Below are 52067 nucleotides of genomic sequence, written 5' to 3'. Positions count from 1 at the left end.
AAGCTGACGAAGAAATACGACGTATATTGAAAGCCGACAATAGTCTAGTGATGATGGCAAAGAGGTCACACCCGTTCCCATACCGAACACGGAAGTTAAGCTCTTTAGCGCCGATGGTAGTTGGGGGCTTCCCCCTGTGAGAGTAGGACGTCGCTAGGCGCAAAAAGTCGCTGCTGACAAACTCAGTAGTGGCTTTTTTTTATATCCAAAAGAATTTAAATACTAGCAATATATATATAAAGGAGACATTTCAACCAAGTGAATGGTGAAATGTCTCTTTACTATTTTTTATACAGTTGCTGCTCGTAGCTCTATACGACGAATCTTACCAGAAGTTGTTTTTGGTAGCTCATCGATAAAGACAATACTACGAGGATATTTATAAGGCGCTGTTAATGCTTTAACGTGTTCCTGTAGTTCTTTTGTTAACTCGTCCTCATCACGATCTCTGAAGCTTTCTCGTAAGATGACAAAGGCTTTAACAATATGTCCTCTAATTTCATCTGGTGCTGCGACTACAGCACATTCTTGCACAGCTTCATGTTTATTTAAAGCATCCTCTACTTCAAATGGTCCAATTGTATAGCCTGATGAAATAATGATATCATCTCCTCGACCTTCAAACCAGAAGTAGCCGTCTTCATCGCATTTGGCTTGGTCACCAGTAATATACCAATCTCCACGGAATGCAGCTTGTGTACGTTCAGGCTCACGATAATACTCCTTAAATAGTGCCGGAGAAGATTTGTGTACTGCAATATCTCCAACTTCTCCAATCGGTGCCTCGTTGCCTTCATGATCTATAATACGGACAATATTACCTGGGGTAGGAACACCCATTGAACCCGGACGTAAATCAATATTTTCAAGTGTACCGATTAATAAAGTGTTTTCCGTTTGGCCATAGCCATCCCGAACTTTAAGACCGAAGTTATTCATGAATGTTTCGATGACTGGTCGATTTAATGGTTCACCAGCCGAAACAGCACTACGTAGAGATGATAGATTATAGTCTTTTAAATTATCAATCTTCGCCATAATTCGATATTCAGTTGGAGTACAGCACAATACATTGACCTTTTCTTCTTGAAGCAGTTTAAGGTATGTTTTTACATCAAATCCTCCATGGTATACAAATGCAGTTGCGCCCAGCATAATAGTCGATAAAAATGGGCTCCAAATCCATTTTTGCCACCCTGGTGCTGCTGTAGCCCAAACTAAGTCACCTTCACGGACACAAAGCCATTGTGAAGCGGCTGTTCTAATATGTGCATAACCCCATCCGTGTGAATGGACAACGCCTTTTGGTTTGCCAGTGGTGCCAGATGTATAAGAAAGAAATGCCATATCATCTCTTTTAGTAGCAGCTGCTGTAAATGTATCTGGTTGAGTACTTGCCAATTCATCTAAAGAGATCCAATCGCCAGTAGCAGTACCTATAACCAATTTATTATTTAAAGCCTCTACTGAAGAAGTAATACGGTCTACCTCACTTGTGAACGCTTCATAGGCAATTACTGCCCTTGCAGAAGAGTGTTCCATACGATATTCTAAATCACTTGCACGTAACATTTCTGAACATGAAATAGGAACAATCCCAGCCTTTAGACAGCCAAGGAAGACAAAATAAGCTTCAGGCAGACGAGGAATAATAACTAATACGCGATCTCCTTTTTGAAGCCCCTTCTTCGTAAAGGCATGCGCGTATTGATTCATTTTTTGAACAAGTTCAACATAGGAAATTGTTTGACGCTCCTGTTGAGTATTTAGCCACCGTATTGCTTGGCGATCACTATCTTGAGAAAATTTCTCCAATTCCTCTGTAATATTATAGAATTCTGGTGCAATTAAATCGTTTGTTACCATGTGAACATTCCTCCCCCAAACAAATTTAATAGAAAATTCATAAAACTATTTTCATTTTAACAATTACAATAATATACAGCAAGAATATTCTGTACATGAAATAGAAATATTAGATTTAATAGAGAACTATTAGGTTTCTTGTTACTGCATAGGAAGACTTCGACAAAAAATATAAAAATTTTCACAAAAAGTATTGCATAATTTATAATGCTTGCTATAATAATAAATGTACTTAAGAGGTTTTAAAAACCGAATTGAATAGTATTGTTCCGAAGTAGCTCAGTTGGTAGTAGCACCTGACTGTTAATCAGGTTGTCGCAGGTTCGAGTCCTGCCTTCGGAGCCATTTTTTTGCTCATTTTTAAAGATGATGTATACATAAAAAAATATTTAAAAAAGTATTGCATCGTACGATAAAAAATGTTATCATAATACTTGTCTTGTTTGAGACATTTGAAAATGGCCCCTTGGTCAAGTGGTTAAGACACCGCCCTTTCACGGCGGTAACACGGGTTCGAATCCCGTAGGGGTCACCATTTTTAAAGCGTTGTAGTAATGCAAAGGCTTAAAAATAAAATAAAAAACTGTGAAGAAATGAACACCCATTTTTATGGAGGATTAGCTCAGCTGGGAGAGCATCTGCCTTACAAGCAGAGGGTCGGCGGTTCGAGCCCGTCATCCTCCACCATAATGTGTTATTTCGGAGGGGTAGCGAAGTGGCTAAACGCGGCGGACTGTAAATCCGCTCCTTAGGGTTCGGCGGTTCGAATCCGTCCCCCTCCACCAGTTTTTTGTAAATGATTGGGGTATAGCCAAGCGGTAAGGCAACGGATTTTGATTCCGTCATGCCTAGGTTCGAATCCTAGTACCCCAGCCATTTTTATTTTTTGAGCCATTAGCTCAGTTGGTAGAGCATCTGACTTTTAATCAGAGGGTCGAAGGTTCGAGTCCTTCATGGCTCACTTTTATAGAATAAAAAGTGTAACATTAACTACAGATACTAATCTCTTGCTGAAAACAGCAGGAGATTTTTTTATATTTTCTTTAATTGTATAAATATTCATAAAATTGTAAGGTTGAGCCAAGGAGGATGTAGGCTTTACAATAGTCTTACAACTTAAAGGGGGTATGAAAAAATGAATAAACTAAATATTTCTATTATTGGTGTACCAACTGATTATGGGCAAACTCGCAGAGGGGTAGATATGGGGCCGAGTGCTATCCGTTACGCAGGTGTTGTAGAACGCTTGGAGGCAATAGGGCATGTAGTACATGATCAAGGGGATATACGTGTTAGTCAAAAACAAGAAGGCACTATTGTTGATAAACAGTTACTTAATTTAGAGGAAGTTATCGATGTAAGTACGTATTTAGCGAAAAGTGTAAATGAAGCGATTGAACAAAAGGAGTTTCCACTTGTACTTGGTGGCGACCATAGTATTGCTATTGGCACTCTTGCAGGGCTTGGTGAGCATTACAAAAATTTAGGTGTTATTTGGTTTGATGCGCATGCTGACTTAAACACACCTGAAACGACACCGTCTGGTAATATACATGGTATGCCATTAGCTGTAAGCATTGGACTTGGTCATGAACGGTTAGTGAAAATTCGTAATAATGTACCGAAAATTAAACCTGGAAACGTCATTATTATTGGAGCGCGTTCTGTAGATCCGGGAGAACGTGAATTAATTAGTCAGCAAGGAATCAAAGTATATACAATGCACGAGGTAGATCGTCTTGGAATGACGCGTGTAATGGAAGATGCTCTAGCTTACTTAAGGGAGCGTAATGTAGATGGTTTGCATTTATCACTTGATTTAGATGGTTTAGATCCACTTTATACTCCAGGAGTTGGGACACCTGTACCTGGTGGTATTACGTATCGGGAAAGCCATTTAGCAATGGAAATGCTTCAGGAATCGGGTATGCTAACATCTGCTGAATTCGTTGAGGTTAATCCAATTTTAGATGAGAAGAATAGAACTGCCGATGTTGCAGTAGCATTAATGGGCTCTTTATTTGGCGAAACCCTAGTTTAAAGAAATTTAACAAAATATTGCCTATAGCCACAATGTATAAAAATCTTTTGCTATAATTAATAACAAAATGAAACTTTTCTTATCGATGGGCCGTATAGTATAAGACAGTTGTAAAGGTGGAGAAATAAACACAATGGATGCGTTAGTAAACAAGAAAATTAAACAAGTACTTAAAGGCGATCAAAACGCATTTGCAGATATTGTGAGTCTCTATCAGCACAAACTGTACCAAGTATGCTATAGGATGTTAGGGAACAAGCAAGAATCTGAGGACATTGCACAAGAAGCTTTTGTTCGTGCCTATATGAACTTGCATACTTTTGATCAGAAAAGAAAATTTGCGACGTGGCTTTATCGAATAGCGACAAACCTTTGTATAGACCGTATCCGGAAGAAAAAGCCGGATTACTATTTAGATGCAGAAGTAGCTGGTACAGAAGGACTTGATATGTATTCACAGATCGCAGCAGCTGACCAGCTACCTGAAGAACAGATAGAGCAAATGGAACTGCAAGATCGCATTCAATATGAAATTGGACGTTTGCCTGATAAATACCGTTCAGTTATAGTATTGAAATATATTGAAGAATTATCATTACAGGAAATTAGCGAGATTTTAGATATGCCTCTTGGAACGGTGAAAACGAGGATTCACCGCGGACGTGAAGCATTACGAAAGCAATTAAACAATCTGTAGGAGGGGGAGCGTCATGAATACTTGTCCAGAGCATATAATAGACTATATCCATGATTATTTAGATGGTGACATTAGTCGTGAGCATGAGCAAGAGTTAAAACGACATTTGCATACATGCAGTGATTGTAAACAGTTGATGCAGGAATTAAGTGAAACAATCGCCTTTGTGAAGAGCGCTTCCCACATTACATCACCTCCGCATTTTGAAGAAGCCGTGATGGCTCGTTTACCGAAACCCAAAAGTCGTGTAGGTATGCAAAAGTGGATTCGCCGACATCCGCTCTTTGTGGCAGCAGCAGTTTTTTGTTTATTCATGAGTGCAACTTTACTAGGTAGTTTCATGGATGACCGACAGTTCTCCGTGACTAAACAGCCAAACCTAGTTGTTGAAGGTCAAACGGTTATTGTGCCGAAGGGAGAAGTTGTAAAAGGCGACATTGTTGTTAAAAATGGTGATTTAATTGTTGAGGGTGAAGTGGATGGCGATGTCACTGTTATTAACGGACAGTATATGGCATCTTCGGCCGTTGTTTCGGGAAAAATAGAAGAAATTGACGAAGTATTCGAATGGCTTTGGTATACGATTAAAAATTCAGTAAAGTCTGCCGTAACATTCGAGGAGAAACAAGCAACTAAATAACACTCTATACGTCCTAATAGATAGTGCACGTGAGAGGCTGAAAGGTCTACTCTTTTGAGTAGACTTTTTATTTGAAAAAAGTTACATTTGATAAGAATGTGCTATACTTAAATGTGTATGGATTCGCAATGAAAAGTGGGGGATGCCACGTGCAAATTATCGAACATTTCGCTAATTTAACACCTGTGAATATTGTTATTAACTTATTAGATGTACTGCTCGTATGGTACGTTATTTATAAAATATTAACCCTCATTAAAGGTACAAAGGCTGTCCAATTATTAAAAGGGATTTTCGTAATTATTATTGCGCGCCTTGCTACAGACTTTTTTGGGTTAGAGACGTTAGGTTGGATGTTAAAACAAGTCATCGAGTTCGGTTTCTTGGCGATTATTATCATTTTCCAACCTGAAATAAGACGCGGTCTTGAACAAATTGGTAGAGGGAAGTTATTCCAACGTTCGATTAGTCAAGTTGAAGAAGAACAAACAAGGCTTATTGAGGCGATGAAGAAATCTGTTAGTTATATGGCCAAACGTCGTATAGGGGCGTTAATTTCTATTGAAAAAGAAACTGGCCTAAATGAATATATCGAAACGGGCATAGGTCTAAATGCTGAGATTTCATCTGAATTACTGATCAACATTTTTATACCTAATACACCGCTTCATGATGGGGCAGTTATTATGCAGAAAGATAAAATATCGGCAGCAGCTTGTTATTTACCGCTTTCTGAGAGCCCGTTTATCTCAAAAGAGCTTGGGACACGTCATCGTGCTGCACTTGGCTTAAGTGAAGTGACAGATGCCATTACTATTGTCGTATCAGAGGAAACCGGCGCCATTAGTCTTACGCTAAATGGTAATCTACATCGAAATCTTTCTTTAGAGGAATTCGAAGGACTGCTACGTAAAATGTGGTTCGGATCAGCACAGGAATCAAATGCAGCCTCTAAGTTAACTTGGAGGGGGAAAAAGAATGGATAAAATGATGGATAGCCCTTGGGTGTTACGAATCGTTGCGCTAATTTTAGCCTTATTGTTATTTTTCTCCGTTCGTGCTGAATTATCTCCTTCAAATAAAACAACAATGAGTGAGCAAACAGCGGTAATTCGAGACGTACCAGTAGATGTTTTTTATGACGATAAGAACCTCATTGTAACAGGGATACCAAAGACGGTAGATGTTACGATAAAAGGTCCAATGACACTTGTTTTACAGGCTCAGGCATCGAAGGATTTTTCTGTATTTGCAGATTTGAGTAAATTACTTATAGGTGAACATAATGTTAAACTTCAATACGAAAATATTTCGGATAAGTTGCAAGTAACATTTGACCCTGCGACTGTAAAGGTCAACATTGAGGAAAAGGTCACAAAAGAGTTTCGTGTTGATCCTGAGCTAAATACTCGTTTAATTGAAGAAGGATATATTTTAAATGGCATGACTGCTAATCCAGCTACGGTGTATGTTACGGGTGCTAAAAGTGCAATTGAAAATATTAGCTATGTAAAAGCAACTGTAACGGGTGATCAAGGCTTGAGAGAACCTTACTCACAAGTAGCGGCGGTTAAAGTACTAGATCGTGATTTAAATAAGTTAGACGTGACGATTGAACCGGAAACTGTGAAGGTACAAGTAGATATTGGAGCCTACAGTAGAGAGTTGCCTGTTGTGCTGAAGGAAATAGGAAAAGTGGAGAATGGTATTACCGTCAACCAATTAACAATTAGTCCTACAAAGGTGAGAGTATACGGTAGAAAATCTATCATAGATACTTTAACTGCAATACCAGTAGAGGTTGATTTATCAAAAATTACAGAATCAAAAACTTATGAATTTGAAGTGAAATTGCCAGAAGGTGTGACAAAAATATCTGACCCAAAAATTAAAGTGAAGGCAGATATTACGAAGGTAGAGCAGGAAAAAACAACAACGACTACAACTACTACTACTCCTGCTCCTACACCTACACCTACTCCTTCGCCACCTTCAGAGGAGACTAGCACTCCTTCTGATAACAACACGCCGCCTACTGATAAAACAGAAGAAGATATTGATTCTTAAACAATAACTGACTATAATTTTATTTTGATTCAGTAGAGATTTTGTTCTCTATCGGTAAGGGTATTCTTTAACGAGAAGAAGTTGCTCAGGCTAAAATCAAAATACCCTATGCTAAATTTATCTGTGCCTATTTACAAGCCCAGATAAATTGCATAGGGGCATAATTAATAGTTACCAGTGAATGAACAAAAATAGACTTTTCCAAAAGTAAGCAGACGAGTGGTCTAGTTGTCAGCATAGACAAGCATGATCGCCGTCTTGCATTGAAGGAGAGAATAATTAAAATGGGTAAATATTTTGGAACAGATGGCGTCCGTGGCGTCGCGAATAGTGAATTAACACCAGAGTTTGCATTTAAACTTGGCCGCGTAGGTGGTTACGTTTTAACGAAGGATGCAACTGACCGTCCAAAGGTTTTAATCGGTCGTGACACACGTATTTCAGGTGAAATGCTTGAAGGTGCACTTGTAGCTGGTCTTTTATCAATCGGCGTAGAGGTAATGCGTCTTGGTGTTATTTCGACACCAGGTGTGGCTTATCTTACTCGAATGATGAGCGCAAATGCAGGCGTTATGATTTCAGCTTCACATAACCCAGTAGCTGACAATGGTATTAAATTTTTCGGTCCTGATGGCTTTAAGCTAACAGATGCGCAAGAAGCTGAAATCGAAGCAATATTAGATGCTCAAGAAGATACTTTGCCACGTCCAATAGGGGCAGATTTAGGTTCTGTAAGCGACTACTTCGAGGGTGGACAAAAATATATTCAATACTTAAAACAAACAGTGGCTGAAGAATTTGAGGGCATCCACGTAGCATTAGATTGTGCACATGGCGCTACGTCTTCACTAGCTACACACCTATTTGCAGATTTAGAAGCGGATATCTCAACGATGGGTGCCTCACCAACAGGCTTAAATATTAATGAAGGTGTCGGTTCAACACATCCAGATGGATTAGCTAAATTTGTCACAGAAAAGGGTGCTGATGTTGGTTTAGCATTCGATGGCGATGGTGACCGTTTAATCGCAGTAGATGAAAACGGTAAAATTGTTGATGGTGATCAAATTATGTTCATCATTGGTAAGCATTTAAATACAGTTGGTCGCTTGAAAAAGCAAACAATCGTTTCGACGGTTATGAGTAACATGGGCTTCTACAAAGCTGTTGAAGATAACGATATGCACAGTGTACAAACAGCTGTAGGTGATCGTTACGTTGTGGAAGAAATGCGTGCTAATGATTATAATCTTGGTGGCGAGCAATCTGGTCATATTGTTTTCCTAGACTTTAACACAACTGGTGATGGCTTATTAACAGGTATTCAGCTTGTTAACATTATGAAAGCTACAGGTAAAAAACTATCAGAGCTTGCTTCTGAAATGAAAATTTTCCCGCAGCGTTTAGTCAACGTACGTGTAACAGATAAGCATGCTGTGACAGAAAATGCAAAAGTTGCTGCAGTGATTGCTGAGGTAGAAGCAGATATGGCTGGTAACGGTCGTGTGTTAGTGCGTCCTTCTGGTACTGAGCCACTTGTACGAGTAATGGTGGAAGCGGCTACAGAAGAAGACTGTGAGCGTTATGTAGAGCGTATAGCAGAGGTTGTCCGTGCTGAAATGGGCTTAACTGAATAAATAGTATATGAACTCGATTTCCTTTGATAGGAGGTCGAGTTTTTTATTTTTTTGTTCCGTACAAATGAAACATTGACTTTAATTATTGAGAGCTCTAGCAACGAAAAAATGAATGCTTTCGAAGAGAAAGGGAAAAGTAGTACAGAGTCACAATAACAAGGAGTGTGTTGCAATGGCTAAAATTGCTACAGTGATTACCAATATGTTTGAGGACGCTGAATATACAAGTCCTAAAGGAGCATTAGAAGCGGCAGGTCATGAACTAATAACGATTGATACGACGGCAGGCATTGAGGTAGAAGGTAAGAATGGAGAGAAAGTAAAAATCGATAAAGATATCGATGAGGTAAATGCTTCTGAATTCGATGCATTATTCATCCCAGGCGGTTTTTCTCCTGATATACTACGCGTAGATGATCGGATTGTGGCATTTGTCAAAGACTTTATGGATGAGATGAAACCAACCTTTGCTATTTGTCATGGACCTCAATTACTCATTACGGCAAAAACATTAAATGGTCGTGACGCAACTGGCTACAAATCGATTCGAGTAGATTTAGAAAATGCAGGTGCGATATTCCATGACGAGGAAGTGTTCGTTTGCCAAAAACAATTAGTAACAAGTCGCACACCGGAGGATTTACCAGCATTTAATCGAGAAATTGTAAAATTATTGGAGAGTAAAGAAGCCTAAGCTTAAAAGGCACAAGTGAATTTGCCTGTGCCTTTTATCTTCTTCAATTACAACAATCCTATTTCTTTTTCAACGCTATAATAGCATTGGTAATTTGCCCAAGTCCGATACCAATGATAATGCCAACACCGGTACCGATTGCAGTGTCGATCCAGCCTCTATCGAAAAAAGCTTCATATCCACCGCCAGTTAGAAAACCTGTTAACCCGCCGATACCTAATCCTAAAAATAGGAAGCCACCATAAAACAACCCGATTGCCTCATAATCTGCAGGATCACGATTTTCGTAATATTGCTGGAAGCGTTCATTTAAATCCTCAGATTGCACAGAGTTACTGGCAAATTGCATTTCCTCGCTAGCCTTATTAAAAGCTTCCTGCTCCGTTAACCCTTGTGACATTAAATCATTCATATAATCGCTCATATAGAGTGTCATGTCGTCTTGCGCTTCTCGCCCCTGATCGGAACGTCTTTTAAATTTGGACAGTTGTTTGTCGATTTTACGTTTAGTTTGCCCACTTTTCTTGCGCAGCTTTTCCATATAAGTCATTTCAGCGTCCTGTAAATAATTCTGGGATTGTTCTTTCGAAAAACGATTAATTCTCTCCTGAATTTCACGACTAAAGCTCATGTTTGTTCCCTCCAGTATTTCTTAAAATTTCAATACGACTGCTTAAAAAATCCCATTTAGCCCAGAAGGACATCAATTTTTCTCGTCCTTGTTCATTGAGCGTATAAAATTTCCTCGGTGGACCCATTTCAGATGGCTTTTTGACAATATTGACAAGACGATTTCTTTCTAATCGCATAAGTAACGCATACACAGTTCCTTCAGCTATGCCCTCGAACCCCATCTGCGTGAGATATTTGACAATCTCATAACCATATATTTCACCACGGCTAATGATTTCTAATACAATACCTTCTAAAACTCCTTTGAGCATTTCACTCAGATTATCCACGAACTCACCCCCAGGCTTAGCTTTACCTGTACTAAGTGTTGCAAGTAGTGCCTTTGTAAAGCGATTAAAAAAATGGGATTTTCGTTCAGATGCATGTTCACTTTTGAAGCAATTTATTTTTGGCTCTGTTCAAAATAAATCCATAACAGAAAATATTTGTTGCTGACATATTGTTTGTCTACTTTTTGTCACTAAAAAGTAGGGGAAATAGGTGTTTTTTATAACGAAAATTTGACGTATAGCATATGATTGAGTATTATGGAGAAGTTGAATATGAGGTCCGACCTTATCATTTAACGAGAGCGCATAAGGAGGGAAGAAAGCGCAAAATCGGAAAACAATTATAGCGCCTGAGCTGAAGAAATTGGACGGAGCTATCTTCAGCAGACGAGGTGGGGGTTTATCGAAAGTTCGGCGGATGCCTCCCGATCGCCATACCCGATTGTCACTTTTCATTTTGAAAGCATTTGAGTGATTGAATGTACAGAAAATGGAGAAGGTATAGTTAAAGCAATAGATAAATAGAGAAACCTCATGTATCGAATGGTTACACTATTCAGATGGCTGAATGAGTGTTAAGCATGTGTATGTATTAATTGCGCTTACTTTATTTAAGTTCTATATGCGGGTGTCCAAACATCCGATTCTGGACGCATTTATGCTGAGGCATAATTGATAAATAAGCATAGTTTTTACATTCACAAAAAAATTCGATAGGTTGAGGTCTAGTTTGTCATTGCGTCAAATTGACAATATCGGAGGATAAGAAATTTATGTGTGGAATTGTAGGATATATTGGTGAATCAGATGCAAAGGAAATCTTATTAAAGGGATTAGAGAAATTAGAATACCGTGGCTATGACTCAGCGGGTATTGCAGTACGTAACGAAGATGGTGTAACAGTCTTCAAAGAAAAGGGACGTATTGCAGATTTACGTGACGCAGTGGACGAGGACGTTGCTGCAAAAGTTGGTATTGGTCATACACGTTGGGCAACTCATGGTGTGCCAAACCGTTTGAATGCACACCCTCACCAAAGTGCATCAGGGCGTTTTACGCTAGTACACAACGGAGTTATTGAAAACTATCATTTATTACAAAAAACTTATTTAAAAGGTATTTCGATGAAATCTGATACAGACACAGAGGTCATCGTGCAATTAGTAGAGCTATTTGTGAAAGAAGGTTTAAGCACGGCTGAGTCATTCCGTAAAACTTTATCGTTATTACACGGCTCTTACGCATTAGCTCTTTTAGATGCAGAAGCGGCAGATACAATTTTCGTTGCAAAAAACAAATCTCCACTTTTAGTAGGTGTTGGTGAAAGCTTTAATGTTGTTGCTTCAGATGCAATGGCGATGCTACAGGTAACAGATCAATATGTGGAGCTACACGATAAAGAGGTCGTAATCGTACACAAAGCTAGCGTTGAAATTACAAAGTTAGACGGTACTTTAGTAGAGCGTGCACCCTATACAGCAGAGCTTGATATGAGCGATATTGAAAAAGGTACGTACCCTCACTATATGCTAAAAGAAATGGATGAGCAGCCAACAGTTATTCGTAAAATCATTCAAGCGTACGAAGGTGAGAATGGCGAATTAACAATTGACGCTAATATTTTAGAAGCATTACGAGCAGCAGACCGTCTATATATTATTGCAGCCGGCACAAGCTATCATGCAGGTTTAATCGGTAAGCAATATTTTGAAAAAATGGCTGGTATCCCAGTGGAAGTTCATATTTCAAGTGAATTCGGCTACAATATGCCATTACTTTCAGAAAAACCATTGTTTATCTTTATTACACAATCAGGTGAAACAGCAGATAGCCGTCAAGTACTTGTGAAAATTAAAGAGCTTGGTTATCCAACATTAACTATTACAAACGTACCTGGCTCTACACTTTCACGTGAGGCAGACCATACACTGTTATTACATGCTGGCCCAGAAATTGCGGTAGCTTCTACAAAAGCATATGTAGCACAAGTAGCTGTACTTGCTCTAACAGCATATGTAACAGCGAAAGCTAATGGCGAGGGCTTAGAATACGATTTAAAACAAGAACTTGCGATTGCAGCAAACGGTATCCAAACAATTATCGATTCAAAAGATGTTTTAGAGGATATTGCTGAGGACTACTTAAAAATCGCACGCAACGCATTCTTCATCGGCCGTAACATAGACTTCTATGTAAGCCTTGAAGGTGCCTTAAAACTAAAAGAAATCTCTTATATTCAAGCAGAAGGCTTTGCAGGTGGCGAGCTAAAACACGGAACAATTGCCTTAATCGAAGAAGGTACACCAGTATTTGCTCTTGTTACACAAGAAGCAGTAGCATTAAATATCCGCGGTAATGTTAAAGAGGTAGCTGCACGTGGAGCATACCCATGCATTATTGCAATGGCTGGCGTAGACGAAGACGGTGACCGTTTAGTAATCCCTCAAGTTCACGAATTACTAACACCACTTGTTTCTGTAGTGCCATTACAATTAATTAGCTATTACGCAGCACTACACCGCCGTTGTGATGTGGATAAACCACGTAACTTGGCTAAATCGGTGACTGTTGAGTAATTGTTGAGTTAGTGTTCATACTTGTGATGTTTTCGAATAATAAATTTATATATTATTGATGTTATTTGTTTATAAACGTATTTAAGGTAATCATTACCTTAAATACGTTTTTTTTATTTTCGCTAAAAAGGGGTTGAATGAAATATAGCAAAAAGAAAGAGTAGATGGACGGAAGAAAAAATCGCACAATATTTAAAAGAAGGCAGAGGTCAGGAAGAAATATATAGTGTATAAAGATGGTAAATTGATCATGTCTATATTAAGTATTCTATTGTTTTTTCTTATTAATATTTGCAAAATACAAATAATTAGAGGATGAGTAGAATCAGGTATTTTCGAAACAAAACCTATCTTAACAAGAGATTGAACTCGCCATAGTTTTACCTGTTCCCAATGTTTCAGCCACTTGTTGAATGGATGGAATAAGACATTTAGGTATAGAGAGCAGAAAATTCAGATGGTGAAAACACCTCAGAAGAAGCAAGTGAGTCAATAACAAACGAAAAAAGCAAAACCCAATAATGGCGTAAAATTACCATTCTTGGGTTTTTTATGTCGGTGTAAAAAGGACTTCCTATACAAGCCTCTTTGCCTTTATACACTGATGTAAGAGCTATCGGAATTAGCTCTATCTGCTCTTATTTTTACCAGATGGAAACTCGATCCTCTGGAGTTACATACATGCCATCTCCAAGCTTAATTCCATAGGTATCATAGAATTGCTGGAAGTTCACAATCGTGCGGTTTACCCGAATTTTAGCGGCTGAATGTACATCGTTTTTGCTCAGATACGCTGCAAATTCTTTTGTGGTTGTGGATTTCCATATTTCTGCATTGCTTTTGAAATATGCTTTATAATCCGGATTACTCATTTTGGATACAACTTGTAGTGAAGCCGCCATTCCACCTAAATCAGCGACATTCTCACTTAGTGTAAGCTGACCGTCGTTCAACACACCCGGGATAATCTCAATTTCGTTATAGAACTCAATCAGTTCCTGGTTTTTCTCTTCGAATTTCTTAAAGTCCTCTTCTGTCCACCAGTTATTTGCATTTCCATTTTCGTCGTATGCTGATCCGTTGTTATCAAATGCATGGCTGATTTCATGGCCTATGACCATTCCAATGGCACCATAGTTTGCTTCAGGTTTAGCGTTAATATCATAGAAAGGCGCTTGAAGAATACCGGCAGGGAACGTAATTTCGTTATTAAAAGGATTGTAGAAAGCATTTACGGTATATACGCTTGTACCCCATTGCGATCTATCCACCGGTTTTCCTAGCTCGGCTTTCATGTTATCAATGTATGCTTTGTTTACTGTCAAGGTATTAGAGAACAGCGAACCACCTTCGTCATATGTCTTAATCGCTACTTTATCTAATGTCGTATCCCATTTATCTGGGTAACCGATCTTAACAATCATCGTATTCAGCTTTTTAATTGCTTTAGCTTTTGTTGTTTCTGACATCCAATCAAGAGCTGTGATTCTCTCCTCATACGTAGCAATTAACTTCTCTACCATTTGCTCAACATCTTTTTTAGCTTCTGGTGAAAAATGTTTCTCAGCAAACATTTGCTCCAAATATCCGCCCATTGTACCAGTTGTCTTGGCTACTGCGACTTCCTTATCTGTTTTTTCTCCTGTAACGCCATATAACGTTGCGTCAAACTCTTTGGCAGCATCTTCGAAATCATCTGACAATAAACCGCCTGTTGCCATAAGCAGGTGCACTTTGGAGTAAGTTTTAAGCGCATTAAGATTAGTTTCAGTCAAGAGTTCAGCACCTTTTTGCGCCAGCTTCACATCGAATACGATCACTTTATCAGTACTGTCGACTTTCATCGATTTCAAGACTTGTTTCATATCTACGGTTTTGAACATGTCATCGAATTGGTCAATTGCATACGGATTATAGTATTTATTGACATCGCCTTGTTCATGAGGTTCAAGCGATACGGAAGCTAAGCTTTTCTCCATTTCGTAAACATTCTCGGCAAGTGCTTTCGCTGCAGACTCTTTCTCGCCCGATAACACAAGAAGTCTGGTCATATATTGAATATAGGCTTTTTTCGCTTTCGAGTCTTCCGTGTCAAAGCTGTTCTTATCCAGACCTGTAGCTAATCCAGCGTAATACAAAGCATTTTCACTGCTGTTCTTTGCATCGTTCGTGATTACAAAGCTGAATAATGAGCTTTGACCCGAATCCTTCTCCAGGGTAAGATCAGCTTGAATAAGTTCATCAAGCGTTTTAGCCCCGTCAATTGCCTTTACATATTTTTGAATAGGTTCAATCCCTTGTTTATTTCTATTTTTCTTATCCAACGCCGTCGAATAGAAGTCGGCAATTTTCTGTTCTTTTGTTCCTTCTGCGAATTGTTCGCCAACGAGCTCATCTATTATTTTTTCTATTTTATCGTTATTTTGCTTATGCAGCTCGGAAAATACGCCGCCCATGATTTCTCCATCCGGAATTGTCGATTTATTTAACCATTCCTTATTGATTGCTTCATAAAAATCGTCATTTAAATGGGAGCCTTTAAGCGTCCACACTCTGGCGATAATTTTTTGGAACTCATTAATCGTAATATTGTCATTTGCGCCTAATGTGCCATCAGGTTTGCCTGTCAGTACGCCTGCTTTTGCAAGTTTATCGATATCTTTCTTAGCCCAAGCTGGTACATCGGTGAACTCGACACCAAATGTTCCGCTGCGCAGATCATTTCCGACAGGCGCTGGCAATTCGCCGAATGCTCTACTCAACATGACTAAAGCTTCAATCTTCTTAGCTGGCTCATTCTCTTTTAAATCTTCGTTTTTAAGGCCTTGCATAATGTATTCTTTATTAATTCCTGGTTGATAAGCGTCTGCTGCCATCAACAAGGTTTTAACGATTTCTCCTCTTGTCGCTGGTGGAGACGTTTCATCGGCAAACGCCGATACGCTAACTGATAGAACCATTATTATGGCCATGAGTAAGGATAAAATCTTCTTTTTCATCTTCGCGCTCCTTTATATTATATTTGTATAAATAAAGATAAATGGGTGAAATTTATAATTTCTACCATTTATATACCATTATAGTTGATTTATTTCAGTTTGAAAATATGTAAGGAGCTTTTTCATTTTCAAGAGAGCATTGTCTAGTCTAGCGCTTTTAAGCTAGAGCGGTACCACTAGTAAGGTCACTTTTTGGTTAAATAAAATCCACCTCTGCTAAAGTTAAATATGAGGAAATGTGGCGAGTATTTAAGGATTGAAAGGTAAGCACATAGTCAATTCCGGACGCAATTATGCCGAGGTATAATTGATTTCAAAGCAACATGTGTGCTCATTTATAATAAAGAATGATAATTTGTAATAACGTTTGATAAAAATCACCTCTTTAGTTATTCTTGGAGGTGATTTTTAATGTATTTTTATGTTAAAATTGATGTTTATCTTGTGAAAAATTGTACTTAAACTAACGAAGCAGGTTAGTGCAATAAAGGAACTTTATTTATTATCTATATTGTTTATAGATAATAAAAAAATATACTTAGTTATCTATTGAATAATTTTAACTTCTTTCGCACAGAAAACAATTGCTGGCCCAAAGCCGATTCCGGGCGCAATTATGCCGAGACATAATTGATTTGTATAGAAGTAAAGGGGAAAAATATGAGAAAAAAAGTTATTTTATCATTAATGTTAATGACATTTCTTTCTGCTGTAGAAGGAACAATTATTAGTACAGCAATCCCCCGTATAACGAGTGATTTGTCAGGCGTCGAACTTGTTAGTTGGGTATATGCAATTTATATGCTTGCCACAGCTGTTTCGACTCCAATATACGGGAAACTGGCTGATTTATTCGGTCGTAAAAAAGTTTTACTTATCGGAGCTACAATATTCTTAGTCGGCTCTGCACTTTGCGGTGTTGTTACATCGATGGAACAGCTCATCGTCTTTCGTGCCCTTCAAGGTCTAGGTGCTGGCGCTATTATGCCAATAACAATGACAATCATGGGTGACTTATATAGCGAAGTGAAAGACCGTGCAAAAGCACAGGGCTGGATTAGTGCTGTTTGGGGCGTCTCTGGTGTAATCGGACCATTAGTTGGAGGATTTTTAGTTGATTCTCTTTCTTGGCGCTACATCTTCTTCTTAAACGTTCCATTTGGAATTATCGCTTGCTTAATGATTGTAATTTATTATAAAGAATCTATTAAGCCTGCTAAGCACCATATCGACTATCTTGGAGCAACAGTATTCTCATTAAGTACAATTGCTCTACTATACGCGTTATTAACAGGTAGCAGTAAGCAAAACTGGGGGGACATTACAATTATTGGCCTCTTAATCTTTGCAGCTGTTTCATTCATTATTTTCTTATTTATTGAGAAAAAGTCTCCTGAACCATTAATTCCGCTAGCGCTATTCTCTAACCGTACATTATCTATTATAAACATATTAACTCTTATTTCTGGTGCAATGATTATTAGTATTACAATATATCTTCCAATATGGAGCCAAGGTGTATTAGGAAAAAATGCGACAGATGCCGGACTCGTTTTAATGCCCCTTCCTGTTATGTGGACGTTTGGCACTATTTTTTCTGGTAAATTAGTTGGTAACTTAAAAACGAAACAAATCATTCTACTTGGAGCTAGCATTCTTTCAGTTGCTGCCTTTTCACTATTTACATTGTCAACAGATTCACCAGCATTCCTTATCTATGTTGCCGTTGGATTATTCGGTTTAGGAATGGGGCTAATTGTACCTATTTACATGGTAACAATTCAATCAGCTGTTCCAACTCATACGCGAGGAACGGCAATTGGCTTAAACACATTTATCAATACGTTTAGTCAAACTTTGGGTGCTGCAGTTTTCGGGGCAATTTTCAACACGATGATTCATGCACAAGGTATTAAAAACCTTGATCTTGTATCTTCTGGTGGGCATGGAGGAGCTACAGCAAACATAGTAACCGAATCACAAGAGGCATTAGCTTCAAGTGTACATTTCGTTTATATGAGTACTTTTATATTAGCACTAGTAACTTTAGTAATTGTTTGGTTCTTATTAAAGCCATCCACACAGACTAGTGAGCAATAAAAAATAAATACTATAAAAACGCTTTTATTTAGAAAAACAAAAATATAATTTCATATAAAAAAGCGCGAGAAATCAATGTTTCTAAAATTGATTTCTCGTGCTTTTTTAATACATATTAATCTTCTTTTACACTTTGTCGATATATGAAAACACTACTTATTATCCCTAGTCCACCAAATAACAAAATCCATTTTTTGTTGAAAATAAGCCCATAGACCAGAATTGCGCTACCAATAATTCCACTTGAAAGAGCACTGGATACCATGGATTTGTTTGTTGGTTTAGGAAATTGAATAGAGGTACCTAGATTTTTATTTCCCCATTTACAAGCCGCATCCATGATGTTAAGTAATTTATCTAACATCTTTTTATCCCTCTTTCCTCTTAATTTTTAAATACAATTAAAGAAAAAATAGCATTGGAAAGGGCACCCAAAAAGGATAACGATGAAATTGATAAACAAACCATTCCAATAACTTTTTTCGTCTGCTGTTCTCTATTCTTTTTGGATAATAAAATAAACCCTAAGATGAGCAGGACGATTGCTACAATGATATTAAACATGATGAAGAACGGTGTTGTTTCTTTAAGAAAATCTATAATATTCCAAAATAAACTCATTGCTCTCCTCCTATTTTATATTTGAAATAGAGCTTCTACTCAAAGATACTTGCTACCAAATGCTTAGTCATAAATTGAAATGCGGCAAAATGATCACAGTTCTTTGATATTCGGTCTTTACTAGCAATACTAGAAAGAAGTACGGTGAAAGTTGAAAATGCTAACTTTTCAGGAACTTTTAATTTGAGATTTGCTTGTTTGATTGCAGTACGAAAAAGATTACTACTATCAAATATTAGTTTTTCTTTCATTTCCTCCGAAAGCTTACTATAAAATGCTGTGAAATCGATCGTTTTTACGTCATAAAGAAATGGTTTGCTTTCGTATTCATAGTAAAGTTGGATTATTGCTGTTTCAAAGCCGGACTTTTCAGGGCATTGTTCAATTCGTTTAATAAAATCCCCATAAATAGTTTCTTGAACGTCGTACAAAACTTCAAAAAAAAGTTCTTCCTTACTTGAATAAAAATTATAAAAAGTCCCCGTTGATATTTCTGTTTTTTTGCATAATTCACCAATACTCGTTTCTTTATAACCTTGAGAAATCCAAAATGCCATACACTCATCTTTCAATTTACTTTTAATCAGAATTTTATCTTCTTCTGAAAAAACTTTTTTTCCTCTTGCCATGGGTAAACTCTCCTTTATGAATTTTTTATATGAATATTCATGTTGTATATTCATATGTTATCATCATTATTAATTCTTAACAAGGGATTAATTTCGTAAATTTCATCATTGCATGTGATTTAGGAGGGGTTCTGGCAATAAGTTAACCATATTTTTTAGGTGAAAAAGCGAAGGCTTCCTCAATCTCATTGAGGAAGCCTTCATTTAGCTTAACAATTTTCATTGCCCCAAATAGAGAGTTGAAATAGTAAGGGAAAGTTAAGGAACGAAATTCATAATGGCTTTATTAACATTTATGGATGGAGGAATAAAAAATGGAACAATCCAAAAAAAATCTAATAAAAATATTACTCATTGTAAATCTGGTGATCAGTACTTGCACAGCCATTGGGGTCGGATATATAGCCTATAAACAAAGTATAAGCCCTAACTTTTCAGAAATGAGATCAAGAGGGAACGGTCAGATGTTTCCGGGTAATGGACAATTCCAGCCAGGACAATCCCAGCCTGATCAAGATCAATCAGGTCAAAATTATTGATAAAGGGGAGATAGAGATTTGAAAAAATGGATTATTATTTCGGCAATTATTGTTGTAATAGCTGGAGCAGGTGGCTGGTTATTATTAGGTAACAAAAATCAAGCTCAAAGTGCTGCAGATGTAGCACAAACAACAACCGTTCAAAAAGGAAAATTAGAGGTAACCGTTAGTGGTTCGGGTTCGGTTACAGCCATTACAGATCAAGATGTAACAGCAGATAATACAATTATTGTTGTAGATAGTGTAAATGTAGCATCTGGAAATACAGTGTATAAAGGTCAAACACTTGTAACGTTTAAGAATGGTGTTGTTGTTAAAGCTTCATATAATGGGGAGATTACGGCGGTTAATGTGAAAGGCGGTAGCAGTGCTGCACGAGGGACAGTCCATCTTCGAATCGAAGATGGAGAATGGCCACATGTGGGGACATGAGGCGTATTTGCATTTATACGCGCTGCTCCGGTTATCACTAGCAAGACCAAATAAAAAAGGTCAACCGGGCGTTTATATGTAAGAAAGATTACATAAACATTAGAAAAGAATCCATTTTGATTAGTCTTTTTTTCAAAATGGATTCTTCTATTTGTAGTAAGGATCACTGCGAAACAGAATCCTCAATTCTTTTAAAAATTAATAGGACTGAGCTTAACAAAAATACTACCAAATAAAATCTTTACTAGACCATCTATTACAAAAAAGACATCTAGACTAACGTTAGTAATCATTAATCCTATGAACGCATTGATTATTAAACTGATTGATAGAAAAAGCATTAATTTTCCATGTACCGGAATAAAAGGTAAGAAATGAACACCGACAGCTAAAATAATTAATAACCAGCAAGTTCTATAATCTTCGGCAAAAAATTGAAAACTGACAAAAACTAAAATAGCTAATAAAAAAATTGAAAAATTAGACCATCTTTTTTGTTCCCGTGTACCAGGACCTACTGCTAATTTCGCCCGAGTTTTAGGACTTAATTGCCAAACCATACCTAGTATATAAACGATGGCAAAAGGCCAAATATTTGGATAGCCGTTATATTTTATTAATAGTAAGAACATTGCAATGCCAGCAATTATTAGCCATATCCCATTAATCTTTTGTCTAGGATATTTGTGAGCTTGTGTTTCCATGTACTATTCTCCATTCTTGAATTTTCTATTTCCTCGAAAAATAGATTTCTAAAATAATATATCAAACTGAATTTCATGTTTTTGTCGTAATCTGTCGATGCGTTCAAGAAAAATGATGGAAAAGTTAGGTTTTGAGGAAGTTAGTAGAAATGGAAGTGAAGTTTATTTAAACAAGGATACACCTCTTATACAGTACAAATTGTATCTAGAAACAGACGACACTTTGAGGACTCGCCTTCCGAAATAAAAAATTTATTAGGGTATGAAATGTTAAAGACGTTTACCATGAATATAAGTTGATTGGGGTGAAGGCTGGACGCCCCCAGGAAGCGCCTAGCCAGAATGGAAATCACCCCACATTATGGTTAAAAGTTAAAAAATATTGACAATTCAAACAAATATACTATAATAATTATCAAGATTTGCATAACAAAAAATTGTTGTTAACAATTTGGAGTATAAGAGTAAAAGTGTTGAAGAGAACTAGTAGTTTTAATGGAACTGACAGAAAGTAGCCGGTTGATGAGAGGCGCGAGGAAAGTTAAAATGAATTCATCTTGGAGCTGCGTACCGAACTTTAGTAGGCTACGACGGGTTAGCATCCGTAATCAATGCAAAGGTATCGCATTTAGCCGTACCTATTGAGAAGAGTTATGTGAGTAGCTCTTAAATTAAGGTGGTAACACGTTCATAACACGTCCTTTAGGTTTATTCCTAAAGGACGTTTTTTTTATCTTCATTCAGCAGAAGCGGGTGGTAAGATGAACGCGATGTGATTCCTTTTATAGAGGCACACAGAATAAGAACGTCACGTTCTGTGGCAATTTATGTGTAGCGACAGCAACAAATGTTTTCTGTAGCGAAAGCGAAGCGTCAGCGGCAATTACGCCAAGGCGAAATTGATTTTTACTCTTATAGAACTTGCAATATTAATTCAATAGTAAAGGAGTTGTATTGTATGTTTTTAAAACTGGAAGAACAATTAGAGATGATTCAAAAGGGTGTAGGTAAGATCGTTAATGAAGGAGAGGTTTTGCCTGATAACATCCCCACCATGTTAATTGAAATAGGGAAAGAGTCTGTACTAGATATTATTCCATCATTAATTGCTCAGGGTTATATAAAAAGCAAGAGTGAATTTGTGAGATTACTTAAACAAAACGATGTTTCTTTAAATGGAGAAAAACTTACAGAGGAAGACACTGACATCATATTAATGAATGATGAGATTTTACAAATTGAGAAGAAAAGATTTATACGTTTTATAAAATAAGGGAACTAAGTTGAATTATTCGCCAATCGATCACTGAACAACTATATCATAATCCTTAAGCAAGTTTTTATTAAAAAAATCACCTTCGATATTACACGAAGGTGATTCTAACTTTTATTATTTCCCTAAAACAAACTCAGCAATTTCATCTAAAATCATTTCTTTACCAAGAGGGAAGTAGCCTTTATTGACCGCATCATTTTTAATAATAAATACGTGGTTGTTCTTAACAGCATTCATGTTTTTCCAAATTGTTTCCTCTTGGAATTCTTTTAAGCGCTGAGAACCATCACCTGTTGTAAATACGAATAGGTAATCTGGATTGTAGTCAATTAAAGCTTCTTTTTGTACTTGTACTAATGGTTCATTCATTGGCGTACCTGGAACTGCTGGTAATTTTAAATCTTTAAAGAGTACGCTGCCGTAACCATAGTCACCATATATACGGAATGCATTTGGATATGCAGCCATTTTCATGAACTTCGCATCACCAGTTTTAGCAACGATTTTATCGTGTAACTTGCTAGCCTTTTCGTCATACTGTTTGAACCATTCTTCTGTTTCTTTTTCTTTATCGAAGATTTTACCTAATTCCTCAAACTTTGGACGCCATTGATCTAATGGAGTTTTTAACATAACAGTTGGTGCAATTTTAGATAGTTGATCATAGATTTTTTCTTGGCGATCATTTATAAGAATTACATCTGGTTTTGCAGCAGCCACTGCTTCGATGTTAATTTTGTCACCCCAAGCAGAACCGACCGGTTTTACATCTTTTAATTGATCTGCAATATGTGGATCAATTTCTTCTTGAGATGTATTTGCAGTAATGATTGGTTTCATTCCAAAGATTAATAATTCTTCTGTTGAACCACTAAGATCAGCAATTTTCTTTGGATTAGCAGGGATTTTAATTTCCCCCTTAGCATGCTCTACTGTACGCTCTTCTGTTTTAGCGTCTGTTTTTTCTTCTTCCTTTTTATCAGAAGAACAAGCTGCGAATAGTATAGATGTAACAACTAATACCATTGCTAGTAATGTTAGTTTAAATTTTTTCATATTTTATTTCCTCCCGGATAATTTTGTATGCGACCCATTCATTCTAATGGGTGTTCAACTTCTCAGGCTAAAGTGAGAAGCTCAACGCCCATTAGAATGCTCCCCTCTATCTATTTAAGAGAGGAAGAATGCTCCTTCCTTTATGCTTTTTGATTTTTCATCATTGTTAAATCGTAAGTTAAACAAATCGGCTTACTGTTTACAGGGCATGAAACGATCAGTGCTTCAATTTCAAATACACTCCGAAGTGTCTCACTTGTCATTACTTCATCTGGAGTTCCTTGGTGAATCAGTTTACCAGCCTTTAAAGCAATCATATGATCTGAAAAACGAGAAGCATGATTTAAATCATGAATGACCATAACGATTGTACGGCCTTCTTCCTGATTTAATTTTTTCAATAGCTTTAAAATTTCTAGCTGGTGAGCCATATCTAAGTAAGTTGTAGGCTCATCTAATACAAGTAAGTCCGTTCCTTGAGCAAGTGCCATTGCAATCCATACTCGTTGACGTTGGCCACCTGATAAAGCTTCTGCTGAACGGTTTGCAAACTCTGTCATCCCTGTCACTTCAAGTGCCCAATGAATGTAGCGATAATCTTCCTCCTTCAGCGTTCCAAATCCATTTTGATGTGGAAAACGACCATATGATACAAGTTCAAACACAGTAAGACCCATTGGAACTTCTGCAGTTTGGGGTAAAATCGCCATTTTCTTTGCGATTTCTTTTGTTGTCTGTTTTTCAATTGCCTTCCCATCAAGATAAACGGCCCCTTGTTTTGCCTTTAAAATACGAGAAGCTGTTTTTAATAATGTAGACTTCCCACATCCATTTGGTCCAATAATCGTTGTTATCTTTCCTTCGGGAATCTCCACTGATAATCCGTCTATTATTAATCCTTCATTATAGCCAACGGATACCGAATCAACTGCTAAAGTTACCATCAAAAAAGACTCCTTTTATTTTGTCCTCATAAGTAAATAAATGAAATAGGGTGCACCAATAATAGAAATAACAAGACCGACTGGTATTTCTGAAGTTGTTAGTACACTTCTTGAAATTAAATCTGCAAATAGTAATAAAAAAGTGCCAATTAACGCTGCTGTAGGTAACATAATTTGATGTTTTCCTCCAACAAGACGTCTTGCCAGGTGAGGTGCCATTAATCCGATAAATCCAATACCACCAGCAACAGCTACCGACGCACCAGCCAAGCAAACGGCGATAAATAATAATTTGCGTCTTTCCTTCTCTACATTTACACCAAGGCCTACAGCTGCTGTATCTCCTAAATTCATTACATTCAATACATGTGCCTTGCAAAATGCAATTGGTAGAAATATGAGCATCCAAGGTAGTACACTTAATACAAACTTCCAATCGGTTCCCCATAAACTCCCTGCTAACCAAATAGTTGCAAAGCGAAAATCGTTTGAAGTCATTTTCATTGAGAAGATTAAACTAACAGCACTAAATCCTGCTGCAACTGCAATACCGACAAGAATTAAACGAGTGGATGAAACACCGTTCTTCCAAGCTAGTGTATAAATAATAACCGCTGCCAATAAAGCACCAACTAACGCAAATAACGGAAGAATGAATACTGATATTAGCGTACCGGTCCCAACTTTTCCGAAGAAAAAATAGACGAAAACAACAACTGTTAATCCAGCACCAGCATTTATACCAATAATTCCAGGGTCAGCAAGTGGATTTCTAGATAAGCCTTGCATGATAGCCCCTGATATCGCTAGCGCTGAGCCAACTAAAATCGCGATAATCATTCGAGGCATACGAAACTCAAATAAAATGACAGATTGATCTTCTGCCCCAAACCCAATTAATGATTTCAATACATCTATTGGTGGTATTTTAAACGTTCCTGTATTTAAGCTAATTAAGAATACCGACAGAATTAGGCAAGCTAAAATGACTAAAACTGAAATATTCTTTTTTGTTAAGATACTTTGCCTCATATTTTCCCTCTCCCTTCATTACGAGCTAAGTAAAGGAAGAATGGAACACCAATTAAAGCTGTAATTGCACCAATTGGCGTTTCAAATGGAGGATTGATAACACGAGATAACATATCTGCACCTTCTATTAACAAACCACCTAATACTGCTGAACATGGAATGACCCATCTATAATCGGATCCGACAAGAAAACGCGTCATATGTGGGATTATAAGTCCAACGAATCCGACAGAACCTGCCATAGATACGGCTGACCCCGTTAAAACAAGCACAAGTACAGTTCCAATAAATTTAATTAAGGTTGTATTTTGTCCAAGCCCAATCGCAATTTCTTCGCCGAAACTTAAAATGGTAATGTATCTCGACATTATAATTGCTATTACAAGACAAACAAGTCCTATCGGTAGTAACATATCAATACTTACCCATTTCACACCTGAAACGCCTCCTGCATTCCACATGCTCACCTCTTGGGCAAGATTGAAATAAAGTGCAATACTAGAAGATATGGCCCCAAGCAGTGCACTAATCGCTGCACCAGCTAACGCTAACTTCACAGGTGTGAGCCCTCCTGGTGAGGATGCACCCACACCGTACACAATACTTGCACCAAATGCGGCACCAATAAAAGAAGCAAGAACAAACATTATGTATGGGGAATTAGGGAAAAATGCATACGTAATTGCAATTCCAAATACCGCACCATCTGTAATACCCATTAAAGAAGGGGAGGCAAGGGGGTTTCGTGTCATACCTTGCATAATTGCTCCGGATACCGCTAGAAACGCACCAGCGACTACTCCTCCAATTGCTCTTGGAATACGAAGCTCCCAAATGACATTATGATGTGTAAGTGAATCATCGAATTGAAAAACAGCTTGCCAAACAGTCTTTAAGCTAATATCTGCCGCCCCAAATGAAATGGACATGCCCATACTTAAAGCTAATAAAATCGTACCTACTATTAAAATAATAGAAGCAATAAGCGGTCTGCTCTTAATCTTTTTCGTATTTGTTTCTTGTTGTTCTATGCTCCTCGCGCTTGCTTCCATCTGTTACCATCCTAACTAACAACATTTATTCGTTGAAATGAGATTCATTCTCAATTGTGGATAAAAAAATAAAGTTGTTACCTTAATTGATAATGATTCTCATAATCACTTGTCCTATTCTACATAGCACCCTAAAAGATTGTCAAACATTATTTTTGAAAATATATTAATTTTGTTTATTTTTACATATTTGAATTTGCTTATAAGGCTTACATTAAGCGGATTTCAAGAGGGGAGTGTAGATAGTTAAATTATTTAAATCATAATAAATTCGAATAGAGACTACCAAAATAAAAACAAAAATTGTGCTTGTGAAATGTGGTCGTTGAATCATCCTTTTTGTTTTCTTACTATAATAATTATGCAATGCTACCTTCAAAAGGTTGTATACTTTATCAGCTTTATAGTTAATCTTATAGAAGGAAATCATACAATAATTCAAGTGCTTTATAGGTTACCGTTACAAGGGCATTCTAATTATCAGGTATTGCATAATCCCTTTGATATAAAGATATTGATGAATAATTTATAAAAATGCAATGAATTGTTATGTCAAATAATAGGGTATAGTATATTTAGAGTTTAACTTTAAAATTGAATTATTTGTTAATTTATCTCTCATTTTACCATTGACGCACTATTTCGTGGTATGCTATATCACAATAATAGTTTATGGAGGCGGTACTATGTATTACAGTAATGGTAATTATGAGGCTTTTGCACGTCCTAAAAAACCAGTGGGTGTTGATGAGAAATCAGCGTATCTTGTTGGTTCGGGGCTAGCTTCACTTTCAGCCGCATGTTTTTTAATTCGTGATGGTCAAATGAAGGGAGAGAATATTCATATTCTCGAAGAACTAGATATCTCAGGTGGTAGCCTTGATGGTATTTTAAATCCGACAAGAGGCTTTATTATTCGCGGTGGTCGAGAAATGGAAGATCATTTTGAATGCCTATGGGATCTATTCCGTTCAATCCCATCATTAGAAATAGAAAACGCTTCTGTTTTAGATGAATTTTATTGGTTAAATAAAGAGGATCCTAACTATTCAAAATGTAGATTGATTGAAAATAGAGGACAAAGACTTGAGGATGATGGCAAGTTTACATTATCTGATAAAGCATCTGAAGAAATGATTAAATTATTCTTTACTCCTGAGGAGAAATTAGAGGATGTAAAAATTACAGATGTTTTCTCTGAAGAGTTCTTTGAATCGAATTTCTGGCTATACTGGTCTACGATGTTTGCTTTTGAAAAATGGCATTCTGCAATGGAAATGCGTCGTTATATTATGCGTTTCATTCATCATGTTGGGGGTCTCCCTGATTTATCTGCTTTGAAATTTACAAAATATAATCAGTACGAATCTTTAGTACTTCCTATGATTAAATATTTGGAAAGTCATAATGTTGATTTCCAATTTAATACTGTTGTAGAGAATGTTTTAGTTGATAAAGTTGGCGATAAAAAAGTAGCCCATACTTTAGTGTTAAAACAAAATGGTGTGAAAAAGAATATTGAGCTAACAGAAAATGAATTAGTGTTTGTTACAAATGGTAGTATCACGGAGAGTACAACTTATGGTGACAATAATACGCCAGCCCCTATAAGTGCTGATTTAGGTGGAAGCTGGTCACTTTGGAAAAACATCGCTTCTCAAGATTCTGATTTTGGTAAACCAGAAAAATTCTGTGATAACCTTCCAGAAGAAAGTTGGTTTGTTTCAGCAACGCTTACTACATTGGATGATCGAGTTGCTCCGTATATTGAAAAAATCAGTAAAAGAGATCCGTATGCAGGTAAGGTAGTTACAGGTGGTATTGTAACTGCTACAGATTCTAATTGGATGCTAAGCTATACGTTGAACCGACAACCGCATTTTAAAAATCAACCAAAAGACCAATTAGTAGTTTGGATTTACGGTTTACTATCAAATAAACCAGGGGATTTTATTAAAAAGAGTATCACGGAATGTTCTGGAATTGAGATTGCGCAAGAGTGGTTGTACCATATGGGTGTACCTGTAGATGAAATACCAGATATTGCGCAAAATTCTTGTAATACTATTCCGTGTTACATGCCTTATATAACATCTTACTTCATGCCTAGAGCAATGGGAGATCGTCCTTTAGTTGTCCCTAATGGATCTACTAACTTAGCCTTCATTGGGAACTTTAGTGAAACAGCAAGAGATACTGTATTCACAACTGAATATTCAGTAAGAACAGCGATGGAAGCTGTTTATCAATTATTAGATATTGATCGAGGCGTTCCAGAAGTATTTGCATCTACTTTTGACATTCGTACTTTATTATCGTCAACTGCTCGCTTACTTGATGGTAAAAAATTAACAGATGTAGATGCTCCATTTATCTTAAAACAAATAGGTAAATTTGGTATTCATAAAACGAAAGATACAATCATCTATGATTTACTCAAAGAAAGTGAATTGATATAGAGATATGCTAAAAAAGCTGATTCATAATTGAATCAGCTTTTTTACATTAAATAGTGAATTTTTTCATTTCGTCTCTTAAAGCATCGGCAATAGCATTTAGGTCTTTAGCTTTTTCAGAGACAGTCTCGATGCTTTTAAGCTGTTCATTTGCGGAAGCGGAAACTTGTTCTGTTCCAGCAGAGGTTTCTACTGCAGAAGCAGATATGTTTTGTACGGCACTAATAATTTGCTCCTTGCGTTCATCCATCTCATGAGATAAATGTTTCACCTCTTGTGCCACTTCACTCGTTTGGTCTAGAGCTACCTTTATTGTATTAAAGATTTCGCTAGTATCCTTTGTAGCTTTTGCATTTTGTTCGACAATGCTAAGACTTGTACTGATTTCCTGCACAGCACTTTTAGAAATATCCTGAATGGCAGAGATTTTATTCTTAATATCCTCAGTAGCATTAGATGTCTGTTCCGATAATTTTCGGATTTCATCCGCGACAACTGCGAAACCTTTACCGGCTTCACCGACGCGAGCTGACTCAATGGAAGCGTTTAGAGCCAATAAATTAGTTTGAGTTGCGATGTCTGTAATTGTATTAACAATACTTGATATATCAGATGAAGTTTTATCTACTTCTTGAACGATGTCGCTTACCTGTTGAGAAGATTCTCGATTCTTCTCTGACCAAATAGAGAGTTGATTGATGGTTTCTACACCTTGATTACTTAAATGATCAATATCCTCTGTCATAGAAGCAATCTTCTCTGTGTGCTCAATAACACGGTCAATGTTTCCAGATAGTTGATTTAATTGTTCAGCACTTTTTTCTGTATCATGAGCTTGCTCTTCTGTAGCCTTTGCTACTTCATTAATGGCTGAGCTAATTTCATCAGTAGTACGTACCGTATCTTCTGCTATTTGAATAAGAATCTTTGAGGAATCTGATAGCTCGGAGCTAGTTTTATGTATATTGACGGTAACATTCTTTAATGCCGATTGCATGCCAGAGATGCCTTTTGCCATAAGACCAATTTCATCTTGATGATGTAATAGCTTCTCTAATTCTGGATTTTCGGTAAAGTCTAAGCTAGTAGTTTGATGAATGATATTTTCAAGATTCTTAATGGCAGTAACAATGCGACCAATAATCCACCACATTAAAGCACCTATAACGATAAAACTCACTATGCCTGTAATAATCTGATAGCCTAGTACAGAGTTTGTAATAGATTGAATACCGCTTTCAGGCACCCCAATATCAATTACTCCATAAAGCTTGCCATCTTTATATATAGGTTCCATGATGTCATATGTCCAAATATCTTGAACTTCAGCATACCATCTCGTAAATTGCTTTTTTCCGTGCTTGGCACCATCGATTGTGTATGCATCCTCATATGTTTTTCCTAATTTCCCTTTATCACTATGCGCCACTGCTTTTGCATTGGTATCAATGACAATAGCATAAGTCACATTCTCTTGTTTTGCTTTTGACTCCACAAAATCTTGTAAAGATGAGATGGGATCATTCTCAGAATTTAATATAGTTTCAGCTTGCTTGGCGATTTCATAGACCTGTTCATTGGCTTTTTCAATTAAAACTTCTTTACTATTTTTGCCCACAATCCATACACCTAATACGGAATTAATGACAGATGACAATAACAGCAAACTTAATGTAAAAAACAATAATCGTCGCTTAATGCTTTTGTTTTTCAAATAGTTTCCTCCTTTGAATTTTATCGGAACTTTATTCCTATAAAAACTCAAATTTTAAGTATAGTATTATGTACTGAAGCAGGAATGTCAATAATGAATTGAGAGTCTTATTACTTAAGAAGTGACGGAGTAGAGTATAAAAGTCCTTTCGTTTTTTTTTGTTAACCTTATGGAGGTTAGAACAGAGCGGAAATACCTATTTTCGGAGTGTAAACAGTGTTAGTTGTTTTAAATAGCCTCTCATTTAAAATTTATATTTAGGTAGCGACCGACTGTTATTTCGCCGGTTGCTTTTTTAGTGTAATAAAATAAAAATTGATGCAACTAACTATCAAACAAAATACTCTAACGGTATGTAAGAGAAAAAGAGGTGATTACATGCAATCAGAGGTTCTTGTAAAAAAAGCAAAGAAGGGAGATGGAGAAGCGTTTATACAATTAATCCTTCAATATGAAATAACGCTTTACCGGACAGCAAAACGACTTGGTTTAAAAGATGAGGACATTGCAGATCTTCTTCAAGATACAATACTGACAGCGTTTGAAAAAATAGATTCTCTAAAAGAAGTTAAATATTTTAATACATGGCTTTGTCGAATTCTTTTAAATAACTGCTATCGCTTTATGAAGCAGGATCAGCGTACTGTACCACTAGATGTGACGACATTCCATGAACTGAGACACCAAGATCAAATTTCACTTGAGCTAGATGAGGCATTAGAAAGTCTAGATGAGAGCTATCGCATTGCTTTAACGCTTTATTATGTGAATGGGCTCACGACAAAGGAAATAAGCGAGTTTCTTCATGAATCAGAGGGGACGATTAAGTCGAGGATTTCCAGGGCGAAGCAATATTTGAAAAATAATTATTATGTTGAGGAGGTACATTTACTATGAAAAAATCATTAGACGACCGTTTACATGAAGAAATGAATAGAGAGCAAGAAATACCAGATATTGTGCAAAAAGCTTTTGATCGTTCATATGAAGAGATTCGTTCCAAGACAACGAAGAAAATAAAAAAGCGTTGGTTGAAGCCTATTTCAGCTGCGGCTGCATGTGCAGTGCTTGCTTCGGGTGTGATTTTGTCTAATGATACAGCGATGGCTAAACTAAAAGCATTTCTAGGTTTCCAGGAGGATGCTGGGATTGAACTTGCTAGTCAAAATGGAGAAGTACAATATGTTGGTGTATCGCAAAGTTCACAAGATGTTACGATTACACTTGAAAATACATTTGTAGATAGTTATCGAGTAGGGCTACAAATGGAGATTTTGCCAAAGGATATAGATATAAACAATATTCAAGATGCACGAATTGAATTTCGTATTTATGATTCGACAGGTAAGGAAATTGATGCCCTTGTGTCAGATACGAAACCCCTTAAATCACCTGGCATTATGGGAGGGGCAGAAATGAAAATGCTAAAAGAGAGCAATCAGTCAATAATTTTAGAACTTCTATTACAATCTAATAAATTGGCATGGCCTTCCTTAAATAACGCACAATTAGTAATTGAAACCGTTCATTTCTATACAGAAAAAGAAGAAGGGATTGTCACTATTAATGGAGAGTGGCCATTTACATTGACACCAACGAAGGTTGTAACACAATCATTTGAAGTTGAAAAAGATGTTGAGGGCATTCAACTTCAATCAGCAACCCTTACGAATGGCTCTATGCATGTATCTTTAAAGGTCGACGCAGATCTTTCCAAGGATGAAAATCAATTTTTTGAATGGGCATTAACAAATGAAAAGGGAGAGTCCTTTTATGCACGAGGAGCCAATGTAGAATTGAAAGATGGGAAAACCGTTGTTAATTTAGTTTACCCATATAGTATTTGGAATAAAGAAAAACAAATAAGCTTAAATATTAAGGGCTATGAAAAATTAAAATTAATAAGTAAAGAATAATAGATAATTAAATATTTAGGAGTACATTAGCAGCTATATGAAACTTTAGAAAGAAGTTATGAAGTAATTAACTTTTGGAACAAAGGCTATGATGAAGGTTGGATTATTCGCTTTGCTATTGCTGACAAAGAAACCGATGAAATTATTGGTACTATTTTTTTTAGTGAATTTGAAGGTAAACGAGCTGAAATAGGCTATGAATTATCTGAAGAATATTGGCATCGAGGTATTATGTCAGAAGCGGTTAAAGCAGTGTTATTAATAGGATTTAATCAGTTAGGCTTAGTAAGAATACAGGCAATTGTCACGGAAGAAAATATAGCTTCAAAGAAGTTGTTATCGAAATTCAACTTTAAGGAAGAAGGCTGCTTAAGACAATTTGAATGCCATAGTGTTACTGGAGAATGTAAAGATATGTTGATCTATAGTTTGTTGCATACTGAGTTTTCGAAAAAGAATATATAAATTTTATGGTAATGCCAGATGGATTTCCAATAAAAAGTGCGACAAAAACCTATTTAATGAGTTTTGTCGCATTTTTATATAGTTTTTATATAGTGTTCTATTTTCCTCTATTTTCGAAAATTCCTGTTAATAGAATTTCCAATATGTGATAATTACCGTAAATTGAGATAAGGGAAGGATGATGAAATGGAGAAAAATATTTTAAGTTTAAAACTAAAAAGATATCGAGAAGAAAAAGGAATCACCCAACAAGAACTAGCTGAGATTTTAGAAGTAAGTGATAAGTCTATATCCAAATGGGAACTTGGGAATGGGTATCCGAGTAAGAGAAATATGCTGAAAATATCGGAGGTTCTAGATATCAGTGTGGAAACATTGCTATTAGAGGAAAAGAACGATGATAAAGAAAAAATAAAGTTAAGTATTAATTATAGCTTAATTAGTTATATCATTATTTTTGCTGTAACCTTAATAATCAAAGGTTTGACAGGTGCTGAACAGTATCAAAACATTTTATCTAAAGATATTATTGAGATTTTAAAACTACTTGCAAGTGCATTTGTACAAAATATAGGAATTGCTTTACCACCCGCAATTATCATTGGTTTTGTTTTTTATTTTTATATTTTTCCTAAACAATCAAGAGAGTAGATATAAATCTGCTTTCTTTTTTTACAATAAAACTTTATAACTGATAATTTAGAGTTATGACGCATGAGAAGGTGAGAAAATGCTGGGGAAATTTTTGAGAAGTAAAAAGAAAAATAAGGAATGGCGTGGAGGAAATTCAAACGGACGGCCTAAAGTAGCTGTAAATGAATTACAATTGCTGCATTTAAAGGATGCTGGAAAAAGTAATCGAGAAATTGCACGAATACTTGGCGTTTCAGAAGCTACTATTCGAAGACGATTGAAAGATTTAGAGGGTTGATTTTTCTTTTTATTCGAGCCGTTATACATATTTCTTCTTTTCAGGATTCCAATGGATTATAAACAAACTCTTAGGTATGATATCGTAAAGAGTTTGTTTTTTCTTAAATAGGCATTACAATACATATTTTTCAGGATGAGGGGATGGATTAGCTTGGAAATATCGATTAATAGCTTACAAGAACGTGACGCAGAAGAATTGTATCAGTTCGAAAAGAACAATAGACAATTCTTTGAACAAATGGTACCTAGTCGTGGAGAAGATTATTATAATTTTGAAACGTTTAAAATAAGACATAAAGAGCTTTTAGCAGAACAACAGGAAGAAAAATCAAAATTCTACTTATTAAGAGATAACTCAGGCAATATTATCGGAAGAATTAATTTAGTAGATATAGATACAACGAATGATATAGCAGAAGTCGGTTATAGAGTGGGACAAGAATATGGAGGAAGAGGAATAGGAGCTAGAGCCTTAAAGCTACTATTAGAAACAGAAATCAGTGTAAAAAAGATTAAAGCAAAAACAACAACAAATAATATTGCATCTCAAAGGGTTCTTGAAAAGAATGGCTTTAAACAAGTGTATATAGATGATAATGCGTTCGAAATGAATGGGCAAAAGTTACAGTTTATCGATTACCTTTTGGAACTCTAGTAAAAATCCTGAGAGGGGTGGTTGAAAGATAGTGTTGAAACGAATCATGATACTTTTTTCAATTATTGCTGCGATATTTTTAGTGCTCATTACAACTAGTTATATTATTCATCAAATAAAATTATCAAAGGAAGATAAATTATTTACGCCAACAGGGAAAATGGTAGAAGTGAATGGTCATCAGATGCATGTGTACGTAGAAGGAAATGGAGAAGATACGCTTGTATTTATGTCTGGAGGAGGCACAAGCTCACCTGTTTTAGATTTTAAATCATTATATTCATTGTTAAGCGATAAATATAAAATCGTTGTCGTTGAAAAGGCAGGTTATGGCTTTAGTGACATTACAGATTCTGAGCGTGATATTGATACTATTTTACAAGAAACAAGAGAAGCTCTATTAAAATCAGGTGTTGAAGGACCATATATTTTATTTCCTCATTCTATGTCTGGTATTGAGGCATTGTATTGGGCTCAAGCCTATCCGAATGAAGTTAAAGCAATTATAGGATTGGATATGGCTGTTCCTGCTGCATATAAAGATTATGATATAAATATGCCTCTAGTTCATTTAAGTGCCTTTGCTGCTAATATTGGTTTTACTAGATGGATTCCGGGCCTTTCTGAAAGTGATGCCATCAAATATGGGACTTTGACAGATGAGGAAAAAGAAATGTATAAAGTGATTTTTTATCGTAGAACAGTAACTAAAAATATGGTGAATGAAATTAAGCATATTAAGGAAAATGCTGAAAAGGTAGGAGCGACTGAAATCCCAAATGTGCCTGTGCTTTTGTTCTCTTCAAACGGTCAAGGGACAGGTTGGAATGAAGATGCGTGGAATGAATTTCAAAAGGAGTTTATTAGTAAGGATAAAGACGGCACATTAATAAAATTAGATTGCTCACACTATATTCATGATATTGAGTTTAAGCGAATAGCGGACGAATCAGAAAAATATATAGAGAATTTAAATCGTTAGGCTCATCGGATCCACGGGAAAGCGCCCAGTTGGAACGGAAAGCAGCCACACGTTATGATGAAGAACCATAAAAATTACTAATTGTTATAGAAAAAATCAAAGTGGGAGTTTTAATCATGAAATATTTATTGCAAGTTGATTTTACAATGGACGGGCCATTCGGTGAAGAAATGTCTGAGGCATTCGCTGATTTAGCAAAAAGTATTAACGAAGAGTCTGGTATGATTTGGAAGGTTTGGACTGAGAATGCTGCGACTAAAGAAGCTGGTGGGATATATTTATTTGAAACCAAAACAGAAGCTGAGCAATATTTAACTATGCATTCAGAACGATTAATAAGTTTCGGCATTACCGATATTCGTGGGAAGATCTTCGAGGTGAATGAAGTATTATCAACAATTAATAAGGCTCCAATTAAATAGTTAGCTAAAGCTAATTAGAGGTCATAATTGGCAACATTATCAACTAAATAATTAAAAACACAGAACATGAGATTGTGATGTAACAATCTCATGTTTTCGTTTTTATTGTTTTCAATAATAATTTATTACTTGCAAAATACGTCTGTTATGTATATATTGTATATAAAGTATATATACATTATATCGAAAAGGGGTATTTGCCTTAAAGAGCTCAAGGAAATGCTTACATTATTGCATACGGAGGGTGAAAGATGGAAAATGTCATTGAATTACAGCATGTTCATAAATCTTTTAAGGGATTTCAGATAAAGGATTTCTCTATTAATGTAAAAAAGGGTTTTGTAACTGGATTTATCGGGGGAAATGGTGCAGGGAAATCTACAACAATCAAATTGATTATGAACTTGCTAAAGCAGGATAGTGGTACTGTTTCAGTGTTTGGCATGGATTATAAGAAGCATGAAAAAGAAATAAAGGAACGTATTGGCTTTGTCTATGATGAAAATGTCTTTTATGAATATGTAACGTTAAAGGATATGAAAAGGATTATTAAACCAGCCTATAAAAACTGGGATGATGACGCTTTTCATCGTTATGTTACTCAGTTCGAACTACCACTGAATAAAAATATGAAGACCTTTTCAAAGGGAATGAAGATGAAAGCTTCGTTAGCCATAGCTCTAGCTCATCATGCAGAATTAATTATTATGGATGAGCCGACTGCCGGGCTCGATCCGATATTTCGTAGAGAGCTACTAAATATTCTACATGAATTAATGCAAGATGAAGATAAAACGATTTTCTTCTCGACACATATAACAACAGATTTAGACCGAATTGCGGACTATATTACCTTTGTTCATAACGGTGAACATATATTCACAAAGGAATTTTATAAGATTGAAGAGGAATATGCCATTGTCAAAGGGACATTGAATTTATTGGATCAGGAAACAGAACGAGAGTTTGTCGCAATTCGAAGATCGAACACAGGCTTTGAGGCATTAACAGCGGATAAAAATCGTGTGGCGAACATATTTGGGGATTCTGTCATTGTGGAAAAACCAACGCTTGAAGATATTATGTACTATACGAAAAAAGGATGGTAATGGGATGGTTAATCTAATACTTAAGGATGTTTTAATACAAAAGAAAGTGATTTTATTATACATTGCTACTATCATACTTTATTTATTAATAGATGTGTCTCTAGTGAGTATAGGATTCTTATATAGTATGGCTTTTATCACTATGTCCTTTTCTTATGATGAAAAAGATAACGCTAATATTTTGCTTAATTCGCTACCATATACGAGAAAGGAAATTGTTAGTTCGAAATATATAGGTTCATTGATATATACATCACTAATTATATTCATTACTTATTTAGGTAATTTCTTCTTAAACGGAAAAGAGGTATTGTTTTTATGGAAAGATATATTGTTAATTATAGGTCTTGTTATGGTTGCTATATCATTCATACTTCCAATCTGTTATAAATTTAAAACACAATCTTTAATGATTGCTGTAGGTACTTTATTTGGTATATATATGGTAATCGTTAATTATTTATCTCCTACTCTTAAGGATACATTAAAAGAACTGATACAAAAGTTCCTGACTTTACAAGAAACTCAAATGTATTTTGTAGCTATCCTTACAATCATTATTTTATATGTTGGATCGTGGCTACTATCTATTCGTATATATACGAGAAAAGTTTTTTGAAATAAAACAGCTTGAGCCCGTGGATGTAGGCTCAAGCTGTTTAAGTTCGCTTAAACAATGTCCATATAACAAAATCTAAGTATCGCCGACCTTTGCTTCCGATGCCGATGTAACAAATGTTAACATTTTCAATAAACCTGAGGTAATTTTCGTGAGGCAGAAAACTATACTCTAAACAATCGACAATGTAATCTTTATGTGGAAAGACATTATAAATCTAAATTGCTTTATATTTCCCTGAATGTCCAAAAATAAGTACAACTGACGAATAATTAGCATGCTGAAAATAAAAATTGCTCATGCTAACGGAATAACCAACGTCTTCTGTGCTGATTACATAAAAATAAAGAAGAGGTATTTGCATGCAAATTATTATTTCAAACAGCTCAAAAGAACCGATTTATGAGCAAATTTATACTCAAATCAAAAAGCTAATTTTATCAGGTGAATTACAAGAGGGGCAGTCATTGCCGTCTATGCGACAGCTTGCAAAGGATTTAGAAATTAGCGTTATTACAACAAAACGCGCTTATGAAGAGCTAGAGAAAAACGGATTCATTTATTCTATTGTGGGGAAAGGTTCGTTCATCTCAGAACAAAATAAGGAAATGATGAGAGAAAGAAAAGTAAAGGTAATCGAAGAAAATCTATTGATTGCCATTCAAAATGCTAAAGAAATGAACATTGGCTTAGCAGAGCTCAAAGAAATGCTCACACTATTGTATTCAGAAGATGAGTGAAGGAGACAGCTGCTAAGTTCGTGTGGTGAATATATTTAGAGATGCGGTTATTGTGAAGAGGCCAACGCTCAAAGATAGTATGTATTATACGAAAAAAGGATGGTAATTGGATGATTAACCTTATACTTAAGGATGTTTTAATACAAAAGAAATTAATTTTATTTTACATTGCTACTATAATAATCTACTTATTGGCAGGCATATCCTCCCTAATATTTTTGGGATTTCTTTATAGTGTAATATTTATACTAAATGCTTTCTCTTACGATGAAAAAGACAACGCTAATATTCTGCTCAATTCGCTGCCATATACGCGAAAGGAAATTGTCAGTTCAAAATATATAGGTTCACTGATATTTACAACAATATTTGTTTTCATGATTTATGTGGGGGATTTCCTCATAAATGGAAAAGAGGGTTTGTTTATATGGAAAGAAATGTTGCTTATTATTGGTCTAGTTATGGTCGCTATATCAATCATGTTTCCAATCTCCTATAAATTTAAAACGCAATATTTAGCGATTGCTTCAGGTGTTCTATTTGGTATCTATATGTTAACAATTAATTTATTAGTCCCTATAAATGATATATTAAGAGAATTAACACGAAAGTTCATGACTTTACAAGAAACGCAAATGTATTTTGTAGCTAGCATTACGGTTATTATTTTATATATTGGGTCATGGCTACTATCTATTCGTATATATGAGAGAAAAGCTTTTTAAAATAAAACGGCTTGAGCTCAGGCTCAGGCCGTTTTCGTACGTTTAAAAGCAAGCTTCCACAGAGCGAAATTTGTGATGATAAGCACGAGCAAGTAAATGATTGCCCCATAAGAAATATGAGTTGACAGGAAGTAATGTAGACCCGCCAGAGCACCTAATGGGATAAGCAATATAAGAGTTTTCCAGCTCTGAGCATCGCCAACTTCATTATAGGGCTTTGTGAAAGGAATCTTGCTTCCCATGCCGACATAGCAAATGACAGTGTACATGCAGCTTGTTACTAAAACAATTAATAAATCTGGGATAATTCTCGTACCATAAATGAAGCAGAAAATGATGCTTAGAAAAATATACAATGGAATATACAACTTAATCAAAAATGCTTTTAAGCTACCTTTTTTCAAGTTTGTATAATCTTTGATTGGAAAGACTTTATAGATCCAAGCTGCTTTATATTTTCCTGAATGTCCAAGCATAAGTACAGCTGAAGGAATAATTAGCATGCTGAAATAAATATTTAAATAGCCCATGCTAACGGCATAATCAACACCTTCGTACCTTGAAAAAGAAAACATAAAAATAAACGGAATGACAAAAGAAAATCCTAAAGATGGATATACTTTCAGTTTAAACTCTCGCTCCTGTTTCATCATAAGGGAAGCAAAGCGGTAGAAAGTTCTTTCTTCATTAGTTCTACAAATGATTGTTAACAAAAGGGTCTTAAGTCGATTGTTCTTCTCTTTTTTCGATTTGCTTGTGTTTAATAGTTTTTGCAGATTACGTTCAAAGGTTGGAATCAGCTTTAGGTATAGCCATATCGAGATGATTGGCATGACAACAGCAAATATACTGAACACCACTGTAAATAAAGAGTTGTTACCGTTTAGCAGTAGCTCATAAGGAGCGGCAAACCACATAGGGATTAGAAAAATACTCCACCAATGAAACACTACCACCATATCAAAATTAACGAATTCAAAGGATCTAATAAGAACTTGATAGCCAATCATCAACATTAATGATAAGCCGATTTGTACATAATTGATGATGTCTTTCAGCTTTTCTCCATCAAAGAATCTTAAAATAGCAATATATAAAATAGCGGTTAAAACAACAATAAAAATATTAATTAAAACTAGTAAGAGCACAGTTAAAATAAAGAATACTATTCCTTGATTATATAGGCCCACCATAAGGGGAATGGCAGTGAATGCAATAGTTAAATACGTCAAGTAAATGAAAATATGCATAAACTTGGCCGCATTGATCGTTTTAGCAGAGATAGGCTTGGTTGATAAGATACTTCTGTCCCGTACATCTAAAAGTACCGAAGAAAAATCAGAAATCAATGTTGTCATGATGATAAAAATAATCATTGCATAAGCAATACTCATCTGGAAAAGATAGTTTTGGCCAAATGCCATAAAAGGAACTAACATAAGTCCCATTAAAACATAAATCCATAAAGATTTGATGTAGCCATTTTTTTGCTCTTGCTTGTTTTTATTTGATGATTGGTTAAATATTGTCGGTACTTTACGCTCATCCATTGTTAGTTTAATATGGAGGATTTTTCTCATGATCTCGTAATCGATGCCCATTTTTACAAAAACAAATTGAATCTTATCAAGCAGTTGTAAAGTTTTAAAATCTTTCATGATCATACCTCTTGCACAATAGAAACGAATTTCTCACCAATTTCCTGATGATCATGGAAGCCTGTCAATTGGTTGAAAATCTTTTCCAGAGTTCCTTCGGTATTGTCTGCCTGTAGTTGAGCAAATGTCCCATCGGCAGCGATTCTCCCATCATTCAGCAGGATGATACGACTACTGATTTTTTCGACAACATCCATAATATGAGAGGAATAAAATATTGTTTTTCCTTGGGCAGCCAGTTGAATCAAAATCTCTTTAAAAATCATTACACTATTCGCATCTAATCCATTAATCGGTTCATCTAAAAATAACAAATCGGGATTATGTATTAGGCTAGCGATAATTAATAGCTTTTGCCGCATCCCTTTTGAATAAGATGATATCCTTGAATGATACGCTTCACCAACACCAAACAATTCCATTAAGGATTTTGATTTATCCGCAACAACTTCTAATTCAAGGCCATAAAGCTGTCCGATGAAGGTTAAATACTCGTAACCAGTTAAATTATCATAAACATCTGCTATTTCTGGTACATAGCCAATTCGTCGTCTATATTCAATGCTGTCTTTTCCGATATTCTCTCCGAAAAGCTTAATTTCTCCACCGTAATCGCCTTCGATCCCCAAAATGATTTTGACAGTGGTACTTTTGCCTGCACCGTTCGGACCAATATAACCAATTATTTCTCCTCGAGAGACGTGCAAGTCGATTCCTTTTAATATTTCCTTACTACCATAACTCTTCGTCAAATTCGTAATCGTCAAGATTTCTTCCATGTTGCAGCTCCTTTCTGTGTTAATCCTACATTAACAGCAGTGATTTATCTGGTACCGCCTGTAAAAGCCCGATTGGTGAAGACTAATAATCGGTGGAGGATGAAGAAAACCCCTCCGATTAAAGCTTCATTTTATCTTATGTTAAGTGTAATTGATTTAGAGAAAATATCCATTAATATAATATAACATTTAAAAATGTGGAAATATCCCTTTTTGAATTGTGGTCGGTTCATTTCCAGTATTTCCTAACTTTACTTTATAATTAAGGGATAGAATATTTTGTTTTTTGAAAAAAAAAGCGCAAACAGGAGGCGTAAAATGCAAATCAAATCAAATGAACAATTGCTAGTTGTATTAGATAATTTATTACGTGCACCGCAGGGATTTTGGGATGGATTTTATGATCAAACATTTAAAAAGGTACCTTTTTTTGTTAATAAACCTGATGAAAATCTAGTAAGTTATTTTGAAAAAAAGGTCATTCAGCCAAATAGGGTTTTAGAGTTAGGTTGTGGCGCTGGACGAAATGCCATTTACTTAGCAAAACAAGGCTGTTCAGTTGTTGGTGTCGACTTATCGGATCATGCATTGCAATGGGCACAAAAAAGGGTTGATGAAGCAGACGTAAATGTAGATTTCATTTGCGCTAATATTTTTGAACTGAATCTACAAGAAGAGAGCTTTGATTTTATTTATGATTCAGGTTGTTTTCATCATATAGCACCTCATCGTCGTGTGACGTATATTGAATTGATTCATAAATTATTAAAGCCTAATGGTTACTTCGCTTTATGCTCATTTGAGGAACAAGGTGCATATGGTGGTTCAGCCATCTCAGATGAAGAAGTATATATAAAACGTAGCTTAGAAGGTGGATTAGGGTATACCAAAAATCAACTAAAAGAAATATTTCAATCATTAGAAGAAATTGAAATACGGAAAATGATAGCTTTATCTGATGAAGATCCATATTTCGGTCTAGAAGGATTTTTAGTAGGGTTATTTAAAAAGAATCCATGAGGAGGTATGCTTGTGCGAAAATTAAAAGTTCAACTTTCCGAATATAGTCCCCATTAGGAGCAACAATATGCAGTTGAACAAAACGAAATTGGAAAAGCTTTAGGTGAAAGTGCTGTTCGTATTGAGCATATTGGAAGTACATCGATAAAGGGACTAAAAGCGAAACCGATTATTGATATTCTTGTTGGTGTTCGGAGTTTAGATGAAGTGCCGAGTTTCATAGACGCTTTAAGTAAAATTGACTATGAATATGTACCGAAACTACAGTTTAAGGATAGAAGATTTTTTAGAAAGGGATTGTGGGGGCAGGGAACAATCCATTTACATATTTGTAAATATAACGGTAATGAATGGACTGAAAAATTACTTTTCCGTGATTATCTAAGATCAAATCCTCAATCAGCAAATGAATATGCGGTATTAAAAAAACGATTAGCGTCTAAATATCAATTCGATCGATCGACATATACAAAGGAAAAAGAGCCGTTTATCCAAATGATTATTCAAAAAGCTAAGATGTGTGAATAAAAGGCTTTGAGATTAGGTCCTTTCAATTATTCCCGGGAAATAATTATGATTGATTGCTTAAAGAACGAGCTGATAGAAAGGACTTCAAAATGTATTTTTATCCTCAATTATAATTAGCCTATAATAGGTGCAATTCTTCATTTTGAAGGATTGCATTTTTTGCGGGCTAGAGACCATACCACAAGGAAGGGAAAATCCCTATACTGTGGACCTTTTGAGTCGGATACAGTTATGCAAAAATAAAGCAAGGGGGTCAAGGCAGTGTTTAATGATTTTAAGCTTATCGATGATCGTCCGGTTTATATTCAATTAAAAGATTATTTGAAAGAAAAGATTGTGAAGGGACACTTACTGGAGCATCAAAAGCTTCCATCTACCCGTGAACTTAGTAAATTATTATCAATCAGTAGAAATACGGTACTGAATGCATATGCAGATTTAGAGCAAGAGGGCATGATTTATGCAGTGAAAGGAAAAGGGAATTTTGTAGGGAAAGTCGAAACGTTGAAAGCTTCATCTGTCGAATTTAATTGGAAGGAGAGGCTGAATAACGTTACTTTGTTAGCTGATGAATTAGATTTAATGAAGCAAGACATTCACTGGGAAAAAGGGATGATTTCCTTCAATAGTGTTTCTCCCGATGAAAAGCTTTTTGATGTTGAAAATTTTAAAAGGGCTTTTCTGACTCGGATGTCCCTTGAAGGAGATATCGTTTTGAATTACGGGTATGCAAAGGGCTATAAACCTTTAATCGAGTACCTTCTTCACTATATGGAAATGAAGGGTGTAGATATTTCCAATAAAGATATTTTAATTACGAATGGCTTTACCGAGGGATTGGATATTTTATTATCTTCCTTAGCGAAAAAATCCGGACGTGTTATTTGCGAAAATCCTACTCACCATGCGGCATTAAAGCTTTTTCGCTTACACGGATTTGACATACACGGAATCGATATGAAAGATGACGGTATCGATATTGAACAAGTTAAGAAAAGCTTATCGGAAAATGAATTTGATTTCGCCTACTTAATCCCGTCCTATCATAATCCGACCGGTATTGTGACATCCTCTGAAAAAAGAGCTGAAATAATTAGGCTTTTTTCGCAATATCAAATTCCGGTTGTGGAGGATGGCTTTAATGAGGAATTACGTTATTCAGGTTCGCATTTAGCACCGCTAATGACTTTTATCGGTGAGGGCAACAATGTTATTTATATTAGTAGCTTTTCTAAAATTCTTTTTCCAGGCTTACGAGTCGGGTGGATATTAGCTGATAAGGAACTCATCCACTGTCTGGAAAGTATGAAAAGAGCACGAACAATTCATACATCGACATTAGATCAGGCTGTGCTTTATCAATATTTACAGGATGGTTATTTTGAAAAATATTTAAAAAAGGCTAAGTTCGTATATAAGAAAAAATATGAATTAGCCCGTCAAGCCTGCCAGCAGTACATTCCTTTTAAAAGAATGACAGGAGATGGTGGACTTCATCTCTTTATTGAGCTAGAAGTAAGAATAGATGCTCGTACACTATTGAAGAAGTGCTATCAAAGGGGAGTTGTTTTTTATCCTGGAGATGTTTTTTACAGCAATGGCGAAGGTAGCAACACCTTTCGATTAGGATTTTCTCGGCTCAAAGAAGAGGATATTGTGCGTGGTATTAAGATTATTGGTGATACTTTGAAAAATGAAATAGGGAGTTGAACATATGAAAGTTGGCGTTATTATGGGTGGCGTTTCCTCTGAAAAGCAGGTCTCTATCATGACAGGGGAAGAAATGATTGCTCATTTAGATAAGAGTAAATACGGAGTGGTAGCTATTAAACTAAATGAAAATAACACGTCAGAGCTTATTGAAAAGGTGAGAAATATCGATATTGCTTTATTAGCACTACATGGCAAATTTGGAGAGGATGGCACGATTCAAGGTGTACTAGAGGCTATGGGCGTTAAATATACGGGTAGTGGAATACTTTCAAGCAGTATGTGTATGGATAAAAACATTTCGAAAAAAATTCTGCGTTATGAAGGCATTGAAACACCGGATTGGCTCCATCTTTCGAATATCGAGGAGCTTCAGTTCGATGAATTAGACAAAATGGGGTATCCGTTAGTAGTTAAACCTAATTCGGGTGGCTCCAGTGTAGGGGTAAAAATAGTTGATGATAAAAATTCTTTACTCACTTCGGTTGAGGAAGTATTCAAATGGGATGATGAAATCATTATTGAAAAATATATAGAGGGTGAAGAAATAACATGCTCCATTTTAGATGGGGAGCTATTACCGATTATTTCGATTCGCCATACAGCGCAGTTCTTTGACTATAAAGCGAAATATGAGGATGCCGCTACGATAGAGGAAGTTGTAGAACTTCCACCTGCTATACATGAACGTGTTGCTGAAGCCGCAAAAGCCTGCTATAGCGCATTAAAATGTAGTGTTTATGCCAGAATCGATATGATGATCCAGGATGGAATCCCATATGTCATGGAGGTTAACACATTGCCAGGAATGACAAAAAACAGCTTACTCCCAAAAAGTGCACTCTCAGCAGGAATTACTTATTCGCAACTTTTAGATAGGATTATTGAAATTTCCTTACAGGTTGAGGAATAGAGGCTTCATCGCAGAAATTTTAGATGCATTTGTAAAACGTATACTATATATAAGTTGATTGGAGTGGAGGCTGGGCGACTCCTTGGGGATCAGCGATAGAGGAACGAAGGCTAAAACCATCACGTCCTGTGATAACGCCTTCGTGACCAACTTCATGTTGGCCCGATACCCTGCAACGAAGCGAAGTGGCTCATCGGACGCCCGCAGGAAGCTCTGCTCTGTGCGAAAGCGAAGCGTCAGCGGCAAAGCGCCCAGCCGGAACGGAAATCAACCATACGTTATGATGATTGAAAGACTGTTCAATAGAAAAACACCTCTATGTTGATTTTTAAAGGGATAATCCCCGTTTTCAACAAAAGGTGTTTTCTCAGTTTCTTAATTAAGCCTTAGATAATTCAATAAATCCATGTCCAAAAACATCTCGTACATCATGAATAGCAATAAAAGCATCCTTGTCTATTTCTTTAACGATTTTCTTTAGCTTTACAACTTCCTGTTTACTAATAACAATATACAGAATCTCTTTTTGTTCCTTCGTGTAATAGCCATGGCCTGATAGAACTGTCACGCCTCGATTCATAAAACCATTCACATGACTGGCAATCTCTTCTGGCTTTTTCGAAATAATCGTAACTGCCTTTTTCGGATTTACACCTTCAATAACAAACTCCATCACCTTTGTTCCGACATAAAGCATAATGACAGTAAGCATTAATGCTTCTGCCCCGATAATAAAGTAAGATGAAAAAGCAACTATTAAATCAAAAAATAATAAACCGTAACTAATACTCCAGCCTAAATATTTGTTCGTCATTCTAGCTAAGATTGTTGAACCTGCTGTTGTTCCACCAACTCTTATAATTAAGCCTATACCAACTCCAGCAAACACCCCGCCAAAAACAGCATTCACAATAATTTCATTTGAAGAAATCGACCACGATTCTGTTAAATGTAAAAACAGTGAATGGAGGGATACTGCAATAATCGTATAAATAGTCGTTTGCCTACTTAAAAATTTATAGCCAACTACTAATAAAGCCGCGTTTAGTAAAAAGCTTACAATACTTGGCGACCATCCAAACAAATAATAGGCGATGATTGTTAAACCTGTTACACCACCTTCACCTAAATCATTAGGTATAACAAATAAGTTTACAGCCAGTGCAAAAAGCAGCGCCCCGATCGTAATCATTAAAAAATCCATAATGAACTTCTTCATATATACACCACCAAAACAAATTGATTTTTTCCTAAATACATACTATATCAAGTCCCAGACATTTTATATACTTTTTGGAATGTTCGTTTATGATAAATCTATACTTGTTAGTATGTCCTTTATTAGAGAAAAAGTCGAACTGAAAAAATAGTTCATGAAACTGCTATTAATCATAATGTGGAATCACGCTGAAATCAGCTTATAATATATACTATATCCGAAACTTAAAGTTTGAAGTTAAAGTTATTGAAAAAGTAATCTTCAAAAACGAGGGTGTGAAATAATTCGGGAAGGAATATCTTTAAAAAACAAACAATAAGGGGTGTTAGAAGAAGTTATGAATCAATCGTTAGCAATTCGCAATATTAAAATGAGTTTAAGAATATTAAATGTATTATTAATAGCTACTATAGTTATTATATCATCATGTATCTTATTGCTTTTTGGTTTATTTGTTGTAGCTTTAACAGTCTCTGGTGAGAAGATTAGTAAACTAGTTTTAGATTCTAACATTGACATTTCTTTTGAATTTAATGGAATAACTGTTTTTTTAAATAAAGATATAATGAGTAATTTTGTTTATGATAAAAGTGAAACAATCGTATTAATTTTACTCTCGATGATCTTTACGTTGATTGTTATGTCAATTTTTATTTTATTATGGAAGTTTGTTAAATCCGTCATTGTTGGGGATGTATTTACTCTTAGAAATAGTAAAAGAATAGAGCTAGTAGCATATAGTTTATTAATTTTAAGTTTTTTAAGTAATATGGTTCAAGCATACTTAGTTTCAACGGTAGTACATATGTTTTTAAACAATAATGAATTAGACAATATTGAATGGATTCAATCCGTTTCTTTTAGATTTTTTGATATAAATTGGAGCATACTACTATGTAGTTTTATAGTTTGGACAATTGGTAGGATATTTAGATATGGCTCTTTTTTACAAGAAGAGTATGATGCAACAGTATAGGAAGTGAAGAAATTGACGATTATCGTAAGATTGGATCGTGTATTAGCTGATAGAAAAATGCAATTAAGTGAGCTTGCAGAAGCAGTAGATATATCGATTGTCAATTTATCGAATTTAAAAACGGGGAAGGTAAAGGCAATACGTTTTTCCACGTTAAATGCAATTTGTAAAGTATTGAATTGTCAACCAGGGGATATTTTAGAGTATGCTGAGGATGAGGATACCTTTGAGTAAAAAAATTATATTGTTTTTTCTTAAATGACTTCAGTATTTTACTGAGGTCATTTAAGATTTTGTATGTTGTAAAATGCGTATAAGTACATTTCTAGAACAAGTTGCATAGGATGACCTTATAATGTGTGAGGGGATTGAGAAAATGTACTACATTCCTTATTACGGAAACAACATGCCTATGTATAACTATGGAGATCAGCTTGTTTATTGGACACCTCCTTATCAGGTAGGGTATGCGAACAGTGCTGAACCTTCTCGTTTTTCCAATAGTGGAAGTATTGTATTAAAAGATTATGGGCCTCAGCCACTTGTCATCAATCTTAAAGATGCAGCTAAGCAAAACGATACGTATCGTACTACTCTGTGGACGGGAAAGAACTCACAGATTACTTTAATGAGTATTAATGTTGGTGATAATATCGGTTTGGAAATACACCCAAATGTTGATCAAATTTTATATATTGAACAGGGTGAGGGACTTGCTCAAATGGGCCCAAGTAAAAACAATTTAAACTATGAAAGAAAGGTCTACGAAAATTATGCCGTAGTAGTGCCTGCTGGAACATGGCATAACGTCACGAATACAGGGAATGTGCCACTAAAGCTTTATTCAATATACGCTCCTCCTAACCATCCATTTGGTACGGTACATGTTACGAAAGCAGATGCTATGGCCTCGGAAGCAGGCTACGGTCAAGGGAATGAATAATCAATTTTAGATATGAAGCTTTTTCCTTGATAATACAAGCATAACTACAAAAGACAACTCCTACTTAGAGAAGTTGTCTTTTTTGTCGTCGTTTAAATGAAATATATATAGATAATAAGCCATTCAATGTTAAAAGGGTAACCAGTGCTATGGCCAAAAATGCAATATCGGGAGCAAAATATCTAATAGTGTGCCAAGGTGTTCCTGTATTATAGCTTAATAACGGAATGGAGATAATGGCCAAAACTAAAAGCATGAAACCGAATATACCCGACACTCTTCCTTTAGTAGTTTTAACCTTTAATAGAAGATAGATAAACATCACGAAAAGTAAACATACTATAGCCATTGTTATGATTTGAAATGTAGGTTTATATTTAGGTGCGTCAACGGGCTCTTTCCCATTCAAAATATTAATAATCCCTTCTTTTAAGTGAAGAAGTGACTTTTCTTCTAAAATATGACTTTTGTTAGTGAGAATTACCCCGCCCCAATCGGTTTCTGGTAGATAAAATACTTCGGAGCGTGCGTCAGGATTTGAACCAGAATGCCATATCATTTCTTCTTTGGATTCTGGATATGAGATTCGTACACCAAGGCCGTAATATCGATATTTACTAGTTTGAACAAACGGCGATATATAAAGATTCATCGCATTTTTACTTAAAAAATCGTTATGCTCATGGTGACTAAGTAGTTTAATGTACTGCACCATATCTGTTGCACTTGCCGTTATATATCCATAGGGTGTCCCTCCATTATCAAATGTGACTGCGCTTTTGACAGGGTGACCAAGCCATGATTGATAGCCAGATAAGTATCCTTTTTCATAGGCCATGCTACTATTAGCGGCTGCATTTTTCATCCCTAATGGAGAAAAAACTTGTTCCTCCATATATTCAGAAAATGGTTGTTTGGTAACCTCTTCGATGAGAGCTCCAAGAATAGAAAAGTTAGCATTACTATATTGATGTTTTTCTCCAGGAGCAGCAGTCAGCTTCACATTCGATAAACTTTCTACATTTTCCTTTATAGCACTTAAATCTTTAGATTCCTTGTCTGATATAGCTAAGCCAGAATAAGTGCTTATCCCACTTGTTTGCGTAAGTAAATGTTTAATCGTTATTTGAGAAGCGGCTTGTTTGTCTTTCAGGGTAAACCATGGCATATACTTTTGAACTGGATCATCTAATCGAATAATGCCTGCATCAACCAATCTCATGATGGCTAAGCCTGTTAGTGATTTACTAATAGAGCCGACTACAAATGGAGTTTTAGCAGTCACCTTTTCTTCGGATTCTCCTGTTACGCCCCACGATTTAGCATAAAAGATATCATTTTTATGAACAATAGCAATAGATGCCCCTGGAATTTGCTGCTCTTCTAAAAAGTTTTCAACATACTTATCTATAGTACTCTTAACATCTTGTTCTGCGGCATCTGTAGAGGTTTGTGAGACTGGTTGAAATAGATAGAGTGGAATTAATAATAAACAAACTAATATAGCTTTATATATTTGTTTTTTTTTCATTGTTGTTTCACCTATTTCCTCTGAAAATTTTTATTGCAAGTATAGATATTAAAGAGGAAGTGGAAATGCTGATTAAAATTAGTAAGAAATTCCACCAAGCGACATCAGAAATCTGATAAACAATATTATAATCGAATGTTGCAATAGTTTTTTGCGGATTAAAGGAATCTGTCAAAAACATCGATAGTATTAGCTGACAAGCAAGATAGGCAATAATAAAAGTACAAAACCCAATAACTAATGATATTCCAGGTCGACTTTTCCGCATTTGTTTTATTTCCGAATGAAGATCTATACCTTTAATCTCTAAAAAATCCTTAATAAATGTCGTAGTATCTCCCAGATCATGTATACTATCAATTCCATTATCACGAGATTCTTGAATATGCTCTAAAAGCTGTTGTTTTATATTCTTTCTTTCTTTTGAGCTGATACGATACTGTTTTAACTCTTCTAGAACTTCGGTTAAATATTGTTTTTCTGCTAAACTCAATTCCATACTCATTCAAAAAGTTCTCCTTTCAGACCGCTTTGAAGTAGAGATTTTATATCTTGTTGCAACTCTAACCATTCATTGATTTTTCTTTGAAGATAAACTTCTCCTTTTTCATTGATTTCATAATAAACTCTGACTTTCCCGTTTTCTGTCATTTCGCGGTAAGTATCAACCCATTCTTGATCTTTTAGCTTAGTCAAGATGGGATAAATACTTCCTACTCCTTTCAATTTTAAATTGTATTTTTCTAACTCCTTCATAATTTCATAGCCGTAACTTTTTTTCTTTGACAATATAGACAATACACACATTTCTAAATGACCTTTTATTAAACTTGTTCTATCCATAGGATAAATTTAACAAAAATATATACTTCTTTCAAGTATATATTTTTGTTGTGAATACTTTCGAGAGGTAATGATGAAAATTCGAACACCTATACTCCATGATGACCTACACATTAAATCTTATAGAAGAATTGTGAAATTTATGCCAATACCTTTTGCGCATTCTAACAGCACTTGTTAAAGTAGGGTTAGTAGAATCTAGGGTTCAGTAGGGGGTATATAATATTATTTTCTAAGTGAGTATTCCCGGGAAAGCGCCTAGTGGAACGGAATTTAAACCCTACGTATGGTGATAAGCTCATTATTATTCATTGGAGGATAATGTAAATGGAATATAAACTATTAGGAAATGAAATTGAAGATTTAGTGGAACTGTTAACTCAAAACAAGTGGATTTATCATACCGATCAAAATTTAAAAGAGGAATCCGTTCGAAAAGCATATACAGAAGGATACTATCACAGCGATCGCGAAACGCATTGGATAGTTGATAATGAAGAAAAGGTCGGGATTATTATCATTCATGACATAAGTGATACGATCCCGTTATTCGATATCCGTTTAGATACGCGTTATAGAGGAAAAGGATATGGAGTAAAAACCCTCCTTTGGTTACAAGATTACCTGTTTGGAGAAAAAGGTAAGAT

General features: G+C 35.7%; 50 protein-coding genes, 6 tRNA genes, 1 rRNA gene, 2 pseudogenes and 1 other annotated feature (1 of these 60 cut by a window edge). Of the genes and pseudogenes, 40 read left to right on the top strand and 19 right to left on the bottom strand.

The genetic code is table 11. The annotated features are described in order from the left end of the window. The first annotated feature begins 43 nt into the window (after window positions 1–43). Window positions 44–159 (top strand): 5S ribosomal RNA (gene rrf, locus ACYQ73_RS24960). A 129-nt stretch (window positions 160–288) separates the two neighbouring features. Here the strand turns inward: rrf and mbcS are convergent. After that, window positions 289–1866 carry an acyl-CoA synthetase MbcS gene (gene mbcS / locus ACYQ73_RS24955; protein WP_460014917.1) on the bottom strand — a complete coding sequence of 526 codons (1578 nt, stop codon included), beginning with the start codon at window positions 1864–1866 and terminating at the stop codon, window positions 289–291. Window positions 1867–2134: 268 nt separating this feature from the next. On the opposite strand from mbcS, the gene ACYQ73_RS24950 reads away from it, so the two are divergent. From ACYQ73_RS24950 to ACYQ73_RS24890, 13 genes are all read left to right on the top strand, one after another. Beyond that, window positions 2135–2211 (top strand) — tRNA-Asn (locus ACYQ73_RS24950). Window positions 2212–2326: 115 nt separating this feature from the next. Further along, a tRNA-Glu gene (locus ACYQ73_RS24945) sits at window positions 2327–2401 on the top strand. Window positions 2402–2477: 76 nt separating this feature from the next. Then, a tRNA-Val gene (locus tag ACYQ73_RS24940) sits at window positions 2478–2553 on the top strand. A gap of 14 nt (window positions 2554–2567) precedes the next feature. Then, window positions 2568–2651 (top strand) — tRNA-Tyr (locus ACYQ73_RS24935). 16 nt (window positions 2652–2667) lie between these two features. Further along, window positions 2668–2742, top strand: a tRNA-Gln gene (locus ACYQ73_RS24930). Window positions 2743–2754: 12 nt separating this feature from the next. Continuing rightward, window positions 2755–2827 (top strand) — tRNA-Lys (locus ACYQ73_RS24925). A 174-nt stretch (window positions 2828–3001) separates the two neighbouring features. After that, window positions 3002–3907 carry an arginase gene (rocF, locus tag ACYQ73_RS24920; RefSeq protein WP_460014916.1) on the top strand — a complete coding sequence of 302 codons (906 nt, stop codon included), beginning with the start codon at window positions 3002–3004 and terminating at the stop codon, window positions 3905–3907. Between the two features lie 133 nt (window positions 3908–4040). Continuing rightward, window positions 4041–4604 carry an RNA polymerase sigma factor SigW gene (gene sigW / locus ACYQ73_RS24915; RefSeq protein ID WP_460014915.1) on the top strand — a complete coding sequence of 188 codons (564 nt, stop codon included), beginning with the start codon at window positions 4041–4043 and terminating at the stop codon, window positions 4602–4604. 13 nt (window positions 4605–4617) lie between these two features. Beyond that, complete coding sequence (locus ACYQ73_RS24910) at window positions 4618–5244, top strand: zf-HC2 domain-containing protein (protein WP_460014914.1); 627 nt, start codon at window positions 4618–4620, stop codon at window positions 5242–5244. 149 nt (window positions 5245–5393) lie between these two features. Further along, window positions 5394–6230: a diadenylate cyclase CdaA gene (cdaA, locus tag ACYQ73_RS24905; protein ID WP_460014913.1), complete on the top strand. Its 837-nt coding sequence runs from the start codon at window positions 5394–5396 to the stop codon at window positions 6228–6230. After that, window positions 6223–7311: a CdaR family protein gene (locus ACYQ73_RS24900; protein WP_460014912.1), complete on the top strand. Its 1089-nt coding sequence runs from the start codon at window positions 6223–6225 to the stop codon at window positions 7309–7311. The genes cdaA and ACYQ73_RS24900 overlap by 8 nt, the downstream gene beginning before the upstream one ends. Before the next feature lie 284 nt (window positions 7312–7595). Beyond that, entirely contained in the window at window positions 7596–8948 is a 1353-nt protein-coding gene (gene glmM, locus ACYQ73_RS24895; RefSeq protein ID WP_460014911.1) for a phosphoglucosamine mutase, read from the top strand. A 172-nt stretch (window positions 8949–9120) separates the two neighbouring features. Then, a complete protein-coding gene (locus ACYQ73_RS24890; protein ID WP_460014910.1) occupies window positions 9121–9642 on the top strand; it encodes a type 1 glutamine amidotransferase domain-containing protein in 522 nt (173 codons plus the stop codon). Window positions 9643–9700: 58 nt separating this feature from the next. Here ACYQ73_RS24890 and ACYQ73_RS24885 read toward each other — a convergent pair whose 3' ends face one another. Both ACYQ73_RS24885 and ACYQ73_RS24880 read right to left on the bottom strand, forming a co-directional pair. Next, on the bottom strand, window positions 9701–10273 hold the full coding sequence (locus ACYQ73_RS24885; RefSeq protein ID WP_460014909.1) for a hypothetical protein: 573 nt from the start codon (window positions 10271–10273) through the stop codon (window positions 9701–9703). Next, entirely contained in the window at window positions 10263–10604 is a 342-nt protein-coding gene (locus tag ACYQ73_RS24880) for a PadR family transcriptional regulator (protein ID WP_460014908.1), read from the bottom strand. Before ACYQ73_RS24880 ends, ACYQ73_RS24885 begins: the two co-directional genes overlap by 11 nt. 773 nt (window positions 10605–11377) lie before the next feature. On the opposite strand from ACYQ73_RS24880, the gene glmS reads away from it, so the two are divergent. Then, window positions 11378–13180, top strand: coding sequence for a glutamine--fructose-6-phosphate transaminase (isomerizing) (glmS, locus tag ACYQ73_RS24875; protein ID WP_460014907.1), 1803 nt, complete (start codon window positions 11378–11380; stop codon window positions 13178–13180). A gap of 644 nt (window positions 13181–13824) precedes the next feature. Here the strand turns inward: glmS and ACYQ73_RS24870 are convergent. Further along, the gene (locus ACYQ73_RS24870; protein ID WP_460014906.1) at window positions 13825–16179 is read right to left on the bottom strand and encodes a M13-type metalloendopeptidase; all 2355 of its coding nucleotides are present in this window, start codon (window positions 16177–16179) and stop codon (window positions 13825–13827) included. Window positions 16180–16839: 660 nt separating this feature from the next. Between ACYQ73_RS24870 and ACYQ73_RS24865 the strand changes: the two genes are divergently transcribed. Further along, a complete protein-coding gene (locus ACYQ73_RS24865) occupies window positions 16840–18279 on the top strand; it encodes an MDR family MFS transporter (protein WP_460014905.1) in 1440 nt (479 codons plus the stop codon). 115 nt (window positions 18280–18394) lie between these two features. On the opposite strand, the gene ACYQ73_RS24860 is transcribed toward ACYQ73_RS24865, so the two are convergent. Genes ACYQ73_RS24860 through ACYQ73_RS24850 form a run of 3 tightly spaced genes read right to left on the bottom strand, consistent with a single transcriptional unit; the run spans window position 18395 to window position 19529 of the window. Next, window positions 18395–18643: a hypothetical protein gene (locus tag ACYQ73_RS24860; protein ID WP_460014904.1), complete on the bottom strand. Its 249-nt coding sequence runs from the start codon at window positions 18641–18643 to the stop codon at window positions 18395–18397. Window positions 18644–18663: 20 nt separating this feature from the next. Next, on the bottom strand, window positions 18664–18900 hold the full coding sequence (locus ACYQ73_RS24855) for a hypothetical protein (RefSeq protein WP_460014903.1): 237 nt from the start codon (window positions 18898–18900) through the stop codon (window positions 18664–18666). Window positions 18901–18935: 35 nt separating this feature from the next. After that, window positions 18936–19529, bottom strand: a complete 594-nt coding sequence (locus tag ACYQ73_RS24850) for a TetR/AcrR family transcriptional regulator (protein WP_460014902.1) — start codon at window positions 19527–19529, stop codon at window positions 18936–18938. A 314-nt stretch (window positions 19530–19843) separates the two neighbouring features. On the opposite strand from ACYQ73_RS24850, the gene ACYQ73_RS24845 reads away from it, so the two are divergent. Together ACYQ73_RS24845 and ACYQ73_RS24840 are read left to right on the top strand one after the other, a co-directional pair. After that, window positions 19844–20068, top strand: a complete 225-nt coding sequence (locus ACYQ73_RS24845; protein ID WP_460014901.1) for a hypothetical protein — start codon at window positions 19844–19846, stop codon at window positions 20066–20068. A gap of 18 nt (window positions 20069–20086) precedes the next feature. Beyond that, a complete protein-coding gene (locus ACYQ73_RS24840; RefSeq protein WP_460014900.1) occupies window positions 20087–20500 on the top strand; it encodes a hypothetical protein in 414 nt (137 codons plus the stop codon). 191 nt (window positions 20501–20691) lie between these two features. Here the strand turns inward: ACYQ73_RS24840 and ACYQ73_RS24835 are convergent, their stop codons facing one another. Further along, complete coding sequence (locus ACYQ73_RS24835; protein WP_460014899.1) at window positions 20692–21204, bottom strand: DUF6609 family protein; 513 nt, start codon at window positions 21202–21204, stop codon at window positions 20692–20694. A 464-nt stretch (window positions 21205–21668) separates the two neighbouring features. Then, window positions 21669–21910 (top strand) — a binding site (T-box leader). A gap of 141 nt (window positions 21911–22051) precedes the next feature. Here ACYQ73_RS24835 and ACYQ73_RS24830 point away from each other — a divergent pair. Next, on the top strand, window positions 22052–22477 hold the full coding sequence (locus tag ACYQ73_RS24830) for a hypothetical protein (protein WP_460014898.1): 426 nt from the start codon (window positions 22052–22054) through the stop codon (window positions 22475–22477). Between the two features lie 117 nt (window positions 22478–22594). On the opposite strand, the gene ACYQ73_RS24825 is transcribed toward ACYQ73_RS24830, so the two are convergent. The 4 genes from ACYQ73_RS24825 to ACYQ73_RS24810 all read right to left on the bottom strand — a co-directional run bounded on the left by ACYQ73_RS24825 (window position 22595) and on the right by ACYQ73_RS24810 (window position 26564). Next, window positions 22595–23536: an ABC transporter substrate-binding protein gene (locus ACYQ73_RS24825; protein WP_460014897.1), complete on the bottom strand. Its 942-nt coding sequence runs from the start codon at window positions 23534–23536 to the stop codon at window positions 22595–22597. A 140-nt stretch (window positions 23537–23676) separates the two neighbouring features. Beyond that, a complete protein-coding gene (locus tag ACYQ73_RS24820; RefSeq protein WP_460014896.1) occupies window positions 23677–24480 on the bottom strand; it encodes an ABC transporter ATP-binding protein in 804 nt (267 codons plus the stop codon). A gap of 15 nt (window positions 24481–24495) precedes the next feature. Continuing rightward, entirely contained in the window at window positions 24496–25512 is a 1017-nt protein-coding gene (locus ACYQ73_RS24815; protein ID WP_460014895.1) for a FecCD family ABC transporter permease, read from the bottom strand. Beyond that, window positions 25509–26564: a FecCD family ABC transporter permease gene (locus ACYQ73_RS24810; RefSeq protein WP_460014894.1), complete on the bottom strand. Its 1056-nt coding sequence runs from the start codon at window positions 26562–26564 to the stop codon at window positions 25509–25511. The genes ACYQ73_RS24815 and ACYQ73_RS24810 overlap by 4 nt, the downstream gene beginning before the upstream one ends. Before the next feature lie 686 nt (window positions 26565–27250). On the opposite strand from ACYQ73_RS24810, the gene ACYQ73_RS24805 reads away from it, so the two are divergent. Further along, a complete protein-coding gene (locus tag ACYQ73_RS24805; protein ID WP_460014893.1) occupies window positions 27251–29023 on the top strand; it encodes an oleate hydratase in 1773 nt (590 codons plus the stop codon). A gap of 46 nt (window positions 29024–29069) precedes the next feature. On the opposite strand, the gene ACYQ73_RS24800 is transcribed toward ACYQ73_RS24805, so the two are convergent. Continuing rightward, window positions 29070–30734, bottom strand: coding sequence for a methyl-accepting chemotaxis protein (locus tag ACYQ73_RS24800; protein ID WP_460014892.1), 1665 nt, complete (start codon window positions 30732–30734; stop codon window positions 29070–29072). Between the two features lie 378 nt (window positions 30735–31112). Here ACYQ73_RS24800 and ACYQ73_RS24795 point away from each other — a divergent pair, with 378 nt between their 5' ends. The 12 genes and pseudogenes from ACYQ73_RS24795 to ACYQ73_RS24740 all read left to right on the top strand — a co-directional run bounded on the left by ACYQ73_RS24795 (window position 31113) and on the right by ACYQ73_RS24740 (window position 39300). Continuing rightward, on the top strand, window positions 31113–31631 hold the full coding sequence (locus ACYQ73_RS24795) for an RNA polymerase sigma factor (protein WP_460014891.1): 519 nt from the start codon (window positions 31113–31115) through the stop codon (window positions 31629–31631). Further along, complete coding sequence (locus tag ACYQ73_RS24790) at window positions 31628–32650, top strand: DUF4179 domain-containing protein (protein ID WP_460014890.1); 1023 nt, start codon at window positions 31628–31630, stop codon at window positions 32648–32650. Before ACYQ73_RS24795 ends, ACYQ73_RS24790 begins: the two co-directional genes overlap by 4 nt. A gap of 60 nt (window positions 32651–32710) precedes the next feature. Continuing rightward, window positions 32711–33115 (top strand): annotated as a pseudogene (locus ACYQ73_RS24785) (GNAT family N-acetyltransferase); the annotation flags it as partial. Window positions 33116–33301: 186 nt separating this feature from the next. Further along, complete coding sequence (locus ACYQ73_RS24780; protein ID WP_460014889.1) at window positions 33302–33766, top strand: helix-turn-helix transcriptional regulator; 465 nt, start codon at window positions 33302–33304, stop codon at window positions 33764–33766. A 79-nt stretch (window positions 33767–33845) separates the two neighbouring features. Continuing rightward, window positions 33846–34046, top strand: coding sequence for a winged helix-turn-helix transcriptional regulator (locus tag ACYQ73_RS24775; protein ID WP_460014888.1), 201 nt, complete (start codon window positions 33846–33848; stop codon window positions 34044–34046). Window positions 34047–34199: 153 nt separating this feature from the next. Next, the gene (locus ACYQ73_RS24770; RefSeq protein WP_460014887.1) at window positions 34200–34703 is read left to right on the top strand and encodes a GNAT family N-acetyltransferase; all 504 of its coding nucleotides are present in this window, start codon (window positions 34200–34202) and stop codon (window positions 34701–34703) included. 31 nt (window positions 34704–34734) lie between these two features. Continuing rightward, window positions 34735–35685 (top strand): alpha/beta hydrolase, encoded by a 951-nt coding sequence (locus ACYQ73_RS24765; protein WP_460014886.1) that lies wholly within the window; start codon window positions 34735–34737, stop codon window positions 35683–35685. 116 nt (window positions 35686–35801) lie between these two features. Continuing rightward, window positions 35802–36107 (top strand): monooxygenase, encoded by a 306-nt coding sequence (locus tag ACYQ73_RS24760; RefSeq protein WP_460014885.1) that lies wholly within the window; start codon window positions 35802–35804, stop codon window positions 36105–36107. Window positions 36108–36358: 251 nt separating this feature from the next. Further along, on the top strand, window positions 36359–37216 hold the full coding sequence (locus tag ACYQ73_RS24755; protein WP_460014884.1) for an ABC transporter ATP-binding protein: 858 nt from the start codon (window positions 36359–36361) through the stop codon (window positions 37214–37216). A 4-nt stretch (window positions 37217–37220) separates the two neighbouring features. Next, a complete protein-coding gene (locus ACYQ73_RS24750) occupies window positions 37221–37835 on the top strand; it encodes an ABC-2 transporter permease (RefSeq protein WP_460014883.1) in 615 nt (204 codons plus the stop codon). Between the two features lie 362 nt (window positions 37836–38197). Continuing rightward, complete coding sequence (locus tag ACYQ73_RS24745; RefSeq protein WP_370047444.1) at window positions 38198–38575, top strand: GntR family transcriptional regulator; 378 nt, start codon at window positions 38198–38200, stop codon at window positions 38573–38575. Window positions 38576–38685: 110 nt separating this feature from the next. Further along, window positions 38686–39300, top strand: coding sequence for an ABC-2 transporter permease (locus ACYQ73_RS24740; RefSeq protein WP_460014882.1), 615 nt, complete (start codon window positions 38686–38688; stop codon window positions 39298–39300). A gap of 23 nt (window positions 39301–39323) precedes the next feature. On the opposite strand, the gene ACYQ73_RS24735 is transcribed toward ACYQ73_RS24740, so the two are convergent. Together ACYQ73_RS24735 and ACYQ73_RS24730 are read right to left on the bottom strand one after the other, a co-directional pair. Further along, entirely contained in the window at window positions 39324–40958 is a 1635-nt protein-coding gene (locus tag ACYQ73_RS24735) for a hypothetical protein (RefSeq protein WP_460014881.1), read from the bottom strand. A gap of 2 nt (window positions 40959–40960) precedes the next feature. Further along, window positions 40961–41737, bottom strand: coding sequence for an ABC transporter ATP-binding protein (locus tag ACYQ73_RS24730; protein WP_460014880.1), 777 nt, complete (start codon window positions 41735–41737; stop codon window positions 40961–40963). A 318-nt stretch (window positions 41738–42055) separates the two neighbouring features. On the opposite strand from ACYQ73_RS24730, the gene ACYQ73_RS24725 reads away from it, so the two are divergent. The 4 genes and pseudogenes from ACYQ73_RS24725 to ACYQ73_RS24710 all read left to right on the top strand — a co-directional run bounded on the left by ACYQ73_RS24725 (window position 42056) and on the right by ACYQ73_RS24710 (window position 45908). Further along, entirely contained in the window at window positions 42056–42757 is a 702-nt protein-coding gene (locus ACYQ73_RS24725; RefSeq protein ID WP_460014879.1) for a class I SAM-dependent methyltransferase, read from the top strand. Between the two features lie 72 nt (window positions 42758–42829). Continuing rightward, window positions 42830–43285 (top strand): annotated as a pseudogene (locus tag ACYQ73_RS24720) (GrpB family protein); the annotation flags it as partial. A 261-nt stretch (window positions 43286–43546) separates the two neighbouring features. Further along, window positions 43547–44995 carry a MocR-like pyridoxine biosynthesis transcription factor PdxR gene (pdxR, locus tag ACYQ73_RS24715; protein ID WP_460014878.1) on the top strand — a complete coding sequence of 483 codons (1449 nt, stop codon included), beginning with the start codon at window positions 43547–43549 and terminating at the stop codon, window positions 44993–44995. 4 nt (window positions 44996–44999) lie between these two features. Further along, window positions 45000–45908, top strand: coding sequence for a D-alanine--D-alanine ligase (locus ACYQ73_RS24710; RefSeq protein ID WP_460014877.1), 909 nt, complete (start codon window positions 45000–45002; stop codon window positions 45906–45908). A gap of 379 nt (window positions 45909–46287) precedes the next feature. Here the strand turns inward: ACYQ73_RS24710 and ACYQ73_RS24705 are convergent, their stop codons facing one another. Then, window positions 46288–47127, bottom strand: coding sequence for a YitT family protein (locus tag ACYQ73_RS24705; protein WP_460014876.1), 840 nt, complete (start codon window positions 47125–47127; stop codon window positions 46288–46290). A 322-nt stretch (window positions 47128–47449) separates the two neighbouring features. Here ACYQ73_RS24705 and ACYQ73_RS24700 point away from each other — a divergent pair, with 322 nt between their 5' ends. The 3 genes from ACYQ73_RS24700 to ACYQ73_RS24690 all read left to right on the top strand — a co-directional run bounded on the left by ACYQ73_RS24700 (window position 47450) and on the right by ACYQ73_RS24690 (window position 49046). Next, window positions 47450–48103 (top strand): DUF2975 domain-containing protein, encoded by a 654-nt coding sequence (locus ACYQ73_RS24700; RefSeq protein ID WP_460014875.1) that lies wholly within the window; start codon window positions 47450–47452, stop codon window positions 48101–48103. 12 nt (window positions 48104–48115) lie between these two features. Next, window positions 48116–48337 carry a helix-turn-helix domain-containing protein gene (locus ACYQ73_RS24695; RefSeq protein ID WP_370077277.1) on the top strand — a complete coding sequence of 74 codons (222 nt, stop codon included), beginning with the start codon at window positions 48116–48118 and terminating at the stop codon, window positions 48335–48337. Between the two features lie 142 nt (window positions 48338–48479). Further along, entirely contained in the window at window positions 48480–49046 is a 567-nt protein-coding gene (locus tag ACYQ73_RS24690; RefSeq protein WP_460014874.1) for a cupin domain-containing protein, read from the top strand. Window positions 49047–49110: 64 nt separating this feature from the next. On the opposite strand, the gene ACYQ73_RS24685 is transcribed toward ACYQ73_RS24690, so the two are convergent. From ACYQ73_RS24685 to ACYQ73_RS24675, 3 genes are read right to left on the bottom strand one after another with little or no spacing between them, the layout of a single operon-like run. Continuing rightward, a complete protein-coding gene (locus ACYQ73_RS24685) occupies window positions 49111–50577 on the bottom strand; it encodes a serine hydrolase domain-containing protein (RefSeq protein WP_460014873.1) in 1467 nt (488 codons plus the stop codon). A 7-nt stretch (window positions 50578–50584) separates the two neighbouring features. Next, window positions 50585–51082: a hypothetical protein gene (locus ACYQ73_RS24680; protein ID WP_460014872.1), complete on the bottom strand. Its 498-nt coding sequence runs from the start codon at window positions 51080–51082 to the stop codon at window positions 50585–50587. Next, complete coding sequence (locus ACYQ73_RS24675) at window positions 51079–51420, bottom strand: PadR family transcriptional regulator (RefSeq protein ID WP_460014871.1); 342 nt, start codon at window positions 51418–51420, stop codon at window positions 51079–51081. Before ACYQ73_RS24675 ends, ACYQ73_RS24680 begins: the two co-directional genes overlap by 4 nt. Window positions 51421–51747: 327 nt before the next feature. On the opposite strand from ACYQ73_RS24675, the gene ACYQ73_RS24670 reads away from it, so the two are divergent. Continuing rightward, window positions 51748–52067, top strand: partial view of a GNAT family N-acetyltransferase gene (locus tag ACYQ73_RS24670; protein WP_460014870.1) — the 5' portion only. Its footprint extends 205 nt past the window's final position; only the first 320 of its 525 coding nucleotides appear in the window; the start codon lies at window positions 51748–51750; its stop codon lies off the right edge, out of view.

This window comes from Lysinibacillus sp. CTST325 (assembly GCF_054665055.1).
The sequence above is the reverse complement of the archived record's forward strand: the minus strand, read 5'-3'. Positions and strand labels throughout refer to the sequence as shown.

Bases quoted from the DNA above. Each gene is read 5' to 3' on its own strand.
- mbcS (WP_460014917.1), bottom strand. From the start codon at position 1,866: ATGGTAACAAACGATTTAATTGCACCAGAATTCTATAATATTACAGAG.
- rocF (WP_460014916.1), top strand. From the start codon at position 3,002: ATGAATAAACTAAATATTTCTATTATTGGTGTACCAACTGATTATGGG.
- sigW (WP_460014915.1), top strand. From the start codon at position 4,041: ATGGATGCGTTAGTAAACAAGAAAATTAAACAAGTACTTAAAGGCGAT.
- ACYQ73_RS24910 (WP_460014914.1), top strand. From the start codon at position 4,618: ATGAATACTTGTCCAGAGCATATAATAGACTATATCCATGATTATTTA.
- ACYQ73_RS24900 (WP_460014912.1), top strand. From the start codon at position 6,223: ATGGATAAAATGATGGATAGCCCTTGGGTGTTACGAATCGTTGCGCTA.
- glmM (WP_460014911.1), top strand. From the start codon at position 7,596: ATGGGTAAATATTTTGGAACAGATGGCGTCCGTGGCGTCGCGAATAGT.
- ACYQ73_RS24890 (WP_460014910.1), top strand. From the start codon at position 9,121: ATGGCTAAAATTGCTACAGTGATTACCAATATGTTTGAGGACGCTGAA.
- ACYQ73_RS24885 (WP_460014909.1), bottom strand. From the start codon at position 10,273: ATGAGCTTTAGTCGTGAAATTCAGGAGAGAATTAATCGTTTTTCGAAA.
- glmS (WP_460014907.1), top strand. From the start codon at position 11,378: ATGTGTGGAATTGTAGGATATATTGGTGAATCAGATGCAAAGGAAATC.
- ACYQ73_RS24870 (WP_460014906.1), bottom strand. From the start codon at position 16,179: ATGAAAAAGAAGATTTTATCCTTACTCATGGCCATAATAATGGTTCTA.
- ACYQ73_RS24865 (WP_460014905.1), top strand. From the start codon at position 16,840: ATGAGAAAAAAAGTTATTTTATCATTAATGTTAATGACATTTCTTTCT.
- ACYQ73_RS24860 (WP_460014904.1), bottom strand. From the start codon at position 18,643: ATGTTAGATAAATTACTTAACATCATGGATGCGGCTTGTAAATGGGGA.
- ACYQ73_RS24855 (WP_460014903.1), bottom strand. From the start codon at position 18,900: ATGAGTTTATTTTGGAATATTATAGATTTTCTTAAAGAAACAACACCG.
- ACYQ73_RS24850 (WP_460014902.1), bottom strand. From the start codon at position 19,529: ATGGCAAGAGGAAAAAAAGTTTTTTCAGAAGAAGATAAAATTCTGATT.
- ACYQ73_RS24845 (WP_460014901.1), top strand. From the start codon at position 19,844: ATGGAACAATCCAAAAAAAATCTAATAAAAATATTACTCATTGTAAAT.
- ACYQ73_RS24835 (WP_460014899.1), bottom strand. From the start codon at position 21,204: ATGGAAACACAAGCTCACAAATATCCTAGACAAAAGATTAATGGGATA.
- ACYQ73_RS24830 (WP_460014898.1), top strand. From the start codon at position 22,052: ATGTTTTCTGTAGCGAAAGCGAAGCGTCAGCGGCAATTACGCCAAGGC.
- ACYQ73_RS24825 (WP_460014897.1), bottom strand. From the start codon at position 23,536: ATGAAAAAATTTAAACTAACATTACTAGCAATGGTATTAGTTGTTACA.
- ACYQ73_RS24820 (WP_460014896.1), bottom strand. From the start codon at position 24,480: ATGGTAACTTTAGCAGTTGATTCGGTATCCGTTGGCTATAATGAAGGA.
- ACYQ73_RS24815 (WP_460014895.1), bottom strand. From the start codon at position 25,512: ATGAGGCAAAGTATCTTAACAAAAAAGAATATTTCAGTTTTAGTCATT.
- ACYQ73_RS24810 (WP_460014894.1), bottom strand. From the start codon at position 26,564: ATGGAAGCAAGCGCGAGGAGCATAGAACAACAAGAAACAAATACGAAA.
- ACYQ73_RS24805 (WP_460014893.1), top strand. From the start codon at position 27,251: ATGTATTACAGTAATGGTAATTATGAGGCTTTTGCACGTCCTAAAAAA.
- ACYQ73_RS24795 (WP_460014891.1), top strand. From the start codon at position 31,113: ATGCAATCAGAGGTTCTTGTAAAAAAAGCAAAGAAGGGAGATGGAGAA.
- ACYQ73_RS24790 (WP_460014890.1), top strand. From the start codon at position 31,628: ATGAAAAAATCATTAGACGACCGTTTACATGAAGAAATGAATAGAGAG.
- ACYQ73_RS24780 (WP_460014889.1), top strand. From the start codon at position 33,302: ATGGAGAAAAATATTTTAAGTTTAAAACTAAAAAGATATCGAGAAGAA.
- ACYQ73_RS24775 (WP_460014888.1), top strand. From the start codon at position 33,846: ATGCTGGGGAAATTTTTGAGAAGTAAAAAGAAAAATAAGGAATGGCGT.
- ACYQ73_RS24760 (WP_460014885.1), top strand. From the start codon at position 35,802: ATGAAATATTTATTGCAAGTTGATTTTACAATGGACGGGCCATTCGGT.
- ACYQ73_RS24755 (WP_460014884.1), top strand. From the start codon at position 36,359: ATGGAAAATGTCATTGAATTACAGCATGTTCATAAATCTTTTAAGGGA.
- ACYQ73_RS24750 (WP_460014883.1), top strand. From the start codon at position 37,221: ATGGTTAATCTAATACTTAAGGATGTTTTAATACAAAAGAAAGTGATT.
- ACYQ73_RS24745 (WP_370047444.1), top strand. From the start codon at position 38,198: ATGCAAATTATTATTTCAAACAGCTCAAAAGAACCGATTTATGAGCAA.
- ACYQ73_RS24740 (WP_460014882.1), top strand. From the start codon at position 38,686: ATGATTAACCTTATACTTAAGGATGTTTTAATACAAAAGAAATTAATT.
- ACYQ73_RS24735 (WP_460014881.1), bottom strand. From the start codon at position 40,958: ATGAAAGATTTTAAAACTTTACAACTGCTTGATAAGATTCAATTTGTT.
- ACYQ73_RS24730 (WP_460014880.1), bottom strand. From the start codon at position 41,737: ATGGAAGAAATCTTGACGATTACGAATTTGACGAAGAGTTATGGTAGT.
- ACYQ73_RS24725 (WP_460014879.1), top strand. From the start codon at position 42,056: ATGCAAATCAAATCAAATGAACAATTGCTAGTTGTATTAGATAATTTA.
- ACYQ73_RS24710 (WP_460014877.1), top strand. From the start codon at position 45,000: ATGAAAGTTGGCGTTATTATGGGTGGCGTTTCCTCTGAAAAGCAGGTC.
- ACYQ73_RS24705 (WP_460014876.1), bottom strand. From the start codon at position 47,127: ATGAAGAAGTTCATTATGGATTTTTTAATGATTACGATCGGGGCGCTG.
- ACYQ73_RS24690 (WP_460014874.1), top strand. From the start codon at position 48,480: ATGTACTACATTCCTTATTACGGAAACAACATGCCTATGTATAACTAT.
- ACYQ73_RS24685 (WP_460014873.1), bottom strand. From the start codon at position 50,577: ATGAAAAAAAAACAAATATATAAAGCTATATTAGTTTGTTTATTATTA.
- ACYQ73_RS24680 (WP_460014872.1), bottom strand. From the start codon at position 51,082: ATGAGTATGGAATTGAGTTTAGCAGAAAAACAATATTTAACCGAAGTT.
- ACYQ73_RS24675 (WP_460014871.1), bottom strand. From the start codon at position 51,420: ATGGATAGAACAAGTTTAATAAAAGGTCATTTAGAAATGTGTGTATTG.